This is a genomic window from Eikenella sp. NML03-A-027, assembly GCF_001648395.1.
GTDB lineage: Bacteria > Pseudomonadota > Gammaproteobacteria > Burkholderiales > Neisseriaceae > Eikenella > Eikenella exigua.
The window spans coordinates 165971-223641 of record NZ_LXSM01000003.1; the positions used below are offsets into that span (position 1 = coordinate 165971).

Genomic DNA, 57671 nt, shown 5'->3' on the forward strand with positions numbered 1-57671 from the left:
ATCACCGTGCCGACTACGCCGCCAACCAGCAAACCGGCTTTATGGCGGGCGCGGGCAATCACATAAATCAGCGAATCGCCGTCGTACACTTTGCCTTGTTTGTCCACCATCATCAGGCGGTCGCCGTCGCCATCGAGCGCAATGCCGTAGTCGGCTTCGTTTTGCAGCACGGCGGCTTGCAGGGTTTTGGTGTAGGTGGCGCCGCATTTATGGTTGATATTAAAACCGTTGGGTTGATTGCCGATTTCGATCACGTCTGCCCCCAGCTCGTGGCACACTTTAGGTGCCACGTGATAACCGGCGCCATTGGCGGTGTCCACCACCAGCTTCAGCCCGCGTAAATCCATATTGGCGGGAAAGGTGGATTTGCAAAATTCGATGTAGCGGTCGTCTGCACCGCTCACGCGTTTGGCACGGCCGAGGTGGTCGGAGGAAACTGTGTGCATTTCCTGCTCCAGCTGTTGCTCGATTTCTTGCTCGATTTCATCAGACAGCTTCATGCCGTCTTCGGTGAAGAATTTGATGCCGTTATCGGCATAGTGGTTGTGGGAGGCGGAAATCATCACGCCGGCAGAAAGGCGCAGCGCGCGGGTAAGATAGGCCACACCCGGGGTGGGCAGCGGGCCGGTTTGGATAACATTCACGCCGGCAGCGGTGAAACCGGCCACCAGCGCGGTTTCCAGCATATAGCCGGAGATGCGGGTGTCTTTGCCGATGAGCACGGTGGGTTTGATTTCATCGTCGTGCTGGGTCAGCACTTGGCCGGCTGCATAGGCCAGCTTTAATACGAAATCGGGCGTAATCGGAAATTTGCCCACTTCGCCGCGCACACCGTCCGTACCGAAATATTTTTTTGCCATCGTGAAATCCTTTGTAGTAGCCGCTTGCAGGCCGAATGAGTGAATTGTAAAGCAGCACTCCTTCTTATGCCAGCATTGCGGCGGTTAAATCGGGCAAACCTACGGCGGAAAAGGCATTTGAATGGCGGCAATCAGTAGGCGGCAAAGCATTCGGCAATGAAGTTTATATCCAGCCCAAAGGCTACCTGAAAAATTAGAGCGGCGCAGAAACTCGCGCTACATTTTGATTCGTTGAAGTTTTACTTTCAGGTAGCCTTTGCCTGAATGGTGCATGTGTTACAGCGAAGCAGGCTAAGGTGGGATTATTGCCCGTTTAGAACGGCTATATATAGATTATGCCAGCGATGGTCGCTATAATCGGGTCTTTCAAACCGTTCAAGCACAGAAGGAAAAACCATGGCAGACTTCAATAAAATTCTTGACGCCGGCGATGTAGACGGCGGCATCATCAACGTGGTGGTGGAAATTCCGCAAGGCTCCAACCAGAAAATTGAATGGGACCGCAAAATCGGCGCAATGAAACTCGACCGCATCGAACCGCAGATTTTCGCCAAACCCACCAACTACGGCTTCATCCCGCAAACCCTAGATGAAGACGGCGACGAACTCGATGCCCTGATTATTACCGACCTGCCGCTGCCCACCGGCATCTACATGGAAGCTAGAGTGATTGGCGTGATGAAATTTGTAGATGACGGCGAAGTGGACGATAAAGTAGTGGTGGTGCCTGCCGACGACCGCCACAACGGCAATGCCATCAAGACTTTGGCTGATTTGCCGCCGCAGCTGATCAAGCAAATCGAATTCCACTTCAACCACTATAAAGACCTGAAAAAACCTGGCAGCACCAAAGTTGGCCACTGGGGCGACATTGAAGAAGCCAAAGCCGTTATCCGCGAATCACAAGCCCGTTGGAAAGCACAATAACCGTGTGCTAGAGGCTGGCTGAAGAGGCTACCTGAAAAATAGAAACCCGTTGTTCTGAATAAGAGAACAGCGGGTTTCTATTTTTCAGGTAGCCTGATTTGGTGAAGGATGGTTGCTTATTTATTCTTTTCTAAGTCCTTGGATAAGGTGATCAATAGATCACGGAGTTGTTGATACTCTTGGAAGGATAGGTTTTTTATTGCTTTGGTTTCTATGCTTAAGTGTGAAGGGACAACTTTTTTTATCAGGGTTTCGCCCTTGGGCAACAAATTGATTAGCCAGCTGCGCCTGTCTTCTGGGTTTAAAACCCGCTGTACTAAGCCTTTTTTCTCTAGTTTGTTGATTCTATTGGTTAACCCGCCGGATGAAATTAACACTAAATCTTGTATCTGTTTGGGTGTCAATGTTTGGTTTGGCTCTCGCAACAATGCAGCTAATACGTCGAATTCGCCAATTGACAGTTTATAGTTGGCCAAGTTTTCATCTACCAACTGAGAAATAATCGAACCAATCCGGATAATCCGGCCGATGATTTCAGTGCCTGATGTATCCAAGTGATTATCAAATTTCTTCCAGTGGTCGGTTATATAGTCAACAACATCAATTACTTCTTTTGATTCTATTTGAGTCATTATCTGCCCCGATATTCGGTTATCCATATAAATAAAAATTATACTTTAATACAGTTATTTATCCAAAATACGAAGTTTCAAGTTATTGATTAGTTGGAAGGTGATATAAAACCAGGCTATACGTTTTAAGGCTTGATGTATATCAACTTTTATTTAAATTTCTCTTGAAAAGCTACTTGTTTAGATTGCGGCACAATATTATTTGATGTAAAGTATCTTCATACAAAGATATTTTATATGAAACTTTATTGGTTGTATAGCTCTAAAGTAATCTTTGTATAGGATAAACATCAACATATAACTATTTCATACGCTTTAAAAAGGATTAAACTATGAAAACCGCTATCCGAAGTGCGATGCTTACATTCAAAAAAGACCCATTTTTTCATGAAATGGATGAATGCTTGGTATATGAATCTGATGCTGTAATTGTGATGGAAGGAGGAAAAATTACCCAAGTTGGCCGTGCACAAGATATTTTGCCTGAGTTGGATGGCGTGGAAGTAAAACGCTACACCGACAGCGTCATCATCCCCGGCTTTATCGATTCGCACGTCCACTACCCGCAAACTGAAATCATCGGTGCCTATGGCGAACAGCTCTTAGACTGGCTAAACAACTACACCTTCATCGCCGAGCAGGGGTTCAAAAATAAAGAACACGCCAGTGAAGTGGCAAAAGTATTTTTGAAAGAGCAGCTTAGAAATGGTGTTACTTCCTCTACTGTTTATTGCACAGTATTCCCGCAATCGGTAGATGCCATCTTTGAAGAAGCGGAAAAATACGATATGCGGATTATGGCGGGTAAGGTTTGCATGGATAGGAATGCACCGGAAGCATTATTGGATACACCGCAGCGTGCCTATGATGAATCTTCTTCCCTAATTAAAAAATGGCATAACAAGGGGCGTGCCGAATATGTGATTACCCCTCGTTTTGTGCCTACCTCTACACCAGAGCAGATGGAAATGATGCAGGCGTTAGCTGCGGAAAATCCGGATATGCTCATTCAATCGCATGTTTCTGAAAATGTGAATGAGGTGGCTTGGGTGAAAGATTTATGTCCGAAAGCCAAAGACTATACAGATGCTTATGCACAATATGGATTGGTTAGGCCGAGGGCGATTTATGGTCACGGTATTCACTTAACTGATCGGGAATTAAGTGTATTCAGTGAAACTGGTGCTGCTGTTGCACACTGCCCAACTTCTAATTTCTTCTTAGGGTCAGGTTGCCTAAACGTGAAAAAACTGCGGGATAAAAACCGTCCTGTCCACGTTGGCTTGGCAACTGACTTAGGTGCCGGTACCAGCTTCTCCATGTTGCAAACCATGAATGAAGCTTATAAAGCAGCACAAATGAACGGTACGCCATATACCTCTCTTCACAGTTTCTATTTGGCCAGCTGTGGCACGGCTGAAGCACTTGGGCTACAAGATAAAGTTGGCACGATTGCTGTAGGTATGGAAGCGGATTTAACGGTATTAAATTTGAAATCTACGCCGATTATCGACTACCGCATGAAATATGCAAAAGATTTGGAAGAGGCGTTGTTTATCCAAATGACTTTGGGGGATGACCGCGCTATTGCTGCCACGTATGTTGCAGGCAAAGAAGTCTATCGTGCCAACTGATATTTTCAGGTAGCCTATTAGAGGTTTCTTGAATTATTAGGCTACCTGAAAACGATTTTTTAGTTAAATCGGATTTTTGGAGTATTGATCATGAGTAACAAAACTGAATTTAAACTCGGCGGTACAAGAGCATGGATCGTTTGGGTTATTGCCGTATTGTTTGTGGTGTGGTTGTTTAACGTACAAACGGGATATGCCATTGTTAACGACAGCGTATCCAAAGCACTGAATCTGAGTATCGACCAAGTCGGCTTGATTGCCGCTACCTACACTTGGACTTTCGCTATTGCGCAAATGTTCTCTGGTGCTCTGTTGGATAAGCTAGGTAGCCGGAAAATCCTAATTCCTGCCATTACTTTGGTGATTATCGGCGTATTCCTGTTTGCTTTTGCACAGAGCTTTGAAATGCTGCTCTTGTCGCAGGTTGTATTGGCTATCGGCTCCAGCGCCGGTTTTGTGGGCGCGGGTTATGTGGGCGGTGTTTGGTTTGGTATGGCTAAATTCGGCCTGATGTTCGGCTTGGTGCAGCTCGTGGCCGCCTTGTCTTCCGCTTTCGGCCAAACTGGTTTTGACTTCGCCTTGGCTAATTGGGACTGGCGCACCATCATCACTGGCTTCGGTATCTTCGGTGTGCTGCTGCTGGTTGCCGCTGTGATGTTCGTGTGCAACCCCACCCCTGTGGAAAGCCCGAAAAGCTCTGTTGGTGAATTTGTTTCCTCTGTATTGCAATCTATTGTTGAGGTGTTGAAGAAGAGTCAGATTTGGGCCATCAGCATTCAAGGTGCAATTGTGTTTGGTACCATCCTCGCTTTGGGTGTGGTATGGGGTCCGAAATTGTTGATTGCCCATGGGATGGATCCCAGTGCCGCCAACCACGCTACTGCTTGCCTCTGGCTGGGGCTGGCTGTGGGCAGCCCATTGATCGACCGCATCTCTAATGCCACCAAATCACGTAAATTGCCAATTACGATTGCTACCATGGTGCAGATGCTTGTGTTAGCCGGTGCGATGTACATCGATGTAACTCCTACAATCGCCATGGTTTTGTACTTTATCTTCGGTTTCTGCAATGCCGGCCATATGCTGAACTTCACTGCTGCGTCAGACAACGTACCCCCGCACAGAATCGGTACTTCATCTTCTATCGTAAACGGTTCTATGTTTATCGCAGGTGGTATTTTGATGGGCTTGCCTGGTAAGATGTTGGCTGGCACTCAGGAAACATTGGCCGACTACCAAGCCGCTCTGCAACCTACCCTGATTGCATTGGCTGTCGCCTTGATTATTGCACTGCTTTGGATTAAAGAAAGTTTCCCGAAGCAGCAATAAATAGATAAATAAAATAGATTCAGGGGGATAGAGAAACTATTCCCCTGAATTTGCAAGAAAACAGCTAATTCCCTCTCTTCCTCATTATCTCAACCCAACGTTTAGTCTTTCCTGATGCCGCCTGTTTGAGTGGGCAGTAAAGTACCAATTATGGAATTTTTAAAGGAACTATTATGTTTGCCAGTAAAAAAGCGTGGCTTTGTTGGATTTTAGCCGTCAGCTATGTCATTTTGATTTTTGGCTTTCAGACAGGATATGCGGTTATTAACCCAAAAATATCTGAAACATTAGGCTTGAGTGCTACAGAGATGAGCCTGATCAGCGCAACATATACTTTTTTCTTTGCGTTCTTTCAGATATTTTCAGGTAGTATTTTGGATAAAACAGGTGTTAAACCAGCAATCCCATTGGCTTGTCTGTTTTTAACGATGGGTTTGGTGTTGTTTGTGCTGTCTAAATCGTTATTGGGGTTTGTATTAGCACAGATTTTTGTGGCATTAGGAGGCTCATTTGGCTTTATTGGCGCTGGATTTGTGGGCAGAATTTGGTTTTCCAGTGAAAAATATGGATTAATGTTCTCATGGGTTCAGTTTGTAGCATCGGTTTCAGCTTGTTTGATCCAGTTGGTATTTATTAAAGTTTTGGAGCATCTGCCATGGGGTGATGTTGTTATTGGTTTTTCTGTATTGGGTGGAATTATGATTCTATTGATGGCGATTTTGCTTGATAATCCAAAAGAATTAAATTTTCAGCCATTGCGTATCGAAACAGCCAGAGCTGTTATTAAGAGTTGTATAGTTGATTTGCTTAAGACAATTCATCAAAAAAAAGTTTTATTTATTATGTTTATTGGAGCGGTTTCTTTTGGGTCGATGCTCAGTTTCAGTATCGTATGGGGTAGCCGATTGCTGCAATCTTATGGAATTGGCCAAAATCAGGCGCATTTGGCAGTAGCAATGAGCTGGTTGGGTTTGGCGATAGGCTCGCCGTTGTTCAGTTATATCAGTAATTTTTTAAGAAGTAATGCAAAAGCTCTTGGAATAGGGCTGATTGGACAAACGGTTACTTTGGCAATCTTGGTTTGTTTGCAAACTAATGCATGGCAGTCTACTCCCCTTCTTTTCTTGTTCGGTATTTTTACTGGAGCATCTATGTTGCCATTTGCAATTGCCGCATCATTGGTTGATGCCAATCATGTTGGCACATCAGCAGCACTGGTGAATGGTAGTCAATTTTTATTTGGTGCAATTTTGGTTTCTATACCAGGCTACCTATTAAATCTCTATCCAGCAGCCAGTATGAGGCAGATATTGCTTCCCGTATTCTTTATTTTATTAGCAACAACCTCTTGCTATGTTTTGCTTAGGAAAAAAGCAGCCAAATAAATTAGATATGATGATGCAAACCCCTTGTGATGAATAACCAACACAAGGGGTTGTTCCATGGTGGTACTCAAATTAGACAGACTCTTACCATTACTTATCCGCAGCTGCCGCATATTCAAACCGACCGTGGCGCAGGAAGTGGGCAGTTTGCCGGGCAACTGTGGGGTCGGTGAGCATGGCGGAGTGGTTGACGGGTAAGACGAGGTAGTCGTGGCAGTTGGCGAGACGGGTTTCGGAGAGGAGGACGGTGCCGTCGCCTTCGCCTTGCAAGCCGATGATTTGGCCGACGCCTAGGTGATGGTTGCCGGCGATGCAGCCGAGTTCGAGCTGGGGAGGCCAGGGTGGGAGATTGCCATCTAGGCCGTTCTGGTAGGCACCGCCGATAAGTGCAGGGGCGTAACGGTACAGCCGGTTGGCGGTTTCGCTGCCAAGATGCGGGGTGGCGAGGGTAACGCTGCGGCCGCGTACCAGTTCGGGGTAGTCGGCGGCGAAACGGCGCAACACGAGGCCGCCGAGGCTGTGGCAGATGAAGTGCAGCGGTTCTTGGTGTTGTTGGTAGTGGCGGCGGACGGCTTCGGCGAGGCGGCGGCTATGCTGGGGCAGGGTTTGGGCGATGCTGTAGTAGCCGAAGCAGCGGCTGTGGATATTATGGCGGCGCAGTTGCCAGGCGAGCGGGAGCATCACCCAGGCGTGCATATGGATGCCGTGCAGCAGGAGGGCGCGCAGCGGGGTTTGGGGCTGGCTCATGGTGTTAGCGGCTGCCGTCGGCAAGTAGCCATTTCTGGGCTTTGGCAGCATCGTTGAAATATTTGGGATGCTGGCGGGTGAGTAGGCTGGAAATATGGGCGGAGAGGCGTATCCAGAGGTCGTTGGTGACGATGGCGATGCGGCCGAAGTCGTTGTCGTGGTTGTTGAGGAAGCGCAGTTGTTCGGCGGCCATGTCGATGGTGTAGTCGCGTAATAAGGATAGGTCGAGGAGGATGTCGGGGCGGTGTACGCGTTGGAGGCACTCGAGGATGGCGGCTTCGAGGGTTTTGAAGTCTTCAAGGGTGAATTCGTTGTAGAGGGCAACGTTGAGGCCGTAGTTTTGCTGGCGGATGGAAATCATGGCAGAACTCCTGTTGAGATGGGTTTCCCGCGAGGGGGTGGGAGTGATACCGGCACGCTGTGGGTGCTTACTGATTATAGTGAAATTGCCGGCAAACTGCTATGGCATGAGTTTGTATTGCCGCAATGAATGCGCTGTATGCGGGCGGCAAAAAGGCTACCTGAAAATCCACTTGGTTTGTTTTCAGGTAGCCTTCTTATAGCAAGCCAACTTAATTTTCGCTACAGCGTTGGTTCGCCTTGCCGTACTTCTGTACTGTCTTCGGCTCACCGCCTTGTATCGAAAAGTTAATTTGACTTACTATAGATTAAGCCGATGGTTATTTGATGTCGCTGCGGCTGGACAATACTTGGTTGATGAGGCCATAGGCTTGGGCTTCTTCGGCCGACATGAAGTTGTCGCGGTCGGTGTCGCGTTCGAGTTCGTCCAGCGTACGGCCGCAATGTTCGGCCAAGAGCTGGTTGAGTTTGGCTTTCAGTTTGAGCAGCTCTTTGGCGTGGATTTCGATATCGGAAGCCTGACCGCCCAAGCCGCCGCTGATCAGGGGCTGGTGGATCATCACGCGGCTGTTGGGCAGGGCGAAGCGTTTGCCTTTGGCGCCGGCGGAAAGCAGGAAGGCACCCATGCTGGCGGCTTGGCCGAGGCACAGGGTAGACACATCGGGCTTGATGAAATTCATGGTGTCGTAGATCGACATGCCGGCAGAAACCGAGCCACCGGGGCTGTTGATGTAGAGGAAAATATCTTTATCGGGGTTTTCGCTTTCCAAAAACAGCAGCTGCGCCACCACCAGGTTGGCAGTTTGGTCGTTTACCGGGCCCACCAGGAAGATAATCCGCTCTTTGAGCAGGCGGGAGTAAATATCGAAGGCGCGCTCGCCCCGGCCGCTCTGTTCGATAACGGTTGGTACCAGATAGTTGTTTTCGATTGTGGGATTCATGGGTTTCCTCGCGTTTATAAGGGATAATTTGGGCAAAAAGCACCTCGGCGGATACGGCCTTGGTGCTTTGTTTGCAACGAGTTTCAGGTAGCCTGAATTACTGCTGGCCCATCACTTCGTCGAAGCTCAGTTTTTTCTCGTTTACCTTGGCCTGACCCAACACATAATCTACAACATTGGCTTCTACGGCCATAGAAATCGGGCCTTCCAAGCGGCTGCGGTCAGCGAAGTACCAATCCATTACTTCTTGCGGGTCTTCGTAGCTTTCGGAGAAGGTTTGTACCACGGCTTTAACTTGGTCGTCGGTCGGCTGCAGATTGTGCTTGCCTACCAAGTCGGCCAAAATCAGGCCCAGTGCCACGCGGCGTTCGGCCTGCTCGGTAAACAGGCTGTCGGCCAAATCTACATCTTCCGGCTTCATGCCTTGGTTCACCAGGTTTTGGCGGGCATTTGCAACCATACGGGCAGTTTCTTCGCGCACCAAGGTTTTCGGCAGTTCGATAGGGGTAACGTCCAGCAGGGCTTTCATTACGTTGTCTTTGGTTTGCGCTTCTATGCGGCGGGTTACTTCGCGTTCGATGTTTTTCTTCACTTCTTCGCGCATTTTGGGCACGTCGCCGTCTTGGATGCCCAAAGCTTTGGCGAATTGTTCGTCCACTTCCGGCAGCACGGCTTCGGCTACGTTGCGCAGGGTGATGGCGAATACGGCGGTTTTGCCGGCCACTTCTTTGCCATGGTAGTCGGCAGGGAAGCTTACGCTCACGTCTTTGGTTTCGCCTTCTTTCATGCCTTGGATGCCGGCTTCAAATTCGGGCAGCATCTGGCCTTGGCCGAGAATGAAGGGGTAGTTTTGTGCGGAGCCGCCTTCGAAGGGGATACCGTCGATGGTGCCGGCAAAGTCGATGATTACGCGGTCGCCGTCTTTGGCTTCGCGTTCCACGCGGTTGAAGCGGGTACGCTGACGGCGCAGGATGTCGATGGTTTTTTCCACTTCCGCTTCGCCCACTTCGCATACCACTTTTTCGATTTCCTGGTCGGCCAAGCTGCCCACGGTGATTTCGGGGAACACTTCGAAACGGGCGTTTACTTTGAATACTTTTTCGTCGTCTTGCGCTTCAACGGCATCAAAAGCGAGCAGGCCGGCGAGACGGATGTCTTCGGAATCCACGATTTCGCCGAATTTGTGACGCAGGCTGTCGTTTAAAACCTCGTCGCGGATGCCCGCGCCATACATGGATTCAATCATGCGCAGCGGGGCTTTGCCGGGGCGGAAGCCGTCTACACGGGCACGTTTTTGAGTGGCCTGCAGGCGTTTTTGTACGGCTGCTTCGATGTCTGCCCAGGGCAGTTCCAGTTGCAGGCTGCGTTCGAGACCTTCCAGTTTTTCAATAGTTACGCTCATTCGTAAGACCTTGTTTTGGTGTTAATCAAGCCGATAGGCGGATGCCTGCTCGGAAAAGTTTGCACTTGGCCGGCATATTTTTCTGTACTGGCCGTGAACGAAAGGCGCAAGTGTACCATAACTTGATGGCACAGGCAGTGTTTGGCTGAGGAATTATGTGGCAAAACGGGTTTCAGGTAGCCTCTTTGAGTATGGGTATGAGGCTGGCCGCAAATGAGTGGGTGCCAAGAGGAAGGTTGCCTGAAAATGTGTGCAGCAGATTTTGCTTTATCAGGTGGCCTATTCTGTATCCCATCAACTCGCCGAACCTGTTTCACTCTCCGCGCGCAACATGGCGGCAGCGTCGTCGAATTCGCGGATGAAGTTACCTTCGCCGAGCAGGGCGACGATGCCGCTGCGCTCCAGGCTGGCGCGTACTTGCTCATTGGCGCCGGTAACGATGACGCGAATACCGCGTTTTTGCAGGCCGCCGATAACGCGCTCCAGCGTGAGGATGCCGGTGATGTCGATATAGGGCACCCAGCGCAGCCGCAGCACAACCGTGCGCGGCTGGGTGTTGATGTCGGCCAGCGTGGTTTCGAATTTTTCCATCGCGCCGAAGAAGAAGGGGCCGTTCACGATAAACATCAGCACGTTGTCCGGCAGGGCGGCGGCATCGCGGCTGTGTTCTTCCTTGCGCACCTCCACCGCTTTGGCCATTTGGCCGATAAAGTGCAGGGTGGACACAATCACGCCGATGTTCACCGCCACCACCAAATCCACCAAGATGGTGAGGAAAAAAGTTATGAAAAACAACACGACGGCGGCACGCGGGGCGCGGCGCAGGATGCGGATGCAGCGTTTGGGCTCGCTCATGTTCCAGGCTACCTGAAACAGGATGGCGGCCAACGCGGCCAACGGGATATTGGCGGCCAAAGGCGCGGCCGCCAGCAGGATCAGCGCCAGCGTGAGGGCGTGCACCATACCGGCCAGCGGGCTGTTACCGCCCTGGCGGATGTTGGTGGCGGTGCGGGCGATGGCGCCGGTGGCGGCGAACCCGCCGAAAAACGGCGTGATGATGTTGGCCAGCCCCTGCCCCACCAGCTCCTGATTGGCGCTGTGGCGCGTGCCGGCCATGCCGTCGGCCACCACGGCGGAGAGCAGCGATTCGATCGCGCCGAGCATGGCAACGGTGAAGGCGGGCAGGATGAGCTGGGCGGTTTGCGCGGCGGAAAAGGCGGGCAGGGAAAAATGCGGCAGCGCGCGCGGAATCGCGCCGTAGGCCGAGCCGACCGTGGCGACGCCCTCGAAGCGGAACAGGCTTTGCAGCACGGTGGCGCACAGCAGCACCCACATCGGCGAAGGCAGGCGGCGCAGCAGCGGCACTTTGGGCATCAACAGCAGCAGCGCGAGCGAAAACAGTCCCAGTGAGGTGGTGGCCGGATGCAGGTTCGGCAGGCTGTGCAGCAGCGACCACAGCTGCTGGTGGAAATGCTCGCCGCCAGCTTTGGGCAGGCCGAAAAACGCCGCCCACTGCCCCACGAAAATCACCACGCCGATGCCGGCGGTAAAACCCATAATCACCGGCATGGCGATGAAGCGTATCATGCCGCCGAAGCGGAACAAGCCCATAAACAACAATATGATGCCAGCAAGGAGAGTGGCGATTTGCAGGCCGTCGAAGCCGAATTTGGCGGTGATGCCGGAGAGGATGGCGATAAATGCGCCGGTGGGACCGGCAATCTGCACGCGCGAGCCGCCGGTCACGGCCACAATCACGCTGGCCACGATGGCGGTGTAAATTCCTTGTTCGGGTTTCACGCCGGTGGCGATGGCGAAGGCCATGGAAAGCGGCAGCGCCACCACGCCCACAATAATGCCAGCCACAATATTGTTCGCCCAATGGGCGCGGCCGAGCAAACCGGCGCGGCGGGCTTCTGTCCAAGCAATCATGTTTGATTCCGTGTGATTCTGTAAAAAAATGTGAATTGTACGCTGGTGGGGTGGGAATGACAAAGGCTGCCTGATAATTCAGGTAGCCTTTGTTTGAACCGGATTGAATGGTAAAGGCGATGCTGAAGTTATTAAATAGATAGGGTGTTTGCGTAGGCAACGGGTTGCCTGAGTGATGTGCCGATACGAAAAGGCTACCTGAAACTTAGCTGCGCAGAAATTCACGTGGTTTGTTTTAGCAGCGTTGAAGGTGGCGCTTTCAGGTAGCCTTTATCTTGCTATGCAGCCTAGGCTTTCAGCTAGCTTGCTCGCCCTGCCGCAGGGCGGCGATGCGTTCGCGGGCGTTGGGGTGGCTGTCGTACCAGCGGGCATACCAGCGGTCGTTCACCAGGCTGGCGGCGTTGCTGCGGTAGAGTTTGATTAGTGCGGAAATCAGGTCTTCGGCATGGGTGTGCGCGGCGGCGAAGTGGTCGGCTTCAAATTCGTTGCGGCGCGAGGAAAGGCTGCCCAGCGGGGCGAAGGGAAAGGAGAGCACGGGCAGCACCAGCATCATCAACAGCAGCGCCATGGCGTGGCTGGGGTAGGCCACGCCCAAGCCGTGATACACGGCGGCGAAGTGGATGATTTGCCCGAGCGCAAACAGCACCAAAAGCGCGAGCAGGAAGCGCACGGCGATTTGCTTCACGATGTGGCGATGTTTGAAATGCCCCAATTCGTGCGCCAACACGGCTTCCACTTCTTGCGGTTGCATACCTTTGAGCAGGGTGTCGAAAAACACAATGCGTTTGTTTTGGCCGAGGCCGGTGAAATAGGCGTTGGCGTGGCCGCTGCGTTTGCTACCATCCATCACGAAAATGCCGTTGCTGGCGAAGCCGGTGCGCGTGAGCAGATTGGTGATGCGCTGTTGCAAGTCTTCATCGGCCAGCGGTTCGAAGCGGTTGAACAGCGGGGCAATCCATTTGGGAAACGCCCACAGCATCAGCAGCGAGAAACCGAGCCACAACAGCCACACCCACAGCCACCACGCATTTCCGGCCGCGCCCATCAGATAAATCACGGCATACAGAAGCGGAATGCCGATGGCCGCGCCCAGCAGCAGGCCTTTGATTTGGTCGGCAAAGAAAGTGCCCAAGGTCATGTTGTTGAAGCCGAATGCGGCTTCCAGCCGGAAGCTGCGGTAGAGCGCGAAGGGCAAGGACAACAGGCTGCTAACCAGCGAAAACAGCACCACCAATAGCACGCCTTGGTTCAGCAGCGAGGTGGCAAGGCGGTTGGCCGTCTCTGCCAGCAGATTCAGCCCGCCGCCGAGAGTAAACATCAGCAGCAGCAAGGTTTCATACAAAATATGCCAACGCGAAAACCGCTGTTTGGCCAGCGTGTAGTCGGCGGCTTTTTGGTGCTCTTCCAGCGAGACTACGTCTTTAAAATCGCGCGGCACGCGGCCTCGGTGCAGCAGCACGGCACGGCTCTGGCGCAAAGAGAGCAGTAGTTGCAGCAGAGTGGAAAAGGCGGTGAAACCGAGAAAGAGGTAAAACACGGTGGTGGACATGGGCTGCTCCGAATGGAAAACGGGCGGCAGTATAGTGGGATTTCTGATGAAGAGCTATGGCACTCGCTTGATTTGCCGTAATGGATGCATAGTGCATGGCTGGCTGATTTATATTTGAAAAGAATGATTTGTTTTGTTTGGATTCAAATGCTTGGCAAAGCAGTGGAAATTTGTGCGATGGAAGCAGACAAAAAAGCGGCACATATTGAATATGTGCCAAATCTACAAAGGAGAAATAGAGGAGAAACTTGTTAAGCGGTCTCCTTGACCACCCAACAGGATGTATTATAGGGCGGCCTAAAAAGGAAGGCAAGGCTAATACTATGATTTAACCTGCTTTTTCTAGATTGTAAGTAAGTGTGAATGTAGAATGCTAGCAGCATGAAACTAAAACAGAAATTAAATATACTGATTTATTTGAAATTCAGATTGTATATGGATTTAGGACGGATGTCGGTATTTTATGGCTGCTATATGCAAAATGCTGTGTGCAAATAATACACTAATTTTTCAGGTAGCCTGTTTGGATAGAAAGCTACCTGAAAAATATGAGTGTGGTTTAGAAAGCATCCCAATCGTTCAGCATCACGCCCAGGCCGATGCTGTTGTGTTTGTGGTTGTAATCGAGCAGGCTTTCGCCGTAGCCGTGGAAGGCCTGCACATAGCCTTTGAGTCGGCCGGCGATGGGGAAGGTGTAGTTCAGCTGCAGGCTGCCTTTGCTGCTGGCAGGATTGTAGCGGGCGAGGGCACCGAGGGTTTGGCGGTCGTTGAAGCGGTAGTACATCTGCAAATCGCCGTAGCCCATGTAGCGGTTGATGTTGGAGTTGTCGTCATCGTCGCTTTTTTCGGGAATGCGCCACCACAGGCGCGGCACCACGGTGAGGTTACCCCATTCCATGCCGGCCATGGCGTAGATGCGGTTCCAAGAGCGGGAAAGTGGGTCGCTTTGGCCGTTGGATTGGTGTGCGGCACCAATGCCGAGCATACGCAGGCCGCCGCCACCAGGCAGAGCGGCTTTCACGGGCTGGGTAAGGAAGATTTCGGGCTCGTAGTCGGTGTTGCGGAAGGGGGAGGACATGGAGCCTTTATATACTTGCCAGTGGGAAACTTGAGTGTAGCCGAACCAGAGGTCGGCGTTGGTGCCGAATAGGTCTTGTAATAGCTTGGTTTTGAAGGAAATCTGCATTTTGGCTTCAACGTGGTTTTGGCGCTGCTGCTCGGGAATGGCGGAAGTGTGTTCGGGGGAGGAGGGGTTGCGGTTGGGCGAGCTGTTGTACCAGCCGGGCAGCAGGTAGAGCGGGCGGTGGGCACGCACGCTGAGGATGCCGGATTCGTGGTTGACGTCTAAATCGTAGGCGAGGCTGAGCGGGCTGAAGGCCTGCGGCTGGGTGGGGGCGGCAGGGGCTTCGGTGAGCACCACCTTGGGTGTGCTCTCGGCCTGGCTTTGCTCGATGCTTTGTTTGATGTCGATGGCGGCTTTGGTGTCGGCGGGAGCAGACAAGGGCTGGGTGGGCGGAAGTTGTGCACCCATGCTGTGGTCGTAGCAAGCAAGGCGGGCGGCGGGGTCGCCGATTTGGGTACAGGCCAGGGCGCCGGCGGGGGCTTGGGTTTGGGCGGCGCTGTGGGCAGAAACGAAAAGGACGGTGGCGATGAGGGGGAGGCGGGATGTTTGCATGATGGTTGGGGTGTGAAACGTCATCTTTGGAGTAAGGCTACCTGAAAACCTGCTTCAGATTTCGCCCATGCGGTAAAACAAATCGGCCAGTGCGGCCAGGCGCAGGGTGTCGCAGCCCCAGCGTTCGGATTGGATGTGGCGCATCCACAAAATGGGGCGCATACTGCGGCGCAAGGTGCGAATTATAGCGGGATTTTGCTTTTGCAGGCAGGTTTTGTAATGTTCAGCGGCTTGGTCGAGTAGGCCGCTGCGCAGGAGGATGTCGGCGGTGGATTGCAGGTAGCACAGCCAGTCGCGGCTTTGGCACAGCGGCAGGCTGAGTACGGTAGCGGGGTTGTCTTCGAAGTCGATGAAGCCGATGCCGCCGGCTTCGGTTAGCACCATATTGCGGGCGAAAGCTTGGCTGAGAAATTGGTTTTGCCGGTGTACGGCTTCGATGGCATGCAGGCCTTGCAGCCAGCCTTCGAGGCTGCCGACTTTGGTTTGCTTTTCGATGGCGATGAGCAGGGTTTGCTCGCCCACATGGCTCATCAATAGGGCATTCTCCTGCACGGCCAATAGTTTGGGCGCGGTGATGCCGGCTTCGGCCAGCTCGCGCAGGCGGCCGGCTTCGATGGCAATGCCGGCATGGCCGCCGGGATTGGGTACCGGGGTGAATACGCTCAAACGGCACACTTTGGCCAGGCCGTTGAGCAGGCTGTAACGCCAGGCGGCTTGACGCAGGGCGGCTTTGCGCAGCCACACGGTTTCGCCGTTGTCTAAACGGTGGCGGGCGATGGTTTCGGTTTGGGCGGCAGCAAGGGCGGCCAGCTGGGCGGCGTAGTTCATGGCAGTGCGGGAAAAAGAAAGCAGCATTATATAGCGAAACAGTTTTGCCCGCCTTGCTGTGAGGCTACTCCATTTTTAAGTAACCTGCCGCACATTCACACTACCAGGCGAGAAGGCGAAGTCAGCGATATGGTATGGATACAGGGTAAAGTAGGCACTTTGGTGACGCTGGTGCCCATCTACGCCTTGGGCAGCTTCCAAGGGCGGTTGCCCTTTCCAAGCCCTCCGTGCCGATGCTTACCGTTTCTGAAGATGCCGACAACTTGCAAAAATGCTTCGAGCTCGGTGCGCACGGCTATATTTTGAAAAACACCGATACCGATTTCCTGGTGGCCGCTATCCGCCAGGTCGTGGCTGGGCAGTAAACCGTGTCGCCCGAGCTTCCCGCCCGACCATTCCACCATCCTCGATTCCCGCACCCAGAGCGAGCACGATGTGTTGCACTGCGCAGCTGGTGGTTATCAGCAACAAAATGATTGTCTGGCGGATGTTTTTATCCGAAAACACGGTGAAGGCGTATATGCAGATTATCTTCCGCAAACTAAACATCGACAACTGCGTACGTGCTGCCGTGTATGCCCGAGAATTGGGCTTGGATAAGTGAAGAGGAATAATGAGATTGGCGGTTTCAGGTAGCCTTTGGATGAGGCTACCTGAAAACTGAAAGACAGAAGGCTGGCGGCTGTTGCTGTTTTAAATAGCGGGATTGCCGGTGTCGGATTTCAGCATCTGGCCTACAGCGAGCTGCAATCAGTAAAGGCTACCTGAAAACGAGCTACGCAAGTTTCTGTGAAGCTAAATTTTCAGGTAGCCTTTTCAGCCTTTCTTATGTCCGCCGCACACTTTACAGGTGGGATTTGGGGGGGGATGGAGAAGTGCTGCCATTGGCCGCTGAGTGCGTTGTATCAGCACAAAACGCCGTTTTCGGCAGGCAGGCCGAGCAGGATTTTCAGGGTTTCGGCAGCTTGGGTGGTGCCGATGATGCCCACTAGTGGGGAGAACACGCCGAATAGGGTGTAGGTAGTGGTGGCCGGCAATGTTGCGGTTGCCTGCGGCTAGGGGTTGATAAATGTCTTGTGTGGCGGAATCCACCATATCAGCCCCCCATTTGGCTGATGCTTTTCAGATTAACGGGCTTGTCTTTGGCGAAAATCGGGCTGCTGATGAGCAGGCAGAAGATGAAGATGCTGTGTTTCATGTTTGTTTTCTGGTGTAGTGTTGCAGAAAAAAACAGCCTGATGTGGCTTACATTTCAGGCTGTTTTCGCTCGGACGCGGGGATTAGCGATGCTGCTTTTGATAATCCCTGTTCCACGCTTGAACGGCGGTGTTGGCATCGCGCGCGGCGGAGTGCAAGGTGTTGCAGGCAGATAAAGTATCCAGCAAAACGGCGCATAAAACGATTCTTTTCATATGGATTTTTCCTTTTAATTGATTGATATGTGTGATTGATGATTAAGCTTGTTTGGCGGCTTGCATATTTTGGATAAACCGGTCAAACAGATAGCCAACATCTTGCGGGCCGGGGCTGGCTTCGGGGTGGCCTTGGAAGCAGAACACGGGTTTGTCGGTCAGCTCGATGCCTTGCAAGGTGCTGTCGAACAAGGATTTGTGGGTAATCCTTGCGTTGGCGGGCAGGGTGTCGGCATCGACGGCGAAACCGTGGTTTTGGCTGGTGATGCCGACTTTGCCGCTGTCCAAGTCTTGTACGGGGTGGTTCGCGCCGTGGTGGCTGAAGTGCATTTTCAGGGTTTTTGCGCCGATGGCTAGGCTGATGAGCTGGTGTCCCAAGCAGATACCGAAGATGGGTTTGCCGCTTGCCATCAGTTTTTGCACGGCTTCGATGGCGTAGGTACAAGGCTCGGGGTCGCCTGGGCCGTTGGAGAGGAATACGCCGTCGGGATTGAGTGCCAACACGTCTTCCGCGCTGGTTTGGGCGGGGACGACGGTCAGGCGGCAGCCGCGTGCGGCGAGCATACGCAGGATGTTGGTTTTCACGCCGAAATCATAGGCGACGACGTGGAACGGCTGTTCGGCAGGAGTAACGAAACCTTTGCCCAACACCCATTCGCCTTCGGTCCATTCGTAGGCTTCTTTGCAGGAAACTTCTTTCGCCAAATCTTTGCCGACCATGCTGCCGAACGCGGCGATGAGTTCTTGCGCTTTTGCAACCGTTGCGTCCGCGCCGGTCAGAATTGCGCCGCCTTGTGCACCTTTTTCGCGCAGCAGCGTGGTCAGGCGGCGGGTGTCGATGTCGGCGATGGCGACGGTTTTGTTGCGCACCAGATAGTCATGCAGGCTTTCGGAGGCGCGGAAGTTGCTGTGCAGCAGCGGCAGGTCGCGGATAATCAAGCCGGCGGCATAAACGCTGCGGCTTTCTTCATCTTCGGCGTTGGTGCCGGTGTTGCCGATGTGGGGATAGGTGAGGGTTACGATTTGTTTGCAGTAGGACGGGTCGGTCAGGATTTCCTGATAGCCGGTCATGGAGGTGTTGAACACGACTTCGCCGGAAGCTGAACCTTTGTAACCAATTGATGTGCCTTGAAATACGCTGCCGTCAGCGAGAACGAGAAGGGCGGGAGTGGTCATGATTGGTGTCCGGACGCGGGGGATAAAGAACACGTTTCGCGGCTTTCTAAGCGGGGCAAAACGTGCTTCGGCGAAGGCGGCAGTGCCTGCTGGAAGCGTGTTATTCTAATGGACAACGGGAGGGTTGGGCAAGTTTGGGCGGGGAGTTTTCAGGTAATCTGAGCGCTTGTACGGTGGAGGAGTTATATTTGGCTGTTGCCATACCGAAGGCTACTTGAAATTTGTGGAAGGCAGACAAAACAATATAGCTTTTAGGCTACCTGAAGAAGCGGTTTCCATATTTTCGGGTAGCCTTTTCGTATCGCAGCAAAAGGTCACCTGAAACCGCACACTTTATTTCGGCTGGCGGCTGATGCGGATTTGTTCGATGCGCTGGCCGGCTTTGGCGGCTACGGTGAAACGCCAGCCGTGGTAGTCGAGGGTGTCGCCCACTTCAGGCAGGGTTTTCAGCTCTTCGATCATCAGGCCGGCCACGGTGTGGTAGTCGGCATCTTCCTCGGGCGGCGGCAGGCCGAGCTGGGGGGCGAGCTCGGCGTATTCGTGGCTGCCGTCCACCAGCAGGCTGTCGTTATTTTCCGGGCTGTGTTCGCCGGATTGGGCATTTTGCTCTTTACGCTCGTAGGCTTCGGGGAATTCGCCGGCAATGGCGGAAAGCAAGTCTTTGGTGGTAACCATGCCCTGCACGGCGCCGAATTCGTCCACCACGAGGGCGTAGTCGGCGCCGCTTTGGCGGAACTGCTCGATGGCGGAAAGAGTGTTGGTGCTGTCGGGTAGGATGAGCGGCTGGCACAGGGCGGCTTGGATATCCGGCTCTTGCCCGGCCAGAAGCTGGTTGAGCAGGTCTTTTTTGTTGATGTAGCCCAAAGGCTCGTCGGCACCGGCCTTGCCCACCACGAGGAGACGGGAATACGGGGTGTTTTGCAGCTGGGCGTATTGCTGCTCGCGGCTTTGGGAAATATCGAGCCGTTCGATGTCGCGGCGGGGCACCATGATGCCGGGCAGGGGGCGCTCGGCCAGGGTGAGCACGCTGCGGATCATGGATTTTTCGTTTTCTTCAAAGTGGCCGGCATCGTGGCTTTCTTCGCCGGCTTTGGCCAGCATGGTTTCGCGGATACCCATCATGCCGAGCACGTTTTCGGCGGTACGGCGGCGCCAAGAGCGGCTGCCGTAGGCGTTTTTGTCGGTGTTGCGCTGGGAGATTTGGTTGAACACCTCAATCAGCACGGAGAAGCCGATGGCGGCATACAGGTAGCCTTTGGGGATGACTACGTGGAAGGCTTCGGCAATCAGGCTGAAGCCGATCATCAAGAGGAAGCCGAGGCAGAGCATCACCACGGTGGGATGGCGGTTGACAAATTCGGTGAGCGGTTTGCTCGCCCAAATCATCATGGCCATCGCCACAATCACGGCGGCCATGGCGATTTGGATATGCTGTACCACGGCCACGGCGGTCACCACGGCATCGATGGAAAACACGGCATCGAGCACGAGAATCTGCAATACCACGCCCCAAAACGGCGCATGCTGTTTGCGATGGTCGGTGTCGGAAACGGCGTAGTGGTTGGCGCCTTCCAGCCGTTCGTGCAGCTCGGTGGTAGCTTTATACAGCAGGAACAGGCCGCCCACAAACATGATGATGTCTTTGCCGGCCACTTCCAGCCGCCCCAGGGCAAACAGCGGGGTGGTGAGCTGCATGATGCGGCCCATAAAAGCGAGCATTAGAAGCCTGATGAGCACAGCCAAAGTCAGGCCGGTGATGCGGGCGTGGTCGCGCTGGGCGGGGCGCACTTTGCCGGCCAAAATGGCCACGAACACCAGGTTGTCGATGCCGAGCACGACTTCGAGAATAATCAGCGTGGCGAAGCCCAGCCAGGTTACCGGGTCGGCCAGCCAGGAGAAATCCATGAATGTGAATCCTTGATTGCAAATAATAACAACAAGCAAAGGCTACCTGAAAACGCTATGAACAGCTTTCAGGTAGCCTTTAAATACATGCCGTGCACACACTTATCCGCCGAGGCAGGCTCGGGCTCTGGAGATGCGGGGGAATCAGTGTGCATATCGGCGTGGAAAGAATAATGAGGCGGTAAGTTTAGCAGATTGCAGCGGCTTGCTGAAGAATTATGGCTTCCGCTATAGCCGAAGTGTATTTTTAATAAGGCTTTTGGCGAGACTTAGACCACATAACATTCGGGAAGGTTGGGGTTCAGGCGGCTTACCAAATTTCAGGTAGCCTTCCTCACGCCTGCCCTGCTCCCCATTGTGCCTTATGCCGGCGCGGGGCACTTCCTTTCTTTGCTTCGCCAAAGAAAGGAAGCAAAGAAAGGCGACTGCGGGCGCGGGTTTGCTGCGCAAACTTCCCTCACTCCACGCGATTTTTCGGGCGGGCTCGCAACTTGCGGCTGCGCCGCTTCGAACATGCAAGCCCTTATTTCCCGAAAAACCACGCTCCGTTCGGCTGCGCCAGCAGACGGGCAGCAAGATTGATGAATTTGTGGTGAAGATGCTGTTGTGAAAGCTGCTTAGAATAGCAGCTGCTACACCACCGGCCGCTGGCGGTAGAACAGCAGCCCAGGCAGCGCCAGCCCGAAGGCCAGTGCGCCGATAACGAAGCCGGATTTCACAAAATAATCCACCGCCTGCTCTAAAAGCTGTTCGGAAAAGCCCTTGTGATTTATCTGCACCAGCGCAATCATAGCCTTATACACATACACGCCTGGAATCATCGGAATGATGGCGGCCACAGTAAACACTTTCGGGTGCGCCCGATAGCGTTGCGACAAATACACGCCGATAAAGCCCACCAGCGAAGCCGCACACAGCGTGGCCAAGCCCTGCGACAGACCAAACTGCATCATGAGCGTGCGCGAGCCATGCCCCAACGCACCCAAATAAGCACAGTATTTCAACGCATTGCGCGGTACGTTGAACAAAATCGCAAAGCCCACGGCGGGGATGGCGGCGAAGAACATATCGTCTAGCAAATTCAGCAGCATGGTTTAATCCCAAGCAGAAACATTCAACAGGCTCAAGGCTAACACAATGCCCAAACAGGTGCTGAACGTGAGCAGCATGGCCACTGCCCAGCGGCTCATGCCCATATTCACATGGCCTTTGAGCATATCGGCCAGCGAATTAATCAGCGGCATCCCAGGCACTAGCAGCAGGACGCTGGCCGCCGTGGCGATTTCTGGGTGCTCGCCCCAACCGAACTTCAGTGCCGTGCCCGACACCATTGAAGCCACAAAAGCAGTAACCGCGAACACCACTGCCGGGTTGTAGTGCCGTGCCGACAACCTTTGGCGTACCCACATGCCGCAGGCCGAAGCAATAAACGTGATGAAGCAAATCAGCGGATCGCCACCCGAGAGGTGGGCAAAGCTCGCGCAGGAGAGCCCCACCATAAACACCACAAAATAGCGGTTGTATTTTTCCGGCTTCACCGCATCCAGCTGTTCACGCACTTCCTGCACGCTAGATAGACCGTCTTCCGCATCCAGCACAATGTGCTGCACCGCTGTGATCACCGACATATTGATGCCTTTGTCGAAATTCTTGCGCGTGGTGGTGATGCATTGATTGCAACGGCGCGTGGTGATCACAATCGCATTGGGTGTGAGCGCACACTCCACACTGTCCATGCCCAGTGCACGGCCAAGGCGCACGGCGATTTGGTCAATAAGTGTGCTTTCTGCACCGTATTGCAACAGCAACAGTGCGGCATGGACGCACAGGCGGGTGATTTCCTGCTGCTGTTCGTAATCAGTGGAAACGGAGGGAAGGGGGGCGGGAACGGGAGTCGTCATTAAATATACCGGCTGGGAAAAACAGAAGGAAGACGCGTGCAGAAAACGGCTGGAAATGCTGTGGGTCAAAGAGCCGTTTGGTTGGATGTATGATGGGAACGAATTATACCGCAAGCCCTGTACAGCAGCCAATTGTGCAGTGTGAATGCGGGTGTTTACGGGCAAAAAGGCTACCTGAAAACGTGAACTTCAGTGAGGTTAAAACGGTTTCAGGCAGCCCTTATATGGTGTGGGTGCTGATATACGCCCGTGGCATTGCTTTTCCCCACGGGAGAAGGATACAGATGATAGGCTGCTTGAAAACGGGATATCAACATGGTAAACAACCCATCATTTTCAGATTACAATACCGCTTCAAACCCCATATCGGCATCCAGCAAGAATCATGTTTCCACGAGTTCTTTCCGTCTCCGCCGCCCGAGGGCTGCGTGCGCACCTGCGCGGCGGCGGCTTGGTGGCTTATCCCACGGAATCCAGCTACGGATTGGGCTGCCTGCCCACGCATCGCCGCGCCTTGCGCCGGCTGATGCAGCTGAAAAAACGGCCGCAGCACAAGGGGTTGATTGTTATCGGCAGTAATTTGGTGCAGCTCGAGCCATTGCTGCAAAGGCTACCTGAAAACCAGCGCCGGCTGGCACAAAGCACTTGGCCGGCGGCGGTAACGTTTTTATTTGCGGTATCAGGGAGTGTACCGGCGCTGTTGCGCGGGCGCGGTCGGGAAAAACTGGCGGTGCGCGTGCCGGCGCATGCTGGGGCACGACGTTTGTGCGCGCTGTTGGGCACGCCGCTGGTGTCCACTTCATGCAATCGCAGCGGGCGGCGGGCTTTGCGGCATCAGCGCGAGGTGCGGCGCTGCTTTGGAAGGGATGTGTATGTGGTCAACGGCCGCTGCGGTGGGTCGAAGCGGCCGAGCCGGATTGTGGATGCGCAGAGCGGGGTGTATTTGCGCTAAAGGCTACCTGAAAGCTGTTTCAGGTAGCCTTTATCCTTCTTTGCCAATTCGCCAGCAGTTTGCTATAAGGCAATCTATAGTTGATTAAAATAAGCATGCTATGGCGTTGGCTTGCCTTTCCGTAGTACTCATACTGTCTGCGGCTTGCTACCTTGTCGCACTCTTATTTTAATCAACTAGAATTAAAACGAATAAACAATGAGGTAGTTATGCGCTTGGGCGGGTTGTGCTGTTGGGTGGCGGGTGTGCTGCTGGTTTTTTTGTTGCCGGCAGCACATTTTATTGCCGTTGCCTCGGCTTCGGCGCTGCTGCTTGCTCTGATTGGCTGCTTCCGGCGCGCCCGTGGGGCGTGGTGGCTGCTGTGCGGGCTGCTTTACGGCGTGTGGCGGGTGCAGTTGGCATTATCGCAGCAGTGGCCGGCGGAGCCGGAGTTCCAACGGGTGCGGCTGGATTTTCAGGTAGCCTCGGTGGTGGAGGCATCGGCGCAGTCTGTGCGGTTTGAGGCTTGGGCGCAAACGGAAGCGGGGGAGCGGTTTCGGCTGCTGGTGTCGGACCGTTATTTGCGCGAGTGGCGGCCGGGCAGCCGCTGGCGGATGACGGTGCGGGTACGGCCTACGGTGGGCGAGCGCAATGAAAACGGCTTCGACCGCGAGGCTTGGGCGTTGAGCCAGCATATCGACGGCATGGCTTCGGCTGCCCGCGAGCGGGTGGAGCTGCCGCCGGACACGGGCTGGCAATCGCGTTGGCAAAACTGGCGCTACGAGCGGCAGCAGGCCTGGCAGCAGGCGGCGGAAAGCTACCCGAACGGGGCGGCGCTGATGCGGACTTTGGGCGGCGGCGGATACGGCGGGCTGGCGGATGAGCATTGGCAGGCGTTTCGGGTGTTGGGCATCAATCATCTGATTAGCGTGTCGGGGCTGCACATCGGCATGGTGGCGCTGGCGGCAGCGTATTTGGCGCGGCTTTTGCTGCTGCGCCTGCCGCTGGCCGAGCCGCGACGCTGGTATTTGGCAGCGGGCTTGGCGGCGGCTTTGTTTTATTCGGCATTGGCCGGCTTCGGCGTGCCGATTCAGCGCAGTTTGCTGATGCTGGCGGTGTTTGCTTGGCAATGGTATCGGCGCGGCAGCCCTGCGCCGTGGCGGGCTTGGTGGCAGGCTTTGGCCATGGTGCTGCTGTTCGACCCGCTCTCGGCTTTGGGTGTGGGCTTTTGGTTTTCCTTCGGCGCGGTGGCGGCGCTGATTTGGGTGGCGCAAGGGCTGCTGGAGGCTATGCCGGATGACGATGCGCCGGAAGGCGGACTGCTGGGCGCGGCCAGGCATTCCGGCAAATGGCGCACCGCGCTGTGCGCCCAATATGCGGCTACGTTGTTGGGGTTTTGGCAGGCCGGGCAAGTGTTCGGCATTGTGCCGCTGGCTGCGCCTTTGGCCAATGCGCTGCTGATTCCGTGGTTTTCTTGGGTGTTGGTGCCGCTGGCCTTGCTGGCGGTGCTGCTGCCGTTTGAAGGCTACCTGAAAATGGCGGCTGCCATCGGGGAATACACCATGGGCGCGGTGGTGTGGGCGGGCGGCATCGTGCCCACCGGCGCGCTGGCGCACCTGCCGCCGCTGTTTTGGTTGGCCGTATTGGCTGCGCTGGCGGTGTGGCTGTTGCCGCGCGGCCTGGGATTGCGGCCTTGGGCGGCGCTGGTGTTGGCGGCATCCTGCCTGTATCGCACGCCCGCGCCGGAGCACGGCACGGCGGCAGTGCGGATTGTGGACGTAGGGCAGGGGCTCGCCTTGCAGGTGCGCACGCAAAACTATTGGCTGCTGTTCGACACCGGCACGGCAGGGGCGGCGCAGACGCAGCTGGTGCCCAACCTGCTGGCGCAGGGGCTGCCGCCGCCCGATGTGTTGGTGCTCTCGCATCACGATGCCGACCACGACGGCGGCTTCCCCGCCGTTCAGGCAGCCTTTGCGCCGCGCAAACTGTATGCCGGCCAGCCGGAAGCCTATGCCGAAGCGGCTCAATGGTGCGCCGGCGGCACGGCGTGGGAGTGGGACGGCGTGTACTTCGAATTCCTCACCCCGCCGCATCATCCGCAGGCCGACGATAATGAGCAAAGCTGCGTGTTGCGTGTGTTGGCGGGCGGCCAGGCCGTGCTGGCGGGCGGCGATTTGGGTATTAAGGGCGAGCGCTGGCTGGTGGGCACATACGGCGATTCGCTGCACAGCCAATTATTGGTGCTGGGGCACCACGGCAGCCGCTCTTCATCCGATTCAGCCTATCTGAACGCGGTGGCGCCCGAAGCAGCGGTGGCGGCCAACGGCTTTGCCAACCCCTACGGCCACCCCGCCGCCATCGTGCGCCACCGCCTTTCCGCCCACCGCATCCGGCTCTACACCACCGCCCGCAGCGGGCAGCTGGATTTTGTGCTGGGGCAGGGCGGGGCAATGCAGCCGTAGCGCTTGGGCAGGAGGTTTTGGCAGCGCAAGCCGTTTGAGGAATGAAGGTTTCAGGTAGCCTGTTGGTGGATTGAGAGGCTACCTGAAAATCTTTCCGCTGCTTAATCACTCGCCCGCGTTCAGCACCCGTTTGCGGTACAATGTGCGCCCTTCCTGTTTTCAATCAGGCTACCTGAAAGCGCGTAGCCCAACTCCTCCGCAAGCCCGAAATATGACCGCCCCTGTTTACATCCCCCTGCGCCAACACACCGAATTTTCCATCACCGACGGCACTTTGCGCATCAAAGAGCTGGTGAAGAAAGCCGCCGCTTTCGGCCTGCCCGCGCTGGGCATCAGCGATTTGATGAACACGTTCGGCCTGGTGAAATTCTACAAAGCCTGCCGTGGCGCGGGCATCAAGCCGGTGGTGGGGGCGGATGTGTGGGTGGCGAATCCGGAAAACCCCGAGCAGCCCTTCCGCGCCATGCTCTTGGTGCGCAACGAAGCGGGCTACCGCCGCCTATGTGAGCTGCTCACCCGCGCTTATGTGGGCACGGATCGCAACGTTGCCCATGCCGAGCTGGAGCCGCAATGGCTGGCTGAGGGCGATAATGAGGGGTTGATTTGCCTGTCCGGCGCGCATTTGGGCGAAGTGGGCCGCCAGCTGATGAACGGCCATGACAACGCCGCCCGCGCCGCCGCGCAGAAATACGCGCAATGGTTTCCCGATGCTTTTTATTTGGAACTGCAAAGGCTACCTGAAAAACCGGAATGGGAAACTTCGGTTTCAGGTAGCCTCAAATTGGCGGCGGAATTGGGCTTGCCCGTGGTGGCCACCCATCCGGCGCAGTTTTTAAACCCCGACGATTTCAAGGCGCACGATGCGCGGGTGTGTATTGCCGGCGGTTGGGTGCTGGCGGACAAACGCCGCCCGCGCGATTTTGTGGCCGGCCAGTATTTTGCTTCGCCGGAAGAGGTGGCCGCGCGCTTTGCCGATTTGCCCGAAGCATTGCAGAACACGGTGGAAATCGCCAAGCGCTGCAACCTCACGCTCACGCTGGGCAAAAACTTCCTGCCGCAGTTCCCCACGCCCGACGGCATGAGCTTGGACGACTACCTCGCCCACTTGTCCAACCAAGGCCTGCGCGAACGGCTGGCCGCGCTCTATCCGGATGAGGTTGAACGCAGGAAAAAACTGCCGGAATACCAGGCGCGGCTGGATTTCGAGCTGGGCACCATCGTGCAGATGGGCTTTCCGGGCTATTTCCTGATTGTGGCCGACTTCATCAACTGGGCGAAAAACAACGGCTGCCCGGTGGGGCCGGGGCGCGGCTCGGGCGCAGGCTCGATGGTGGCGTATTCCTTAAAAATTACTGATTTAGACCCGCTGCGCTATGCGCTGCTGTTTGAGCGTTTCCTCAATCCCGAGCGCGTGTCGATGCCCGATTTCGATATTGACTTTTGCCAAAACAACCGTGGCCGCGTGATTGAATATGTGCGCCAAAAATATGGCTTCGAGGCAGTGAGCCAGATTGTTACCTTTGGCACAATGTCTTCCAAAGCCGTAATCCGTGATGTGGGGCGCGTGCTGGAGCTGCCGTTCGGCGTGTGCGACCGGCTTTCCAAGCTGATTCCGCTGGAAGCCAACAAGCCGCTGAGCCTGGAGAAGGCGATGGAGGCCGAGCCGGAAATTGTCAAGGTGCTGGAAGAGGAAGAGGCCGAAGAGCTGATGGAGCTAGCCAAAAAGCTGGAAGACCTCACGCGCGGGCTGGGCATGCATGCCGGCGGCGTGTTGATTGCGCCAGGCAAGATTTCCGATTTCTGCCCGGTGTATCAGGCCGATGAATCCGCCTCGCCCGTTTCCATGTATGACAAGGGCGACGTGGAAGATATCGGGCTGGTGAAGTTTGACTTCCTTGGCCTGCGCAACCTTACCATCATTAAAATGACGCAGGAATTTATTGTGCAAACCACCGGCAAGCACATCGATGTGAACCACATCGACCTCACCGACCAGCAGGCCTATGAAGTGTTCCGCAAGGCCAACACCACGGCGGTGTTCCAGTTTGAATCCACCGGTATGAAAAAGATGCTGGCGCAGGCCAATACCACCAAGCTGGAAGAAATTATCGCCTTCGTGTCGCTCTACCGTCCCGGCCCGATGGATTTGATTCCGGACTTCATCGCCCGCATGAAGGGCGTACGCTTCGAATACATGCACCCGCTGCTCGAGCCCGTGTTGCAGCCCACCTACGGCATCATGGTGTATCAGGAGCAGGTGATGCAGGCCGCGCAGGTGATTGGCGGCTATTCGCTCGGCGGTGCGGACTTATTGCGCCGCGCCATGGGCAAGAAAAAGCCCGAAGAAATGGCGAAACACCGCGAAATCTTCGCCGAAGGCGCGGGCAAGCAGGGCATTGCCCGCGAAAAAGCCGATGAAATCTTCGACTACATGGAAAAATTCGCCGGCTACGGCTTCAACAAATCCCATGCCGCCGCCTATGCCTTGGTGGCCTACCAAACCGCCTGGCTCAAAGCCCACTATCCGGCCGAATTCATGGCCGCCACCATGTCGAGTGAGTTGGACAACACCGACCAGCTCAAGCTGTTCTATGACGATGCCCGCGATAACGGCATCCGCTTCCTGCCGCCCGATGTCAACCATTCCGGCTACCACTTCCAGCCCGATGCCCAACGCTGTATCCGCTATGCCCTAGGTGCAATTAAAGGCACTGGCGAAGCTGCGGTGGAAGCCATTGTGGCCGCACGCGAAGAAGGCGGCGCATTCCAGAGCCTGTTCGACTTCTGCGAGCGCGTGAGCCGCCAGCACATCAACCGCCGCACCATCGAAGCCTTGGTGCGCGGCGGTGCATTCGACAGCATCGAGCCCAACCGTGCCCGCCTGCTTGCCAACATCGACCTGGCCATGAGCAACGCCGAGCAGCAGGAAGAGAATGCTAACCAAGGCGGCCTGTTCGATATGGTGGAAGACGCGATTGCCCCCTTAGAAATGATCGATGTGCCCGCTTGGGGCGAAGCCGAGCTTCTGGCCGAAGAAAAACAGGCCATCGGCTTCTATTTTTCCGGTCACCCCTTCGGCCCGGCCGAAAAAGAAGTACGCCAATTCGCCCCCACCCACCTCTCCCAGCTCAAGCCCAACGACAACGTGCGCGTGGCCGGCTTCGCCACTGCCATCCGCAGCATGGTGGGCAAGCGCGGCAAAATCGCCTTCATCACGCTGGAAGACACCGGCGGCAAAGCCGAAGTGATGATTAGCGGCGAAACACTCGAGCAGCTCAGCCGCGACACCCTGCGCGCCGACCAAGTGTTGATTGCCGAATGCCGCATCAGCCGCGACGACTACGGCGGCGAAGACGGCTTGCGCATCATCGCCAACCGTGTTTACACCCTGCAGGAAGCCCGAAGCCACTACGCCCGCGCCCTCACCCTGCACCTCGCCCCCCACGACAACATCCCCCGCCTGGCCGAACTGTTGCAACGCGGCGGCGAAGGCAAACGCGTTCCCCTGCGCCTGCACTACGCCAACGGCCAAGCCAGCGGCGAGCTCATCCCCGACAGCCGATGGCAGCCCTGCCTCAACACCGAACTCTTGGAAGAACTGGTGTCGCTTTTAGGCGAGCGGCAGGTAGGGGTAAATTGGTAGGGGCTACCTGAAAAGCATTGTGCTAACAGCAGTGGATTCGGCATTGATACCTGGCATGATGAGAAGCAGGCTACCTGAGAAGTTTCTGCAGCAGGACAGGAAGGTTTTCAGGTAGCCTGTGCAGTATGTACAGGCTACCTGAAAGTCTTTATTCCGTTTGGTTGTCCAAACTACCAATGTTGGACAAGATAAACCGGGTCAAATCTTCAGCTTGCGCCTGCCAGCCATTCAGCACGGAGAGGCGGTAATGTGTTTGCAGGTTGGCGGCGGCGATGCAGCCGTGTTGTTCGTGCACCCACAGCGGCCATAGGGCGCGCATGAAGGGGGGTACTTTTTTTTCTTGCAGCAGGCGGCTGATTTTTTTGTGGCCGTGCGGCAGAGGCAGGGTGTCGCTAGGTTGCGGGGTGCGCCAGATGCCGCTGTTGGGTTGAATCAGGTTTTCAGGTAGCCCGTGGGTGGCAGGTTGCCACACGGGTTGGGCAAGCAGTTTACCGGTGGTCCATTCGGCGGGAACGGGAAATAGGCAGCCGGCGTAGAGTATGGCGCGGCCGTGCGGCAGCGGCCATTGGGCTTGCTGCACGGCGGGGTTGGCGAGGGTGGCGGCGAATTGGCGCACGCTGTCGGCACCGGGGCTGCCTAGGCGGTGGTTACGAGCGAATAGGTGCAGCTGGTGGGGTTGCCGCAAGGGGGGAAGCTGCCGCCAAGAGGCTACCTGAAAACGGCCGGCGGCGTCATATAGGCTGTTGTGCTCAGCTTGGCTGTAGTCTTCCAATAACGCCAAGTCGTGTTGCAGGCGGCCGACGGTGGCGAGCAGCTGGTGGGTGAGGTGCGGCACGCGCTCTTGCCACGGGGGCAGGGCTTCGCGGCGCAGCCAGTTGCGCAGCAGGGCGGTGTCGGCGTTACTGCTGTCTTCCACCCATGTCAGCTTGTGTTCTTGGGCGTAGGCGAGCAGCTCGGTTCGGGGAACGGCCAAGAGGGGGCGCCATAGGCTGATACGTTCGTTCAGCGCCCGCAGGGCAGGCATGGCGGCGAGGGCACGGAGCCCACCGCCGCGCAGGGTGGCCAGCAGCAGGGTTTCGGCTTGATCATCGGCATGGTGGGCGAGGGCAACGGCATCGGCGCGGCTTTGGGCGAAGCAGCGGTAGCGTTCGGCACGGGCAGCGGCTTCGAGCCCGAGTTTGCCGAACGCCACCTGCACGCGCTCTATGCGCAACGGCACTTGCCATCGGGCGCACAGTTCGCGGCAGAATTCCGCCCATTCGTCGGCGGGGGCATCGAGACCGTGGTGGATGTGTACCGCGCTCAATTCCAGCGGCAATTCGTTGCGCAGGCTGCATAACAGGTGCAGCAAAACCACGGAATCGAGCCCGCCGCTGAAACCGACTTCCACGGCAAAACGGCCGGCGTTTGGCGCCGGCCATTGTTGGGCAAGGTGTTGCCGCAGGGGGTTATTTGTCAGTGAATTTTCCATAGGCCATGATGCGGTCGAAGCGTTTGGCCAGCAGCTGTTCCACCGGTTGGTGTTCCAAATCGGCCAGTTGCTGGCGGATAGTTTTGCGCACGTTGTTCATCACGGTTTCGTAATCGCGGTGGGCGCCGCCCAAGGGCTCGGCGATGATTTGGTCGATCAGCTCGAGGCTCTTCAGTCGCTTGGCAGTGATGCCTAGGGCTTGCGCGGCATCGGCGGCTTTTTCGGCGGTTTTCCACAGAATGGAAGCGCAGCCTTCGGGCGAAATCACGGAATAGGTGGCGTATTGCAGCATGTTCACGGCATCGCCCACGGCAATGGCCAGCGCGCCGCCGGAGCCGCCTTCACCGATGACAGTGCAGATAACCGGCACGCGCAGGCGGGTAAGTTCGTACAGATTGCGGCCGATGGCTTCGGATTGGCCGCGCTCTTCCGCGCCGATGCCGGGATAGGCGCCGGGGGTGTCGATGAAGGTGAGCACGGGCAGGCCGAATTTTTCCCCCATCTTCATCAGGCGCAGGGCTTTGCGGTAGCCTTCGGGGCGGGGCATACCGAAATTGCGGCGGATTTTGGCCTTGGTGTCGCGGCCTTTCTGATGGCCGATAACCACCACGCTCCGTCCTTCAAACTTGGCCAGCCCGCCCACGATAGCATAGTCGTCGGCATAGTGGCGGTCGCCGTGCAGCTCTTCAAAATCGGTACACAGCGCTTCGATGTAGTCGAGGGTGTAGGGGCGCTGTGGATGGCGCGAAACCTGCATAATCTGCGCGGGAGTGAGCTTGGCAAAAATGTTTTTGGTGAGCTCGTTGCTTTTCTTTTGCAGGCGTTCGATTTCTTCGGAAATATCCAATACCGAGTCGTTTTGCACGAAGCGCAGCTCTTCTATTTTCTGCACCAGTTCGGCAATGGGCTGTTCGAAATCGAGAAAAATCTGTTTCATGTGTCTGTTTCCTTGTTGCGGCTGCACCGATTGACGGAGGCAGCCCAAGCTAAGCGCGCTTGGGGTGGCTAAAACACTTTATTTCCTACGGCATGGGTTCTGTTGTGCAGAAAAAATGTGCTTTATCTATAGCTGTAGCGCGGAGACGGTTTCTTAACATTACTTTGCGGTCTAAACCGCTGTAATGATACGCTAAGATGCGCAGTTTGTGCAGCCGTTGCTACTGATTTTTCGTGGGCCGGGTTGGTTTCAGGTAGTCTTTAAAATAGCTAACTGTTTTGTTGTATCGAGGCTTTTGCTAATTTTTGTTATGTTTGAAATGTGGGGCGCGGGGTTTTAGCTCCGCAGAAACTTGCCTCCTTCGGAGACCTCGTTTTAACTTCGATGAAGCTAATTTCAGGTAGCCTGTTGTTAGATGCTGCAAATAGGGCAGATACTAAATAGTACTACAGGCTACCTGAAAACCATTGGCTGGATTTTCAGATAGCCTGATTGGGTGGAGCTATTTGCTGTCGTTACTGCCTCGGCGGGAGAATTGGATACCGAGCTGTTTGAGCTTGCGGTACAGGTGGGTGCGCTCGAGGCCGACTTTCTGCGCTACTTTGCTCATGTTATGCCCTTCCTGGGCAATATGGTATTCGAAATAGCGGCGTTCCAAGTCTTCGCGCAATTCACGTAGGGGCAGGTCGAAGTTGAAGCCGCCCACCAATTCGGAGGGTTGGTTGAGCGTGAACTGGCTGAGCACGGCCTGCACATTTTCCAAACAGATTTCTTTGCTCTCGGCGGTGAGCACAATGCTTTTCACCACACTGCGCAGCTGCTCGAAGTTGCCCGGCCAGTCGTATTGGCGCAGGGCGTTCAGGGCGGCAGTGTTGAATTTAACGGCGGTTTTGCGGCTTTCGGAAAACTCTTGAATCAGCTGCTCCACCAAGAAAACAATGTCTTCGGGCTGGTTGCGCAATGGTGGGATGCTGACCATGATGGCCGAGAGGCTGTTGAGCAGGCGGCTGTCGTAATCCGGGCTGGTGAGCATTTCCTGCACCGGCTGGCTGCAGGCGCAGATGATGCGCACGTTGTAGCGGTCGGCCTTGCCCAAGAGGAAGAGGATACCTTGCTGGATGCTTTTGCCGTATTGGGCGATGTCGCCCAGATAGAGTATGCCGTTGCTGGCTTTTTGCAGCAATTCGATGGGGCTGCTGCTGATTTGTTCGATTTTTCCGGGTTCCACCCAGGGGGCGTTGCCGGTTTGGAAGTAGTGCGCCACCAGTTCGAAGGGGGAGCCGGGCTCGCCGGAGAGCAGTACGGGGGCTTGGGTGCGGGCGGCGCGTTCGAGCTGCTGGTTGAGCTGCTTCACGGCTTCGCTGGTGCCGAGTTTGTCCAGCGACATGGTGGATGAGGCCTGCATGGCGCTGTGCTTGAAGGCACGTTCTACGGCGGCCAAAAGCTTTTGCAGGGCGATGGGTTTTTCCAAGAAATCCAGCGCGCCGATTTTGGTGGCTTCCACGGCGGTGTCGATGCTGGCGTGGCCGCTCATCATCACCACGGGCATGTTGAGCTGGCCGGATTTGGCCCACTCTTTGAGCAGGGTAATGCCGTCGCAATCGGGCATCCAAATGTCCAGCAACACCATGGCGGGGCGGGTTTGGTTTCGAAGTTGGCGGGCTTCTTCAGCATTTTCGGCCAGGGTAACCGAATAGCCTTCGTCTTGCAGGATTTCCGACAGCAAATCGCGGATGCCCACTTCATCATCTACAATCAAAATATCACTGCTGCGCATCGTTTTCCATCAGTAGGGGTAAAGTAATTTTCACACAAGCCCCGCCTTTCGGGCGGTTGGCCAGCGATATGCGGCCTTTGTGCTCTTCAATGATTTTTTTCACCACCGGCAAGCCCAAACCGGTGCCGCCGGGTTTGTCGGTAACATAGGGGTCGAAGGCGTGGAGAAGCATGTCTTCGCTGAAACTTTTGCCGTTATTGCAAATATTTAGCAGCACTTTATCATCTTGCACCGCCGTTTGGATCAACACTTTCGGCTGTTCGTCTGCAGCGGCGGCTTCGGCGCCGTTTTTCAAAATATTGTGTAACACTTGGCGCATGGCACCGGCATCGGCTTCGACCACGGCTTCTATATTACTGAAATCCGCTTCAAATGTACAATTTGAGCTCTCATACAGCACCAAAAGCTCGGCAGCCAGAACGTTTAAATCGATACGTTCCAGTTTGAGTTTCGGTGCTTTGGCGTAGTTGCGGAAGGCTTCAACCATGTCTTTCATTGCGGCCACCTGGTTGACGATGGTGTTGGTGGCGCGCTCAAGCATGGCGGCGTCTTTGTCGTCCAGCTTGCTGTCGAGCTTCCAGGCCAGGCGCTCGGCGGAAAGCTGGATGGGGGTGAGCGGGTTGCGGATTTCGTGTGCCAAGCGCTGGGCCACTTCGCCCCAGGCGGCTTCTTTCTGCGCCTGCACCAGTGTGGTTACATCGTCGAACACCAATACAGTGCCGGCGCCGTTGTCTTCGGGCAGACGGGTGGCCTTGCCCAGCAGGATACGGGATTCGTCGGGTGCGGCATAGGTGAGCTGCACGGGTTTGTCGCTGTCGATGGTGGGGAGGATGGCAAGCAGCACTTGGGCGGCCAGCGCCTCGGCCACGCCGAGCTTGTGCCATTCGTGCACGCTACTTTCCCGGCAGGCGGCCAAGTCGAGCATTAGGATTTGTCCGGCGCTGCTGTTGCAGGCTTTCAGGTAGCCTTGGTCGTCGAGCGTAACCACGCCGCTGGTTAGGCTGGAGAGCACGCATTCGAGATAGTGGCGGGCGGCTTCCTGGCGGATATGGGAAGCGTTGAGCTCGGCGGTCATGTGGTTGAACAGGGTGGTAAGGCGGCCGAGCTCGTCGTTGCGGTATATGGCCAGTTGTTGCGAATAATCGCCCTGTGCCACGGAGCGTGCACCGGCAGCCAAGGAGAGAATCGGCGCAGTGAAGCGTTGGGCGAAAAATAGGGCAATTACCAGCGCGAGCAGAATGGCCAGCAGGGTGGCCATCAAGAGGGTGAACAGGAAGAAGGTTTGCAGGCCTTGTTTGGCATAGCTGATTTCGGCGTAGCGGGCGCGGGCGGCTTCAATCAGGGTTACGTCGTTGGCTACTTGTTTCTGCACCGGTTGGCGGAAGAACAAAATATAGTTTTGGCCGTGTAGTTCGGGCAGGGCGAGCCAGCCTTGGGCGTAGAGTGTGTGGCTGACGTTGGCTACGCTGCGTGCGCTGCCGGTGGTTTTCACTTGTTCGAGGATATCGTGTGTGAGTTCGGGTGGCGGCAGTTTGTCGGCATCGGGCTTGCGGTATTCGGCAGCGGGATTCAAGGTTTTGCTGTCGTAGAGTGCGAGCTGGTCAAAGCCGCTGTTGGCAGAAAGCTGGCTCAGAGCCTGCCGCGCGTCTTGCTGCAGCGACATTTCGCCGATTAAGGCTACCTGAACAGTGGCAGCTTTGCGCACTGAGGTGTCCAGTGCCAAATCCAGTGCGGATTTGCTCAGGCTCAAACTGCGCTCCAGCGCTTCTTCGGTTTCGTTGCCAAACCAGGAGTCGATGCTGTGGGAAATAAACTGGGCAGACACGCCGAATAGGAACAGGCCGGGCAGAATGGCCACCAGCATAAACATTTTGGCCAGGCGCAGGGCGGTTTGCGAGCCGAACACCCGCCTGCGCCGGTCGAGCCATAGTTTCCAGAGTTGGGAGATGAGAATGGTGAGCAGAATGCCTAAGAGGGCGGCACTGAAGGTGAGAATCCACCAGAAATACTGCGCCAGCTTGCTGGCATGACCAGTGGCGAGCGCCAGCACATACAGGGCGAGCATGCCCAAAACAGCGATGAAGGTGAGCAGACGGCGCATGGTTTCCCTTTATTGCTGGCTGATGAGCAGTTTGCGCCAGCCGGAATCAAGCTGCCAGCTCTTCGAGGTTTCGCCGTTGATTTGGAAGGGGCGTGGCAAATCGCTGATGCTCAGGCTCAAGCGGATGTCGGCAGCCACGTCGGCGGGGGCGGTGTCGGAGAGTGTGCCTTTGTCGAGCACTTGCCAATTGGCTACCGCGCCAACGGCCTTCAGTGCGGTGGGCAGGGTGCCATATTCGGTGGAAAATGAACCGACGCTGACGCGGTAGCGGTCGGTGAGCGGGTGGTAGGCGAGTTTGTAGTTGATGGTTTGTGCCGAACCGACTAGTTGACCGAGCCGCCAACGGTAGGCGGCCAGGGTGGGCGACTGCAGGCGGTAGCTGAGTTGGAAATTAAGCGGCACGCCTTGTTTGAGGGCTACCTGAAGCTGGCCGGGCAGCTCGGTTTGGAAGCGGCTGTTTACCGATAGGCGTCCATCGGTGGTGAGCGTGGCGCTGGAACGGGTAACGTTAATGCCTTCTGCCCGCACGCCTACGGCTGCAAAAGCCAGCAGGCAGCAGGCGAGCAGGCTAAGCAGTTTTGTGGATAAGCGCGTAATAGAAGCCATCTTGGTGCGGATTAGGTAACAGGGTTTCGCTGCGTGTACAGGTAGCGTCGGAGTGGCGTTGCAAAAAGGCTTGCAGCTGGCTGACGTTTTCTTCGGCAAACAGCGAACAGGTGGATAGAAGCATCCTGCCGCCAGGTTTGAGCGTGCGCCACAGGGCATCGAGCAGATCGGTTTGCTGGCCGGCCGTGTTCTTGGCATCCTGCGGCCGGCGCAGCCATTTGATATCGGGATGGCGGCGGATAACGCCCGAGGCGGTGCAGGGCACGTCAGCCAACACGGCGTCGAACAGAGAGCCATCATAACACGAAGCCCATTGCCGTGCGTCGGCAGCGTGCAGCTCGGCACTCAGGCCGAGGCGGTTGAGGTTGTCGCGTACTTGTTGCAGGCGGGCGGGGTCGATGTCGATGGCGGTCAGCTTGCAGTCTGCCCATTCGAGCAGGTGGCCGCTTTTGCCGCCGGGCGCGGCACAGGCATCGAGTACGCGTTCGCCGTTTTGCACGTTGAGCCAAGCGGCGGCCTGTTGTGCCCCCCAATCCTGCACGGATACGACACCTTCGGCAAACAGTGGCAAAGCGGACACGGGCACGGGCGTAGCCAGTATCACAGCGTGGCTGTCGAGGATTTCGGCCTGCATGCCGTGTTCGGCCAGGATTTTCAGGTAGCCTTCCGCATCAGTGTGCCGGCGGTTGATGCGCAGGGTCATTGGCGGATGGCTGTTGAAGGCTTCGGTGATTTGCAGCCAGTGTTCGGGGTAGTCTCGCTGTAGCCGTTCTAGCCACCAGTCGGGCAGGTTGTAGCGGCCCTCTGAGCTTTGCTGCGCCTGCTGCATCAGGCTGTCGCGCTCGCGTAGGAAACGGCGGAGTAGGGCGTTAGTGACCGCTTTGTATTGGCCTTTGCCGATTTTGCCGGCAGCGCGCACGGCTTCGTTTACTACGGCATGGGCGGCATTGCGGCTGTAGGCGAGTTGGTAGAGTGCGGCCAATATCAGGCTGCGGATGTCGGCGCGGGGCAGGGGCTTGTTCAGCATCAGGCCGAGTAGGGCGCGCAGGCTACCTGAAAAACGTTGGCAGCCGTAGGCAATATCTTGCAGCGCGCCGCGTTCTTGGGCGGAGAGCTGTGGGTGGTCGCGCCAGATTTCGGCCAGCACGTCGGACAGGTTGCGCCCGGCTTCAACGGCAGCCACGCTGTGGGCGGCGAGGGTTTGTATGTTGGCCAGGCTCATGTGTGTTCCGCTCCGAATTGGCTGCCGGCGGCGACAGGGTGGCCGGCCAGAAAGGCGGCGGCTTCCATGCGGGCGCTGCCGGCGGGCTGCAGGGTTTGAATCAACAATGAGCCACTGCCGCAGGCTACCTGAATACTGTTTCTGTCGGCTTGTAACACGCTGCCGGCCACGCCATTGGCCGAGCAGGCTTGTGCAGCCCAGATTTTCAGCGGTTTGCCGTGGTAGTCGCACCAGGCGCCGGGCACAGGGTTGAAGGCGCGGATGCGGCGTTCGATGGCTTCGGCGGGCTGCGTCCAATCGATTTGGGCATCGGCTTTGCTTAATTTGTGGGCGTAAGTGATACCGTGTTCAGGCTGGGGCTGGGCGTTGCGTTGAGAATAGTGTTGCAAATCAGCAACAATGGCGCGCGCACCGATTTCGGCCAGTTTGTCGTGCAGGGTTTGGGCGTTGTCGCCGGGGAGAATCGGGAAGGGATGGCGGCTGATAACGGCACCGGTGTCAAGCCCGGCGTCCATTTGCATGATGCAGATGCCAGTTTCGCTATCGCCTGCTTCAATAGCGCGCTGGATGGGTGCGGCACCGCGCCAGCGCGGCAACAGCGAAGCATGGATGTTGAGGCAACCGTGGTGCGGAATGTCGAGCACGGCTTGCGGCAGTAACAGACCGTAGGCGGCCACCACCATGACGTCGGCTTCCACGGCGCACAGCATTTCTTGTGCAGATTCGCTTTTCAGGCTTTCGGGTTGGGCTACCTGAAAACCGAGTTCGAGCGCGGTTTCTTTCACGGGCGAAGCTTGCAGCTTCATACCGCGCCCTTTGGGGCGGTCTGGCTGGGTGAGCACCAGCGGGATGTCGAAGCCGGCCTGGGCAATGGCGCGCAGGGCGGTGGCGGCGAAATCGGGGGTGCCGGCAAAAATGACTTTGCGAATCATGGTTTCAGGTAGCCTCTTGCTCGGGTTAGAGCGTGTGTTTGTCGAGTTTCTTCATTTTGGTTTTGATGCGTTCCTGCTTCAGGCGCGACAGATATTGCACGAAAACTTTGCCGTCGAGATGGTCGACTTCGTGTTGGATGCAGATGGCTTGTAGGCCGTCGGCACGAATAGTGTAGGGCTTGCCTTCGGCATCCAGCGCTTCGGCCACGATGCTTTCGGCACGGGTTACTTTGTCGTATACACCCGGCACCGAGAGGCAGCCTTCTTCATACACAGTTTCGCCGTTGCGCTCCAAAATTACAGGGTTGATCAGCACTTGCAGCTGGTCGCGGCTTTCAGACAAGTCCATCACCACCACACGCTCGTGCACGTCCACCTGTGTGGCGGCTAGGCCGATGCCCTTTGCTTCGTACATGGTGTCGGCCATGTCGGTCACCAGTTTTTTGATGCGTTCGTCCACTTGTTTTACCGGTTTGGCCACCAGGTTTAGGCGGGGGTCGGGATAGCGCAAAATATTTAGTAAAGCCATTTGATTTCTCTCTTAAGTGTGCATAGATAGATACGTTCTTATTGCAGTTGTAACGGTTTTTTCGCCTGAATACTGGCGCAAGATACCTAAAATGTTCTATGATTCCGTTAATTTCATCAACAACAACGTAAATAAAGCGTTATCAGGTTCGTTAATCCTAAAAGGGAAGCTCTCTCATGAGAAAACATATTATAACCTTGCTTTGCGCCATTGGCTTGACTGTTTCTGCTCTGACTGCCGAGGCCGCGCCCCTGCGCGTACGCCCCAACGCCCCCGCACGCTATACCGTGCGTACTGGCGACACCTTGTGGGGCATTTCCGGCAGATACCTTTACCGTCCGTGGAAATGGCCGCAGCTGTGGGGCGCCAACCGCCGCACCATCCGCAACCCTCATCTGATTTATCCAGGTCAAGTGCTGGTGTTGCACTATGTCAACGGACAGCCGCGCCTGCGTGTGGATAACGCCGGTGGTATTCCCACCGTTAAACTGCAGCCGCGCGTGCGCGAAACTTCTTCCGGCTACGGCATCTCCACCCTCAATCTGAACTACTACCGTATGTTCATGAAACACCCGCAGGTGATTGCCCGCCGCGCCACCCAAGATGCACCGCGCATCATCGCCGGCCCGGAAGGTAAAACCATGTATTCTCTGGGCGACCGCATTTATGCCTACGGCGTTACCGAATCAGGTGAATACCTAGTTTACCGCCCGATTAAAGATATTCGTGATCCCGAAACAGGCAAATTCATCGGTCAGCTGGTAACCTTTAGTGGTAAACTGGCTACCTTGCCGGTAACCAGCACCGCCTTGGCCGAGCGTTCCGAGCGCGACCGCCAAGCCCTGCCTGACAACCAATACTACACCCGCCTACACCCTTTGGTGAAAGTGCCGACCGAAACCGCACAGGCATTGCAGATTCGTGAGCAAGTGGCTGAAATCCGCCAAGGCGATTACCTGCTGCGTTATAACGGCGAAGAAAACGCTTTCAATATGATGCCCCACGAGCCCGAAAACCAGGTGCGTGCCCGCATCGTGGATGTGTTGGACGGCATCAGCGAAGCCGGTCGCTTCAGCACTGTTATCCTGAACAAAGGTTCGGCTGATGGTTTGGATAAAGGTACTGTGGTGAGCCTGTACCGTCAGAGCCGCCAAGTGCGCACCGATATCAATCCGAGCCCGACTGTGAAATACGTGAGTATCCCGGCTGAAGAAATTGGTTTGGCCATGGTGTATAACGTGGGCGAACATGTTTCTTCTGCCATTGTGCTGGAATCTAGGGTAAACGTATCAGTGGGCGATTTAGCTACTGAGCCCGGCCACGATTTGGATGACATGGGTCATCAGTACCGCCATGCACCCAATGACCCGCAAGGCCCGTATGAATACGACCACCATCAATACGACTTCCGCAGCAATATCGATCCAACCCGCTAAGCATGAAACAGTGTGATTGAATAAAAGGCTACCTGAAAAGTTCAGGTAGCCTTTTTGTTGCGGGAGAGGGCAGGGTGTTGAATAAGGAATAGGGATACAGTTGAAGCATGTTTTAAAAGACAGCGGGTAGTGTGGGTTTGAGCTCGCTGTGTACTAATCTATATTCACATTGTTGCTGATGGGTGTGTTAGTGGGTGTGGTTGGCATTGCGATATCGATATTTTGTTTTACCTGCTGTTTCCAGGTTTCAGGTAGCCTTGAGTTAAGCATTATATCAGACACAAGTATCCAAGCTATGGCTAGTTGAAATGCTGTGTCCAAAGTTTCTGCATGGTAGGGGTGATGTGGAATTCGTCGTCCGAGTCTTCGTCGAGCAGTGCCAATAGTGTACGAGCGGACGGGAATTCTGCCATTGCTGCTCCAGCAGGGCGGAAATGGTATGTTCGATTGCCGGATCGTGGATGGCTTCTACAGCTAGGTAGATATTGAATGAGGTAAGGATGAGCCCCATCAGGGCGTGCTGTTCTTGGCATGAAAAACTGCCGGTTTCGTAGGCAGAGATGAATTCGGGCAGGTGTCTGGGGTTGGTGTTCCCGATTCCCTGTCTTGCATATCGGGGAGGTAGATAAGGCCGGGGAAGCTGCTGAGTTTTCCGTAGAAGTACATAGTTTAGATATGTTTTTCTATTAGAAGGCTATCTGAAAACCACTTGCGGTTATTTCAGGTAGCCTTTTGCTATTTGGACTGACAGAATCTGCTTACCAAATCGATTTAATAGTTCAGCCGTTGCAGGCGGGCGATGCGGTCGTCGAGGGTGGGGTGGGTGCTGAACAGAGAACGCAGGGTGTTATCGTTGATGCCCATGGCGGCCATGGGGAGCGGCAGGCTGCTGTGGCTGCCTTTGAGCCGTTGCAGGGCACAGATCATTTTGGGCGCCCCCACCAGTTTGGCAGCTCCGGCATCGGCACGATATTCGCGCTGGCGGCTGAACCACATCACGATGATGCCAGCCAGCCAGCCGAAGATCACTTGGAATACCATGCTGACTACGGTTTGGATGGCGCTGCTGCCGCCATCGTGCTGCCGGTTTTGACGCAGGGAGGAGGCAATAACGGAGGCGATGATTTGGGAGAAAAACAGTACAAAGGTGTTCACCACACCTTGAACCAGGGTGAGCGTAACCATATCGCCGTTGCCGACGTGTGCCATTTCGTGTGCGAGCACGGCTTCCACCTCGTCACGGTTCATGATTTGCAAGAGGCCGGTGCTGACGGCAACCAGTGAGCTGTTGCGGCTGGCGCCGGTGGCGAAGGCGTTGGGCTCAGGCGACTCATAAATGGCAATTTCGGGGGTTTGCAGGTTCCATTGTTTGGCCTGGACTTCCACCACGCGCACGAGCCAATCTTCGGTTTCGTTGCGCGGCTGGCGAATAACGTGGGCGCCCACGGCCTGCTTAGCGCTGCTTTTCGACATGATGAGGGCAATCAACGAGCCGGAAAAGCCGGTGATGGCGGAGAGCAGCAGCAGGCCGGAGATATCTTGTGGATTGAGGCCGAGCAACCCGAACAGCAGGCGGGCAGCCAGGAGTACGGCCATATTGGTGAGGAGAAAGAGGATTATGCGCTTCACGGTATTGGTCTGGGCGGTTTGATTTCAGGTAGCTTTTTGGCTTCTGCTTTTGTTTACTGCAGGCTGCTGCGGCATAGTGCCGCTGTGCCGCTTTAGCGGGAATGCTGTTTGGTGTGCTGTTTGACGCGGCAGTTTCTTGGCGAAACTTGTTTATTGGTTTTATGTGGTGAAGCTGAGGTTTTCAGGTAACCTTTTCTTGCCACCGCAATCATACAATATATTGCCATAAGATCGCTGCTTTGGGGCTACCTGAAAAACCGGTTTCTTATAGTTAAATCAACTGGCCGTTAATCGAGTTGGGCGACAGTTTTGCCGATGCCTCGCAGTTGGGCGAGTTTTTGTTCCATGGTTTGCTGCTGGCGGCGGAATTCGGCCAGCTCGGCAGTGGTGAGCCGTTTGGCGGGTAGGGCGACACCGGCGGGGTTTACCGGCACGCCGTTGAGGCGTACTTCGTAGTGTAGGTGCGGGCCAGTGCTGCGGCCGGTGGTGCCGATGAAGCCGATGATGTCGCCGGCGCGCACGCGCTGACCGGGGGCGGCATTAGCGGAAAACGCACTCATGTGGCCATAGAGCGTTTGCATGCTGTCGCTGTGGCGCAGGATCACGGTATTGCCATAGCCGCCTTTGGGGCCGCGGAATTCTACGATGCCGTCGGATGGGGCGTGAATCGGCGTGCCGGTGGGGGCGGCGTAGTCGATGCCAGTGTGCATGCGCAAATAGCCTAATATCGGGTGGACGCGCACACCGAAGGGCGAGCTGATGCGGCTGCCCGGCACGGGCTGGGTTTCAAAACCTTTTTTCAGCGGCTGGCCGTGTTCGTCGTAGTAGCGGCCGTTGCCATCTTCGCCGAAGTAGTAGGCGCGGTAGAGCTTGCCTTGGTGGCTGATTTCTACGGCGAGGATGTCGCCCATGGAAATTTGTTGGCCGTGAAAGTAGTTTACCTGATAAAGAATGCGCACGGTATCGCCGGCTTCGAGTTTGTAGAGATCGAGCCGGTTGCTGAACAGTTCGCGCAGTGAATCACGGACTTCGGCAGGGATTTCGGCGCGCGACATGGCGCCGGCAGTGGTGCCGCTGGAGCGGATGATAACGGATTTGAGCGTGGACAGGGTGGTGGTTTTTACGTCGTCGGTTTTGGCCTGCCAGCGGTTGCCGGCATAGGCTAAATCAACCAGTTGGGTTTCACCGTTGTCATCGTCGTTGAAAAACTGCACCTGCACGGGGTGGCGCTGGGCATCGAGCCTGAGGCTGACGGTTTGGTCGGGGTGCAGGTGGGGCTGTTTGCCTTCTGAGGCGGCAGCTTGGGTAATGTCCTGAATTTGCTGGGCGGAAAGGTTGAAACGCTCCAACACGTTGCGCAGGGAGTCGCCGGGCTGGATGACTTCATCGCTCCAGTAGCCAGTGGCCGGGGTTTTGCCTTTGGCGCGCACGGTGGCGAGTTTTTCTACGATGCGTTTGCTCTGCATCGCGCCTTCCGGCTTGGCAGAGGCGGCAGCGATGATGGCAATTAAAATGAACACACCCAGCAGCGCAGCGGCCGCAACAAGGGCTATGCGGGCACGGCGGGGTAGGCGGGAAAATAGGGCGGATGGGGACACGGTTTGGCAGGATGCCGTTGGGGCAAACGGGTCTATCGGAAGCGCACTATTTTAATGGATAGGCAAGGCAGGGCGGGTGCCGCTTTGCGGTTTTTTACTTGTTATTGAACTAGGGTGCGGCTGGAACCCGACACAGGGGAGGCAAATGGTTGGGCTTAATTGGGGATTTTGGCTTCAGGTAGCCTTTTTCTTTAAGTAAGGCTATCTGAAAACTGTATCAACGCTCGATGTTTTAACTATTCTGTTGCTGATTGCACCGGATAAATTCGGCCATGGTCATATCGGCGGCGGTGATGGCGGGGGTCATGATTTGCTGCACGGTGCGGCCGATGGAATCGTTGGTGTAGCTATGGCTGCCATACACGAACAGCTGGAACAAGTCGGCCACGCGGATGGCTTCGGGGCTGGTTTTCAACATCCAGCCGTTGCGCAGGCTTTGCGCAATGTAGCCGCGTCGGGCGAGTTGTTCCAGCAGGTCGCCCAACTCGTCGTAGCCCAGCTGGATGTGGCGGCGGAACTGTTGGGTTTTCAGGCTTTTGCCTTGGCTTTGTGCCTGGGCGAGCAGGGTGAGGATGCCCAAGGCGTCGTGAAACCGCGTGCCGTGGCAGCCTTGGCGGCGGAAAGCCTCGCCTTCCCAATAGGAAAGCGAGGCGGCCAAGAGCGCGCCGCTGAGGATGACAATCCAGTTTAAGTTGAGCCACAGCAGAAACATCGGCACGGCGGCAAAGGTGCCGTACACCAACTGATAGTTGTTGAAGTTGGCCACATACACGCCGAACCCGCGCCGCAACAATTCAATAGACACCGCCGCCAGCGCGGCGCTGATCAGGGCGTGGCGGAGGGGCACATAGCGGGCGGGCACGAGCTTGTAGAGCAGGCAGAGCATGCTCCAGGTGGCAGTGAGGGCAACCGTAAATTGCAGCAGCGAGGCGAGCAGCGGATAGTGCAGATAAAACAGGGTGCGCCGCCACACGATGCCCCACAGCGATATACTCACACCCACCAAAAGCGGCCCCAGGCTGAGTAGCGCCCAATACACCAGCACGCGGGTAACGATGCTGCGCGGGCGTTTCACCCGCCAGATTTGGTTGAAAGTGCGTTCGATGGTGTGTACCAGCATCAGCGAGGTGATGATCATCATGGCGATACCGATGGCGGTGAGTCGGCTGGCGTGGTCGCGGAATTGGAAAATGTAGTCGCTCACCGCCGCCACGCCTGCCGGCATCATGATTTCCGACACCAAGCGGTGAAACTGAGCGGAAAAATCAGCAAACACGGGAAAGGCAGATACCACCACCACGACCACGGTAAACAGCGGCACCAAGGCCAGCAGTGTGGTAAATGTGAGGCTTGACGACACCTGCGGAATGTTCACTTCATAAAAACGCGTATAGAGGAAACGGGCAAACGCCAGCGTACGCGAGTGGCGCAGGGGTTCGGGCAGGGAGAATTTGGGCAGTAGGCGCATGGTGTGTTGGGGCTACCTGAAAACCTGTTTTGGTTTTTCAGGTAGCCTGTGTATTTGGTTTAAATGATGCCGGCTGAATGTTTTAAAATAATAGCGTTGCGGGCCAACCGAATCAGTCGACCTGCCGTATTGTAAAATAATGTTATTGAAAAGACAAAACCACCCTGCTAGGGCAGGGCGGGAGCGAGGCAAACCATGAACATCACCATATTGGCCGTGGGCAGCAAAATGCCCAGTTGGGTGGACAAAGCCGTGAAGGAATATGCCAAACGCTTCGGCCGCGACATCAAATACACCCTGAAAGAAATCAAGCCGGAAAAGCGCGGTGCGGGCGTGAATGCGGCGCAGGGCATGGCGGCGGAAGAAAAACGCATCTTGGAAGCCATGCCGGCCGATGCGTTTTTGGTGGTGTTAGACGAGCGCGGCGTTGCGCCCACTTCGCAGGAGCTGGCAGGCTACCTGAAAAAATGGCAGCAGAACGGGCGGCATGTTTGCATGGTAATCGGCGGGGCAGACGGGCTCACCAAGCGCATCAAACAACAAGCCGGCCTGATGCTGCGTCTCTCTAGCCTCACCCTGCCGCACGGCATGGTGCGCGTGTTGCTCACCGAACAGCTGTATCGGGCGGTGTCGATTCTGCATAATCATCCGTATCATCGTGAATAATGTTTCATTTTTAATATGATTTGAATATAGCTAAAGCGCTTATTTCTTCCTACTGCATAGGCTCGCCTTGTCGTAACTACTCGTACTGTCTGTGGCTTGCAGCCTTGTATAAAAATATGTTTTAGCTATTTACATATACCTATGCCGCACATAAAAAATTGCCCCGGCAAAAGCGGGGCGCAAAAAGGAACACAAACCACTACCAAAACTAAACATCTCGTAACAGAGCGAAATGCTGAAATTTAGCAGTTCAGCACAAGATAGAACCGTCTTGCTTTACTGAACGTGCATGTATTATACCGAAGAATAGCTATATCATCAAATGATAATTATTACTATTAACGTAGATATCGTGTAATAATTTGTTAATCCTACAAATCATTTTTACTGCCAGATAAGCTAATTCGAAGTATTGCCGCATTGCCGGCCAAGCAGTCTTTGCTGCAGTCTAACAAACTAGTATGTGTTGGCTTGCCTTACTGCATGTGTGTACTATCTGCAGCTCGCTGCCTTGCCTTGATTTAAAGTTAGTCCGCTATGAGTTAAGATGCTTCCCATTTGCCAACATTATTAAAGCTATACTCCGATGAAACATTTGCGCCAAATCATTCTTGATACAGAAACCACCGGTTTTTATTATGATCGCGACGATCGCCTCATCGAATTTGCCGGCCTGGAAATGATCGACCGCCGACTTACCGGCAACTATCTGCATTTATACGTCCACCCCGAGCGCGACATTCCTGAAGAAGCCGTCAAAGTGCACGGCATTACGCTGGATAAGCTCGAAGGCAAACCCAAGTTTGCCGAAATCGGGCAACAGATTGCTGATTTTATTGCCGGTGCCGAGCTGGTTATCCACAACGCTCCCTTCGACGTGGGCTTTCTCAACGCCGAATTCTGCCGAGCCGGCCTGCCGAGCGTGGAGGAGCTGACTGCTAATGTAGTGGATACGCTGGTGATGGCGCGCGCCATGTATCCCGGCCAGAAAAACTCACTGGATGCCTTGTGTACCCGCCTCGAAGTGGATCGCAGCAAACGCGTATTCCACGGCGCATTAATCGACTGCGAACTGCTGAGTGAAGTTTATCTGGGCATGACCCGCTCGCAATTCAGCTTGGCCGACCAGTTTGCCGAAGAAGAAAGTGCCGAAGCCGATGCGCCCGCTGTGGTGATCGCGCCTACCGAACGCCCGGCGCAACTGAAAGTGCTGGCTGCCAATGCCGAGGAAAATGCCGCCCACGAAGCCTATCTGGACGAGTTGGACAAAAAAGCCGAAGGCGGCAGCATCTGGCGGAAAACGCCATGAGCCGCTATTTTGCCCTCGTGCCCGCGGCCGGCGTGGGCAGCCGCTTCGGCGCCACCCTGCCCAAACAATATGTGCAGATAGCCGGCCGCACCGTGCTGGAGCACACCCTGCGCCGCCTGTTGGCTGAGCCGCAGATTGTTCAGGTAGCCGTGGTGTTGGCGCGGGATGATGCGTGGTTTGAACGGGAAGTGAGGCTACCTGAAAACTTGGCTGCCAAACTGCGAACGCTGTATTGCGGCGGCGAGAGCCGTGCCGAAAGCGTGTTTAACGGGCTGAATTCGCTGCTGAAACACGGCGTGATGCGGCCGGACGATAAAGTGCTGGTGCACGATGCCGCCCGCTGCTGCCTGCCTGCTGAAGCCTTGCGGCGGCTGTTGCAAGAAGCAGGGCAGCATCCGGTTGGCGGCATTTTGGCTTTGCCCGTGGCCGATACCCTCAAACGTGGCAACGGCGAAAATCACATTGCCGAAACGGTGAGCCGAAGCGGTTTGTGGCAGGCACAAACCCCGCAGCTTTTTCCCGCCGAGTTGCTGCAACGGGCGCTGGCTGCCGCCAATCCGGCGGAAATTACCGACGAGGCCTCCGCCGTTGAACAGCTGGGTTTGCAACCCCTGCTGGTGCAGGGCGACAGCCGCAATTTGAAACTGACTTGGCCGGCAGACGAGAGGATTGCACGGCTGCTGTTGCAAGATGAGGCTACCTGAAAAAGCCAAGCTTCTTTTGCTTGGCTGAATATTTTTCAGGTAGCCCTTATTGTGCTTGAGGCTACCTGAAAGTTCCATCTGGTTTTCAGGTAGCCTGAAATAACGGGCAAACTGCTATTTGGAAGCGGTTTGCCCGTTGGTTTTGGCTGGATGGTTTAAGCGGCTTCCCCGGAAGTCACCGAATACACCTTACCATCATGCCCGTCTTCATCGATGATTTGGCGCACGGCGGTGGCGAGGGCGGTGCGGGTCATGTATTGGCGGGGGATGGCGGGGAGCTGTTCGTGCAGCTGATAGGTGGTGTCGTCGCCGTTGGCAAGGCCGCAGGGGCGCAGGATGGTCCAGGCGAGGGGGCTTTGGAGCAGGGCGTTTTCGGCTTCGGTTTTGGCGGCCACGGCTTCGCCCAGAGCTTGTTTGAACATGTCACTCATCAGCGCGTATTGTTCGCCACAGCCCATGCTGGTAACGAGGATGAGGTAGGCTTGGGGGGCGTGCTGTTCGAGGGCGCGGATGATGTGGATGTTGCCGGTGGCGTCGCTGCGGATGCCTTGTTCGTTTTTGCCGCCGATGAAGCTGACGACGGTGTCTGGCCGGAATTGTTGCACGGCGCGGGCGATGGCGTCTGCATCGAGTGCGTCGGCAACGGTGGTGGGGATGTGGTGTCGGGCGAAGAAGTCATCGGTTTCAGGTAGCCTTAATGTGGCTACAGCAGCTTGGGGGTTGGGAAGCCGTTGGATGAGTTGGCGGCCGCTGGAGCCGTTGGCGCCGAATATCATCAGCATGGTGGTGCTCCTGTGGGGAAATGGTTGGGAGGTTTGCGCGGATAAATATTCCGGCAAGAGTGCAGGCTGCCTTTTGGTTTTCTTCACAGAAACTACGCCTTCACTATGTGAAGACTGCATTTTCAGGTAGCCTTCAAACTATCCGGGTGGGTTTAGGCGAACAGAGCGCGCATGGCTTGGATTTGGTTTTGTTTGAGTTCGCCGGCTTCATCACGGCCGACGAAGATTTTGAACATGGCGCCGCCGTTGCGGTTCACGAAGTTGAGCGACACGGTGTCTTTGCCCATGAAGGGGCGTTCGATCAGGTAGACGGCGGCGCAGTTTTCGTAGTAGATGTGGCCGTGGATGCCGCCTTCTTCGGCGTGCTCGAAGTTGTAGAAGCCGCGGCCGACTTTACCGTTGGGGATTTTCCCGGTTACTTCGGCAATCACGTCGGGGGTGTGGGCGATGAAGGTAACGGCTTCGTCCCAGCCGGCAAGGGCTTGCATGATTTCGATAAAGCGGTTGCCTTCGGTTTTCTTGATGAGCTGTGCAGGCAGGCAGTTGATCACGTCTTCAAAGCTGCATTGGTGCTGGCCGGCAAGCATTTCGAGGATTTGGCCAGGTTTTTCGGCCAGTGAGTTGCGCAATACGGTTTGCTGTTCGGTAGAGAGTTTTTGCATAGTGCTTTCCTTTTCATCAGGTGGGAGGGACATCATCAGTTTACGGGTGAGGGTGGGCGACCAATAGCGGCCGCTGGTGTTGAGAATGGCCTGGCCGTTCTTGTGGATGGTTAAGAGCTGGGCTTGCTGCCATTGGTGCAGTAAGGTTTGCGCTTCGGCGTTGTCGGCAAACAGGGCGGTGTCGATGCGGCCGAGTTCGATGTCGTACTGCACTTGGCCGAGCAGTGTTTTGTGTTTGCCGTGGCGGCTCATGAAGGAGAGGGCTTTTTGGCCCGGCGGGGCTTTCAGGTAGCCTTTGAGGTCGCTTTGTACTTGGTAGCTGAAGCCGCCGAAGTTACCGCCTGCGCCGGAACCGAAGGCGAGGCAGGGCATATTGGATTTGACGAGGGTGTTGTAGCGGTTGCGCTCGCCGCGACCGGGGTAGGCGAAATGGTTGTTGCTCACTTGCTGCCAGCCGAGCCGCGCCAGTTCGCGCACGGCGTAGGCGTAGTGTTGGGATTGCACATCAAAACCGAACAGCGGCGGGAATGCGCCTTTTTCAATCATGCGGTTGATGGGCAGGAAGGGGTAGCAGTTGAAGGCGTAGGTGTCGAGGCCCGACAGGGGCAGGCCGGCGGCGCGTTCGATGTCGTGCGCCCAGATGTCATCGGTTTGGCCGGGCAGGCCGAAAATCAGGTCGGCCACAATCACAGCATCGAGGCCGCACAGCTCTTTCAGGTAGCCATAGGCTTCTTCGCCGCTGTGTTTGCGGCCGAGGCGGCGGCGGATGGCGGTGTTGAAGGTTTGAATGCCGATGGAAATGCGGTTCACGCCGGCTTCAACGGCGGCGCAGGCTTTGTCGAGCCCGAAATGGCTCATGCGGCCTTCGAGGGTGAATTCGCAGTCGTCGGCCAGCGGCAGGTATTGGTAGCAGGCGCGGATGAGGCGCACCAGGTCGGGCGTATCCAGCGCGGTGGGGGTGCCGCCGCCGAAATACACGGCTTGGATTTTGCCGCTGCCAGTGCGCTGTTCGGCTTCGGCAGCCAGCTCTTCAATCACTTTGTCCACATACGCGCCGCCGTGCTCTTCTTTCCAGGCGTTGCGGTAGAAGCCGCAGAACACGCAGTGGTTGGCGCAGAAGGGGATGTGGAGGTAGGCCAGGCCGTCTTCATCGAGCGAATGGGCGATTTGGCTTTGCCACAGTTTCTGCCATTGCGGCATCGGCACGGGTACGCCGCCCCAAATCGGCATCAACGCCTGCCTTTCGGGAAAGGCTTGCGGCGCAGCTTCTTTCGACGGCCAGCGGATGGTTTTGATGGTTTGTGGGGCAGCAGCAGACATAGACTTTATTGGCAGATAGTAAACAAAATAGGAATTGATTCTACTACATGGAATGGTGTTGCTGAAATAGCAGAGTAGAAGCGTTTTCCTTTACCTTATTTTAGTGGTTTATTTTTATAAGATTTCTGTATATTTAAAGCAATTATTTCTTCATGCTGCGTTGGTTCGCTTCTCCATACTCCTGTACTGTCTTCAGCTCACCGCCTTGTATGCAAAAATAATTGTTTCAGCTATAGGGAAGGCTACCTGGAAAACGAGGTGGTGGTTTCAACTAGCCTTTGGTATGCTGAGAGGAATTGTTGAAGCTTAATTTTGCTTTACTATGGTTTACAAAAAATAGGCAGCTGGTGTAGACCGAGCTGCCCATTTTTTGCCTTGCTGCCAACTACTGTTTCTCTTCCCGCAGCTCGCGGCGCAGGATTTTGCCCACGTTGGATTTAGGCAGCTCGTCGCGGAACTGAATGTCTTTTGGCACTTTATAAGCGGTGAGCTGGGTGCGGCAGAAGGCGATGATTTCTTCGCGGGTGAGCGCCGGGTCTTTTTTCACCACGAAAAGCCGCAGGGTTTCGCCGGTTTTGTTGCTGGGCACGCCGATACAGGCGGCTTCCAGCACCATCGGGTGTTTCGCCACCACTTCTTCCACTTCGTTTGGATACACATTGAAGCCGGATACCACAATCATGTCTTTTTTGCGATCCACTAGTTTGATGAAGCCTTGTTCGTCCATTTTCACTATATCGCCGGTAGCGAGGAAGCCGCGCTCGTCCAGCACAGCGGCGGTTTCTTCAGGGTGTTGCCAGTAGCTCTGCATGATTTGCGGGCCTTTAATATACAATTCACCGATTTCGCCCAGTGGCACTTCGTTTCCTTCACTGTCACGGATTTCTACCTCGGTGTTGGAGATGGGCAGGCCTACGGTGCCATTGTAGTCGCTGATGTTCAGCGGGTTGGCGCATACGCCGGGACTGGCTTCGGTGAGGCCGTACACTTCCACAATCGGTTGGCCGGTGAGCGCTTTCCATTGTTCGGCCACGTTTTCTTGCACCGCCATGCCGCCGCCCAGGCACAGTTTCCAGCTGGAGAAATCCACGCTTTGGAAATCGGGATGGTGGAGCAGGGCGTTGAACAGAGTGTTTACGGCGGGCAGCACGCTCACGCGATATTTTTTCAGCTCTTTGATGAAAAATTTAATATCGCGCGGGTTGGTGATAAGCAGGTTTTGCGCGCCGATGCGGGTGAAGATCATCAGGTTTACCGTGAGCGCGAACACGTGGTACATCGGCAGCGCGGTTACCACCAGTTCGCCCTCGACGGTAAGGTTGGATTGAATCCACTCTTCGGCCTGCAGCATATTGGCGCAGATGTTACCGTGCGAGAGGATGGCGCCTTTGGATACGCCGGTGGTGCCGCCGGTGTATTGCAGAAAGGCGGTGTCTTCGAGCGTAACCGGCACGGGATGGAAGGTGTGCGCCGCGCCTTGCTTGAGTGCGTGGTTGAAGCGCACGAAGTGGGGCAGCTCGTAGGGCGGCACCATTTTTTTCACATGGCGCACAATCAGATTCATCAGGCCGCCTTTGAAGAAGCCGAGCAAATCGCCCACGGAGGCGAGGATGATGTGTTTTACATCGGTTTCGGCCACCACTTCGGCCAGCGTATGAGCGAAGTTTTCCAGCACCAGAATGGTGGTGGCGCCGCTGTCTTTCAGCTGGTGTTGCAATTCGCGCGGGGTGTAGAGCGGATTCACGTTCACCACGATGCCGCCGGCCTGCAAAATGCCGAATACAGCCACGGGGTATTGCAGTAGGTTGGGCAGCATCACGGCCACGCGGCTGCCTTTTTCCAGCTTGAGTACGTTTTGCAGATAGGAGGCGAACTGCTCGGCCAGGCGCGCAGTTTGGGCATAGGTTTGCACCTTGCCGAAGTTGGTGAAGCCGGAGCGCTTGCCATAGAGGTAGGCGGTTTCGTGGAATACTTCGCAGATTGAGCTGTAGCGGCGCACGTCGATTTCGGGGCGTACGCCTTCCTGATAGCTTTGCAGCCAGATTTTTTCCAATTTGGTCTCCTGATAGGGGCTACCTGAAAATTCAGCTTTGCAGAAACTTTGCTGTGTTGCGCTTTCAGGTAGCCTTTAAGGTTTGTGTTGCTGGGTTTTGTTTGATTTGAATGAATTAAACGCCTGCACCAGCTTGGTCGATAATGCCGCCGCCCAGGCAGACGTCGCCATCATACAGCACGGCGGATTGGCCGGGGGTAACCGCCCATTGCGGCGCGTCGAATACCAGCTCGGCAGAGTCGTCGCCTAAATAGTGCAGTTGGCAGGGCGCATCGGCCATGCGGTAGCGGGTTTTGCAGGTGTAACGGCCTTCGGGTGGGCGGCTGCCGTGTGCTTCGCCGGGGTTTTCAGGCAGCGTCCAGCTTAATTGGCTCATGGTGAGGCTACCTGAAAATAATAGCGGGTGTTGGTGGCCTTGCACCACGATTAGGCGATTGGCGGCCAAATCTTTGCCGGCCACAAACCACGGCTCGCCGGTGCCGCCGATGCCCAAGCCTTTGCGCTGGCCGAGGGTGTAGAACATCAGGCCGACGTGTTTGCCCACGACTTTGCCTTCGGGCGTAACCATATCGCCTTCACGGGTGGGCAGATATTTTTGCAGAAACTCGCGGAAGGGGCGCTCGCCGATGAAGCAGATGCCGGTGCTGTCTTTTTTGGCGGCGGTGGGCAGGCCGGCTTCGGCGGCAATACGGCGCACTTCGGGTTTTTCCAAGCGGCCGAGCGGGAAGAGGGCGTGTTCGAGCTGGAAGGGCTGGAGGCGGTAGAGGAAGTAGCTTTGGTCTTTGTTGGCATCCAGACCTTTGAGCAGGTAATGCTTGCCGTTGCGCACTTCTTTGCGGGCGTAGTGGCCGGTGGCGATGGTGTCCGCGCCTTGCTCGACGGCGTAATCCAAAAAGCATTTGAATTTGATTTCGGCGTTGCACAGCACGTCGGGGTTGGGCGTGCGGCCGGCTTGGTATTCTTGCAGGAAGTAGGCGAATACTTTGTCTTTGTATTGGGCGGCGAAATTGACGATGTCGATATCGATGCCGATGATGTCGGCCACGGCGATGGCGTCGAAAGAATCCTGTTTGATGCTGCAGTATTCGTCGTTGTCGTCGTCTTCCCAGTTTTGCATGAACACGCCGCGCACTTGCTGCCCCTGCTGCTTGAGCAGGTGGGCGGTTACGGAGGAGTCGACGCCGCCGGACAGGCCGACGATGATGTTTTGCGGGGTAGGCATAATGTTTGGTTTCTAGGTGGGGCTACCTGAAAGTTTTCAGGTAGCCTTTTAATTTTAAGACTGGCCTTGCCGTTTTTTCACGCTCACTTGGCGTTTTTTGGTTTTGGCTTTGCTGCGGGCTTTTTCGTCGCGTTTGGCGATGCGGTTGCTCAAGGTGGTGCGGCGCAGGGGGTTGTTTTTGGTTTTTTCCGCCGTGTCTTCGTAGGGGTTGTCGGAAATATTGTATTGGATGCGCAGCGGCGTGCCTTGCAGGTTGAAGGCTTTGCGGAAAGTTTGCGTGAGGTAGCGGGTGTAGCTGTCGGCCACGTGTTGCAGCGAATTGCCGTGAATCACGATCACGGGCGGGTTCATGCCGCCTTGGTGGGCATAGCGCATTTTGGGGCGCACCAGCCCGGCGCGGGCGGGCTGCTGGCGTTCGATGGCCGACTGCAGCACGCGGGTGATTTTGGGCGTGGGCATTTTGATGAAGGCCGCGTCGTAGGCCGATTGGATGCTGGCAAACAGGCTGTCGATGCCGCGCTCTTTCAGGGCGGAAATGAAGTGGAATTTGGCGAAATCGAGGAAGTGCAGCTTGCGCTCGATGTCTTTTTTAATCGCGTTGCGCCGCTCTTCGGAAATGCCGTCCCATTTGTTCACGGCAATGACCAGCGCACGCCCGGCTTCCAGCGCAAAGCCGGCGATGGTGGCGTCTTGGTCGGCAATATCTTGCTGCGCGTCCAATACCAACACGGCCACGTTGGAGGCTTCTACCGCCTGCATGGCCTTGATCACGGAGAATTTTTCCACCGCTTCTTCCACCTTGCCGCGGCGGCGCACGCCGGCTGTGTCGATGATGGTGAAGGGTTTGCCGTCGCGTTCAAAGTCGATATGGATGCTGTCGCGGGTGGTGCCGGCCATATCGAATGCAATCACTCGCTCTTCGCCCAAAATGGCGTTCACCAGCGTGGATTTACCCACATTCGGGCGGCCGATAACGGCGAACACGGGGTGTTTGTTTCCCGGCTGTTCTTCTTCGGCTTCGGGGAAGTTTTCCAGCACTTCTTCCATCAGATAATACACGCCGTCGCCGTGCGCGCCGGAAATAACGTGCGGCTCGCCGAGCGCCAGCTCGTAGAATTCGGCAGCCAGCACGTCGCGGCGGCCGCCCTCGCCTTTGTTCACGGCCAGATACACGGGGCGCGGCGATTGGCGCAGGCGGTCGGCGATGATTTTGTCTTGCGGCGTTAAGCCTGTGCGCGCGTCCACCAGGAAAATCACGGCATCGGCTTCATCCACGGCCTGCAGGGTTTGCTTGGCCATTTCGTGCAGGATGCCGCTGTCCACCACAGGCTCGAAGCCGCCGGTGTCCACCACGAGATAAGGCTTGCTGCCGACTTTGCCGTGGCCGTAGTGGCGGTCGCGCGTGAGGCCGGGTAGGTCGTGCACCAGCGCGTCTTTGGTGCGCGTGAGGCGGTTGAACATGGTGGATTTGCCCACATTGGGGCGGCCGACTAGGGCGATAGTGGGTTTCATGATATGGTCTTTCTGTATCAGGCTGCCTGAGCCAAGCAGCGAGCAGGTGCGCGGGGGCACGGAAGGGTTGGTGTGGCTTCGTTGGAAGCGGGTTTTCAGGTAGCCTTTGATTTTGGAGTGCGGCTGCCAAAAGTGTGTAGGCGAGATTATAGCTGGTTATGAATGGTTTGGCTTGGGGAGATGGGCCGGATGGATGGGGAAGTGGCGGTTTTAGTTTACGCTAGGGCTAATGTTTTCAGGTAGCCTGCTTAGCAATAGAAGGCTACTTGAAACCAGAAACCTGCCGCTCTTAAAAAACGGCAGGTTTCTATTTGGCTTACAGCAAGGTATCCGACAGCGGAATATCCTGCGGCTGCACGGGCGTGGCGGGCAGGGGCTGCTCGCGCGGTTCGGTGGTGCGGCGGCGCGGGGCAGGGCGGGTGCTGGCGGGAATCGGGGTTTCAGTGCTGCCGGTACCGTCGGTGAGTGCTTCCACAGCACTGCCTTCAGGCAGGATTTCGTCCTGCTGCTGGGGCTCGGAGGCTTCCACAGCTTGCGGGCGGCTCAGCTCGGCAGCGCCGTTTTGCCAGGCCACAGATTGTAATTTGCCCTGCACGCGGGCGTTGGTGTTCTGGCAGGTGATGCAAACCAAGCGGCCGTTGCGGCTGCGCAAAACGCTGTTGATGCGGGCTGGGTTGGCGGTGAGGCCGTTGGCCTGCGACCAGGCAGCAATACTTTGGCGCAGGGCGGTGGTGTTCAGGTTGCGCTGTTGGTAGGGGTCGGCATAGGCGGCGAGCCAGAGGTGATTGTTGGCATCGGCATTGAGGCTGGCCAGCTGGTAGATCACAGCGGCGTTGGCGCCGGTGTGCACGCTGCGGGCAAATTGCAGTGCGTTGTTGCTGTGCATGCGCACGCAGCCGTGGCTGCGGATGCCGGGCACGCTGGCGGGGGCGTTGGTGCCGTGGATGCCCAAGCCTAAGCGTGGCGGGCCCAAGCGCACAAATACCGGGCCCAGCGGGTTGCTCGGGCCGGGCGGGATGCTGCTGATTGCGGGCAGACCGGCGGCAGCGCGCTCGCGGCGGATGCTTGCAGGGATGGCCCAAGTGGGGTTGTAGGCTTTGGAACCGATGTTGTAGTTGCCCAGCGGGGTGCGGGTACGGTTTTTACCCACGGCCACGGGATAGATGTTTTTCAGTTGGCCGTTTTCATACAGGAAAAGGCGCATCTGCGGGATGTTGATGACGACGTGCTGGCCTTCGGCCACCGGTGAGAAATCGGGCAGCGGGGTGTTGTTGGCGGCGGCGGTGCCGACGGTGGCCAGGAGGCAAAGTAATGCGAGTTTTTTCATGTTAATCGTTGGGAAAAATAAGTTTGCGTGTTGTAAAGACGATAATGGTGTCATGATACCCGAAACTGCCACCGCTCGATGCGGCAGGCTACCTGAAAGCGGTAAAACGTGTTTTAATGCCACACATTGTTCCGATTACGGCGCATAGTTTATGCACGGCCGGCTCGGTTTGATTTGTTTAAATGTAATAGAATAATTAAGTTAGCAAAAATTTCAGGCTACCTGAAAGCCCAGCGTCTTACAAAACCCAAACCACATTCACTGCTTTTCTGTTCACTCACTTCACGGAGCAGCCATGCAACACCACATCATCCAATCCTTGCTGGACACCGATCTCTACAAATTCACTATGCTGCAAGTGGTTCTGCACCAATTTCCACAGGCGCACGGCGTGTATGAATTCCGCTGCCGCAATCTGGAAGAATGCGTGTATCCGCTGGTGGATATCCGCAGCGAGCTAGGAGCCGAGCTCGATGCCCTGTGCACCCTGCGCTTCACCCTGGAAGAACTCAACTATCTGCGCAGCCTGCGCTTTATCAAAAGCGATTTTGTTGATTATTTGGAGTTATTCCAGCTCAAACGCCGCTTCATCCAAATTTCTGTGGATGAGCAGAACCGGCTCTGCATCCATGTGGAAGGGCCGATTATCCAAGCCATGTTTTTCGAGATTTTCGTGTTGGCGATTGTGAACGAACTCTACTCCCGCCGCCTTGAGACTCCTGCAGTGCTGGCTGAAGGCGAACGCCGTCTACAGGTTAAGGCTGAACTGTTGCGGGG

46 protein-coding genes and 1 pseudogene (2 of these 47 running past the window's edge) are annotated in these 57671 nt (G+C 55.9%); 14 read left to right on the forward strand and 33 right to left on the reverse strand.

Going from position 1 to position 57671, the window contains the following annotated elements:
- On the reverse strand, nucleotides 1-860 hold the 5' portion of the coding sequence (gene glmM, locus A7P96_RS01580; RefSeq protein ID WP_067524200.1) for a phosphoglucosamine mutase. Its footprint begins 472 nt before the window's first position; only the first 860 of its 1332 coding nucleotides appear in the window; its start codon is at nucleotides 858-860; its stop codon lies beyond the left edge, outside the window.
- Between the two features lie 396 nt (nucleotides 861-1256).
- Here glmM and A7P96_RS01585 point away from each other — a divergent pair, with 396 nt between their 5' ends.
- Nucleotides 1257-1787 carry an inorganic diphosphatase gene (locus tag A7P96_RS01585; protein WP_003824323.1) on the forward strand — a complete coding sequence of 177 codons (531 nt, stop codon included), beginning with the start codon at nucleotides 1257-1259 and terminating at the stop codon, nucleotides 1785-1787.
- 116 nt (nucleotides 1788-1903) lie between these two features.
- Here the strand turns inward: A7P96_RS01585 and A7P96_RS01590 are convergent, their stop codons facing one another.
- Nucleotides 1904-2419 (reverse strand): MarR family winged helix-turn-helix transcriptional regulator, encoded by a 516-nt coding sequence (locus A7P96_RS01590; protein ID WP_067524353.1) that lies wholly within the window; start codon nucleotides 2417-2419, stop codon nucleotides 1904-1906.
- Nucleotides 2420-2751: 332 nt separating this feature from the next.
- Here A7P96_RS01590 and guaD point away from each other — a divergent pair, with 332 nt between their 5' ends.
- The 3 genes from guaD to A7P96_RS01605 all read left to right on the forward strand — a co-directional run bounded on the left by guaD (nucleotide 2752) and on the right by A7P96_RS01605 (nucleotide 6767).
- Nucleotides 2752-4053 carry a guanine deaminase gene (guaD, locus tag A7P96_RS01595; protein ID WP_067524202.1) on the forward strand — a complete coding sequence of 434 codons (1302 nt, stop codon included), beginning with the start codon at nucleotides 2752-2754 and terminating at the stop codon, nucleotides 4051-4053.
- Between the two features lie 90 nt (nucleotides 4054-4143).
- Nucleotides 4144-5382 (forward strand): MFS transporter, encoded by a 1239-nt coding sequence (locus A7P96_RS01600; protein WP_067524204.1) that lies wholly within the window; start codon nucleotides 4144-4146, stop codon nucleotides 5380-5382.
- 173 nt (nucleotides 5383-5555) lie between these two features.
- Complete coding sequence (locus A7P96_RS01605) at nucleotides 5556-6767, forward strand: nitrate/nitrite transporter (protein ID WP_067524206.1); 1212 nt, start codon at nucleotides 5556-5558, stop codon at nucleotides 6765-6767.
- A gap of 90 nt (nucleotides 6768-6857) precedes the next feature.
- Here A7P96_RS01605 and A7P96_RS01610 read toward each other — a convergent pair whose 3' ends face one another.
- The 8 genes from A7P96_RS01610 to A7P96_RS01645 form a co-directional block, all read right to left on the reverse strand.
- Entirely contained in the window at nucleotides 6858-7514 is a 657-nt protein-coding gene (locus tag A7P96_RS01610; RefSeq protein ID WP_067524208.1) for a triacylglycerol lipase, read from the reverse strand.
- A gap of 4 nt (nucleotides 7515-7518) precedes the next feature.
- Nucleotides 7519-7875: an STAS/SEC14 domain-containing protein gene (locus A7P96_RS01615; protein WP_067524210.1), complete on the reverse strand. Its 357-nt coding sequence runs from the start codon at nucleotides 7873-7875 to the stop codon at nucleotides 7519-7521.
- A 319-nt stretch (nucleotides 7876-8194) separates the two neighbouring features.
- On the reverse strand, nucleotides 8195-8815 hold the full coding sequence (gene clpP, locus A7P96_RS01620) for an ATP-dependent Clp endopeptidase proteolytic subunit ClpP (RefSeq protein WP_067524212.1): 621 nt from the start codon (nucleotides 8813-8815) through the stop codon (nucleotides 8195-8197).
- A gap of 97 nt (nucleotides 8816-8912) precedes the next feature.
- Nucleotides 8913-10217, reverse strand: a complete 1305-nt coding sequence (tig, locus tag A7P96_RS01625; protein WP_067524214.1) for a trigger factor — start codon at nucleotides 10215-10217, stop codon at nucleotides 8913-8915.
- A 294-nt stretch (nucleotides 10218-10511) separates the two neighbouring features.
- Nucleotides 10512-12149, reverse strand: a complete 1638-nt coding sequence (locus A7P96_RS01630; protein ID WP_067524216.1) for a SulP family inorganic anion transporter — start codon at nucleotides 12147-12149, stop codon at nucleotides 10512-10514.
- Nucleotides 12150-12444: 295 nt separating this feature from the next.
- On the reverse strand, nucleotides 12445-13698 hold the full coding sequence (locus A7P96_RS01635) for a M48 family metallopeptidase (RefSeq protein WP_067524218.1): 1254 nt from the start codon (nucleotides 13696-13698) through the stop codon (nucleotides 12445-12447).
- 559 nt (nucleotides 13699-14257) lie between these two features.
- Nucleotides 14258-15373, reverse strand: coding sequence for a phospholipase A (locus A7P96_RS01640; protein WP_067524356.1), 1116 nt, complete (start codon nucleotides 15371-15373; stop codon nucleotides 14258-14260).
- A gap of 54 nt (nucleotides 15374-15427) precedes the next feature.
- A complete protein-coding gene (locus A7P96_RS01645; protein WP_067524358.1) occupies nucleotides 15428-16201 on the reverse strand; it encodes a hypothetical protein in 774 nt (257 codons plus the stop codon).
- A gap of 233 nt (nucleotides 16202-16434) precedes the next feature.
- Here A7P96_RS01645 and A7P96_RS10580 point away from each other — a divergent pair, with 233 nt between their 5' ends.
- Nucleotides 16435-16566 carry a response regulator transcription factor gene (locus A7P96_RS10580; RefSeq protein ID WP_156496234.1) on the forward strand — a complete coding sequence of 44 codons (132 nt, stop codon included), beginning with the start codon at nucleotides 16435-16437 and terminating at the stop codon, nucleotides 16564-16566.
- 68 nt (nucleotides 16567-16634) lie between these two features.
- Nucleotides 16635-16805, forward strand: coding sequence for a helix-turn-helix transcriptional regulator (locus A7P96_RS10925; protein WP_197476428.1), 171 nt, complete (start codon nucleotides 16635-16637; stop codon nucleotides 16803-16805).
- 212 nt (nucleotides 16806-17017) lie between these two features.
- On the opposite strand, the pseudogene A7P96_RS10140 reads toward A7P96_RS10925, so the two are convergent.
- The 6 genes and pseudogenes from A7P96_RS10140 to A7P96_RS01670 form a co-directional block, all read right to left on the reverse strand.
- Nucleotides 17018-17214 (reverse strand): annotated as a pseudogene (locus tag A7P96_RS10140) (molybdopterin-synthase adenylyltransferase MoeB); the annotation flags it as partial.
- A 267-nt stretch (nucleotides 17215-17481) separates the two neighbouring features.
- Entirely contained in the window at nucleotides 17482-17613 is a 132-nt protein-coding gene (locus A7P96_RS11340) for a hypothetical protein (protein WP_255361154.1), read from the reverse strand.
- A 42-nt stretch (nucleotides 17614-17655) separates the two neighbouring features.
- Nucleotides 17656-18789 carry a glutamine-hydrolyzing carbamoyl-phosphate synthase small subunit gene (carA, locus tag A7P96_RS01650; RefSeq protein ID WP_067524220.1) on the reverse strand — a complete coding sequence of 378 codons (1134 nt, stop codon included), beginning with the start codon at nucleotides 18787-18789 and terminating at the stop codon, nucleotides 17656-17658.
- Between the two features lie 333 nt (nucleotides 18790-19122).
- Nucleotides 19123-20694, reverse strand: a complete 1572-nt coding sequence (locus A7P96_RS01655) for a TerC family protein (RefSeq protein WP_067524222.1) — start codon at nucleotides 20692-20694, stop codon at nucleotides 19123-19125.
- 632 nt (nucleotides 20695-21326) lie between these two features.
- Nucleotides 21327-21785 carry a threonine/serine exporter family protein gene (locus tag A7P96_RS01665; RefSeq protein ID WP_067441353.1) on the reverse strand — a complete coding sequence of 153 codons (459 nt, stop codon included), beginning with the start codon at nucleotides 21783-21785 and terminating at the stop codon, nucleotides 21327-21329.
- A gap of 3 nt (nucleotides 21786-21788) precedes the next feature.
- The gene (locus A7P96_RS01670) at nucleotides 21789-22595 is read right to left on the reverse strand and encodes a threonine/serine exporter ThrE family protein (RefSeq protein WP_067524226.1); all 807 of its coding nucleotides are present in this window, start codon (nucleotides 22593-22595) and stop codon (nucleotides 21789-21791) included.
- Between the two features lie 382 nt (nucleotides 22596-22977).
- Between A7P96_RS01670 and A7P96_RS01675 the strand changes: the two genes are divergently transcribed.
- The 3 genes from A7P96_RS01675 to dnaE all read left to right on the forward strand — a co-directional run bounded on the left by A7P96_RS01675 (nucleotide 22978) and on the right by dnaE (nucleotide 29631).
- On the forward strand, nucleotides 22978-23547 hold the full coding sequence (locus tag A7P96_RS01675; RefSeq protein ID WP_067524228.1) for an L-threonylcarbamoyladenylate synthase: 570 nt from the start codon (nucleotides 22978-22980) through the stop codon (nucleotides 23545-23547).
- Between the two features lie 263 nt (nucleotides 23548-23810).
- Nucleotides 23811-25988 (forward strand): DNA internalization-related competence protein ComEC/Rec2, encoded by a 2178-nt coding sequence (locus A7P96_RS01680; protein ID WP_231863614.1) that lies wholly within the window; start codon nucleotides 23811-23813, stop codon nucleotides 25986-25988.
- A gap of 211 nt (nucleotides 25989-26199) precedes the next feature.
- Nucleotides 26200-29631, forward strand: coding sequence for a DNA polymerase III subunit alpha (gene dnaE / locus A7P96_RS01685; RefSeq protein WP_067524231.1), 3432 nt, complete (start codon nucleotides 26200-26202; stop codon nucleotides 29629-29631).
- Between the two features lie 148 nt (nucleotides 29632-29779).
- On the opposite strand, the gene tilS is transcribed toward dnaE, so the two are convergent.
- From tilS to def, 8 genes are all read right to left on the reverse strand, one after another.
- The gene (tilS, locus tag A7P96_RS01690) at nucleotides 29780-31102 is read right to left on the reverse strand and encodes a tRNA lysidine(34) synthetase TilS (protein ID WP_067524234.1); all 1323 of its coding nucleotides are present in this window, start codon (nucleotides 31100-31102) and stop codon (nucleotides 29780-29782) included.
- On the reverse strand, nucleotides 31080-32039 hold the full coding sequence (locus A7P96_RS01695) for an acetyl-CoA carboxylase carboxyltransferase subunit alpha (RefSeq protein WP_067524236.1): 960 nt from the start codon (nucleotides 32037-32039) through the stop codon (nucleotides 31080-31082). Before A7P96_RS01695 ends, tilS begins: the two co-directional genes overlap by 23 nt.
- Nucleotides 32040-32541: 502 nt before the next feature.
- On the reverse strand, nucleotides 32542-33816 hold the full coding sequence (locus A7P96_RS01700; RefSeq protein WP_067524238.1) for a sigma-54 dependent transcriptional regulator: 1275 nt from the start codon (nucleotides 33814-33816) through the stop codon (nucleotides 32542-32544).
- Nucleotides 33803-35917 carry a PAS domain-containing sensor histidine kinase gene (locus tag A7P96_RS01705; protein ID WP_067524240.1) on the reverse strand — a complete coding sequence of 705 codons (2115 nt, stop codon included), beginning with the start codon at nucleotides 35915-35917 and terminating at the stop codon, nucleotides 33803-33805. Before A7P96_RS01705 ends, A7P96_RS01700 begins: the two co-directional genes overlap by 14 nt.
- A 9-nt stretch (nucleotides 35918-35926) precedes the next feature.
- Nucleotides 35927-36523 (reverse strand): DUF4390 domain-containing protein, encoded by a 597-nt coding sequence (locus A7P96_RS01710; RefSeq protein WP_067524242.1) that lies wholly within the window; start codon nucleotides 36521-36523, stop codon nucleotides 35927-35929.
- On the reverse strand, nucleotides 36486-37745 hold the full coding sequence (rsmB, locus tag A7P96_RS01715) for a 16S rRNA (cytosine(967)-C(5))-methyltransferase RsmB (protein WP_067524244.1): 1260 nt from the start codon (nucleotides 37743-37745) through the stop codon (nucleotides 36486-36488). Before rsmB ends, A7P96_RS01710 begins: the two co-directional genes overlap by 38 nt.
- Nucleotides 37742-38677: a methionyl-tRNA formyltransferase gene (fmt, locus tag A7P96_RS01720; protein WP_067524246.1), complete on the reverse strand. Its 936-nt coding sequence runs from the start codon at nucleotides 38675-38677 to the stop codon at nucleotides 37742-37744. Before fmt ends, rsmB begins: the two co-directional genes overlap by 4 nt.
- Before the next feature lie 25 nt (nucleotides 38678-38702).
- Nucleotides 38703-39206: a peptide deformylase gene (gene def, locus A7P96_RS01725; RefSeq protein WP_067441324.1), complete on the reverse strand. Its 504-nt coding sequence runs from the start codon at nucleotides 39204-39206 to the stop codon at nucleotides 38703-38705.
- A 176-nt stretch (nucleotides 39207-39382) separates the two neighbouring features.
- On the opposite strand from def, the gene A7P96_RS01730 reads away from it, so the two are divergent.
- Nucleotides 39383-40642 carry a LysM peptidoglycan-binding domain-containing protein gene (locus A7P96_RS01730; protein WP_067524248.1) on the forward strand — a complete coding sequence of 420 codons (1260 nt, stop codon included), beginning with the start codon at nucleotides 39383-39385 and terminating at the stop codon, nucleotides 40640-40642.
- Between the two features lie 771 nt (nucleotides 40643-41413).
- On the opposite strand, the gene htpX is transcribed toward A7P96_RS01730, so the two are convergent.
- The 3 genes from htpX to A7P96_RS01745 form a co-directional block, all read right to left on the reverse strand.
- Nucleotides 41414-42271 (reverse strand): protease HtpX, encoded by an 858-nt coding sequence (gene htpX, locus A7P96_RS01735; RefSeq protein WP_067524250.1) that lies wholly within the window; start codon nucleotides 42269-42271, stop codon nucleotides 41414-41416.
- Nucleotides 42272-42558: 287 nt separating this feature from the next.
- Nucleotides 42559-43869 carry a M23 family metallopeptidase gene (locus A7P96_RS01740; protein ID WP_082887886.1) on the reverse strand — a complete coding sequence of 437 codons (1311 nt, stop codon included), beginning with the start codon at nucleotides 43867-43869 and terminating at the stop codon, nucleotides 42559-42561.
- A gap of 232 nt (nucleotides 43870-44101) precedes the next feature.
- Complete coding sequence (locus A7P96_RS01745) at nucleotides 44102-45337, reverse strand: YihY family inner membrane protein (protein WP_067524252.1); 1236 nt, start codon at nucleotides 45335-45337, stop codon at nucleotides 44102-44104.
- A 195-nt stretch (nucleotides 45338-45532) separates the two neighbouring features.
- On the opposite strand from A7P96_RS01745, the gene rlmH reads away from it, so the two are divergent.
- The 3 genes from rlmH (at nucleotide 45533) to ispD (ending at nucleotide 48016) form a co-directional block, all read left to right on the forward strand.
- Nucleotides 45533-46003, forward strand: a complete 471-nt coding sequence (gene rlmH / locus A7P96_RS01750) for a 23S rRNA (pseudouridine(1915)-N(3))-methyltransferase RlmH (protein ID WP_067448112.1) — start codon at nucleotides 45533-45535, stop codon at nucleotides 46001-46003.
- Nucleotides 46004-46589: 586 nt separating this feature from the next.
- Entirely contained in the window at nucleotides 46590-47312 is a 723-nt protein-coding gene (dnaQ, locus tag A7P96_RS01755; RefSeq protein WP_067524254.1) for a DNA polymerase III subunit epsilon, read from the forward strand.
- Nucleotides 47309-48016: a 2-C-methyl-D-erythritol 4-phosphate cytidylyltransferase gene (ispD, locus tag A7P96_RS01760; protein ID WP_067524257.1), complete on the forward strand. Its 708-nt coding sequence runs from the start codon at nucleotides 47309-47311 to the stop codon at nucleotides 48014-48016. Before dnaQ ends, ispD begins: the two co-directional genes overlap by 4 nt.
- A gap of 155 nt (nucleotides 48017-48171) precedes the next feature.
- Here the strand turns inward: ispD and A7P96_RS01765 are convergent, their stop codons facing one another.
- The 6 genes from A7P96_RS01765 to A7P96_RS01790 form a co-directional block, all read right to left on the reverse strand.
- Complete coding sequence (locus tag A7P96_RS01765; RefSeq protein WP_067524258.1) at nucleotides 48172-48798, reverse strand: NAD(P)-dependent oxidoreductase; 627 nt, start codon at nucleotides 48796-48798, stop codon at nucleotides 48172-48174.
- A 152-nt stretch (nucleotides 48799-48950) separates the two neighbouring features.
- A complete protein-coding gene (hutW, locus tag A7P96_RS01770; protein ID WP_067524260.1) occupies nucleotides 48951-50780 on the reverse strand; it encodes a heme anaerobic degradation radical SAM methyltransferase ChuW/HutW in 1830 nt (609 codons plus the stop codon).
- Between the two features lie 385 nt (nucleotides 50781-51165).
- Nucleotides 51166-52833, reverse strand: coding sequence for an AMP-binding protein (locus A7P96_RS01775; protein ID WP_067524262.1), 1668 nt, complete (start codon nucleotides 52831-52833; stop codon nucleotides 51166-51168).
- Nucleotides 52834-52948: 115 nt separating this feature from the next.
- A complete protein-coding gene (gene mnmA / locus A7P96_RS01780) occupies nucleotides 52949-54055 on the reverse strand; it encodes a tRNA 2-thiouridine(34) synthase MnmA (protein ID WP_067524264.1) in 1107 nt (368 codons plus the stop codon).
- A 54-nt stretch (nucleotides 54056-54109) separates the two neighbouring features.
- Nucleotides 54110-55567: a ribosome biogenesis GTPase Der gene (gene der, locus A7P96_RS01785; protein WP_067524266.1), complete on the reverse strand. Its 1458-nt coding sequence runs from the start codon at nucleotides 55565-55567 to the stop codon at nucleotides 54110-54112.
- 316 nt (nucleotides 55568-55883) lie between these two features.
- Nucleotides 55884-56894 carry a L,D-transpeptidase gene (locus A7P96_RS01790; protein ID WP_067524267.1) on the reverse strand — a complete coding sequence of 337 codons (1011 nt, stop codon included), beginning with the start codon at nucleotides 56892-56894 and terminating at the stop codon, nucleotides 55884-55886.
- Between the two features lie 295 nt (nucleotides 56895-57189).
- Between A7P96_RS01790 and pncB the strand changes: the two genes are divergently transcribed.
- On the forward strand, nucleotides 57190-57671 hold the beginning of the coding sequence (gene pncB, locus A7P96_RS01795) for a nicotinate phosphoribosyltransferase (protein WP_067524270.1). The gene runs 727 nt beyond the window's last position; 482 of the gene's 1209 nt are visible here — the first part of the coding sequence; it begins with the start codon at nucleotides 57190-57192; the stop codon falls past the right edge of the window.

Bases quoted from the DNA above. Each gene is read 5' to 3' on its own strand.
- A7P96_RS01585 (WP_003824323.1), top strand. From the start codon at position 1,257: ATGGCAGACTTCAATAAAATTCTTGACGCCGGCGATGTAGACGGCGGC.
- A7P96_RS01590 (WP_067524353.1), bottom strand. From the start codon at position 2,419: ATGACTCAAATAGAATCAAAAGAAGTAATTGATGTTGTTGACTATATA.
- guaD (WP_067524202.1), top strand. From the start codon at position 2,752: ATGAAAACCGCTATCCGAAGTGCGATGCTTACATTCAAAAAAGACCCA.
- A7P96_RS01600 (WP_067524204.1), top strand. From the start codon at position 4,144: ATGAGTAACAAAACTGAATTTAAACTCGGCGGTACAAGAGCATGGATC.
- A7P96_RS01605 (WP_067524206.1), top strand. From the start codon at position 5,556: ATGTTTGCCAGTAAAAAAGCGTGGCTTTGTTGGATTTTAGCCGTCAGC.
- A7P96_RS01610 (WP_067524208.1), bottom strand. From the start codon at position 7,514: ATGAGCCAGCCCCAAACCCCGCTGCGCGCCCTCCTGCTGCACGGCATC.
- A7P96_RS01615 (WP_067524210.1), bottom strand. From the start codon at position 7,875: ATGATTTCCATCCGCCAGCAAAACTACGGCCTCAACGTTGCCCTCTAC.
- clpP (WP_067524212.1), bottom strand. From the start codon at position 8,815: ATGAATCCCACAATCGAAAACAACTATCTGGTACCAACCGTTATCGAA.
- tig (WP_067524214.1), bottom strand. From the start codon at position 10,217: ATGAGCGTAACTATTGAAAAACTGGAAGGTCTCGAACGCAGCCTGCAA.
- A7P96_RS01630 (WP_067524216.1), bottom strand. From the start codon at position 12,149: ATGATTGCTTGGACAGAAGCCCGCCGCGCCGGTTTGCTCGGCCGCGCC.
- A7P96_RS01635 (WP_067524218.1), bottom strand. From the start codon at position 13,698: ATGTCCACCACCGTGTTTTACCTCTTTCTCGGTTTCACCGCCTTTTCC.
- A7P96_RS01640 (WP_067524356.1), bottom strand. From the start codon at position 15,373: ATGCAAACATCCCGCCTCCCCCTCATCGCCACCGTCCTTTTCGTTTCT.
- A7P96_RS01645 (WP_067524358.1), bottom strand. From the start codon at position 16,201: ATGAACTACGCCGCCCAGCTGGCCGCCCTTGCTGCCGCCCAAACCGAA.
- A7P96_RS10580 (WP_156496234.1), top strand. From the start codon at position 16,435: ATGCTTACCGTTTCTGAAGATGCCGACAACTTGCAAAAATGCTTCGAG.
- A7P96_RS10925 (WP_197476428.1), top strand. From the start codon at position 16,635: ATGTGTTGCACTGCGCAGCTGGTGGTTATCAGCAACAAAATGATTGTC.
- A7P96_RS11340 (WP_255361154.1), bottom strand. From the start codon at position 17,613: ATGAAAAGAATCGTTTTATGCGCCGTTTTGCTGGATACTTTATCTGCC.
- carA (WP_067524220.1), bottom strand. From the start codon at position 18,789: ATGACCACTCCCGCCCTTCTCGTTCTCGCTGACGGCAGCGTATTTCAA.
- A7P96_RS01655 (WP_067524222.1), bottom strand. From the start codon at position 20,694: ATGGATTTCTCCTGGCTGGCCGACCCGGTAACCTGGCTGGGCTTCGCC.
- A7P96_RS01665 (WP_067441353.1), bottom strand. From the start codon at position 21,785: ATGCTGCTGAATTTGCTAGACGATATGTTCTTCGCCGCCATCCCCGCC.
- A7P96_RS01670 (WP_067524226.1), bottom strand. From the start codon at position 22,595: ATGACGACTCCCGTTCCCGCCCCCCTTCCCTCCGTTTCCACTGATTAC.
- dnaE (WP_067524231.1), top strand. From the start codon at position 26,200: ATGACCGCCCCTGTTTACATCCCCCTGCGCCAACACACCGAATTTTCC.
- tilS (WP_067524234.1), bottom strand. From the start codon at position 31,102: ATGGAAAATTCACTGACAAATAACCCCCTGCGGCAACACCTTGCCCAA.
- A7P96_RS01695 (WP_067524236.1), bottom strand. From the start codon at position 32,039: ATGAAACAGATTTTTCTCGATTTCGAACAGCCCATTGCCGAACTGGTG.
- A7P96_RS01700 (WP_067524238.1), bottom strand. From the start codon at position 33,816: ATGCGCAGCAGTGATATTTTGATTGTAGATGATGAAGTGGGCATCCGC.
- A7P96_RS01705 (WP_067524240.1), bottom strand. From the start codon at position 35,917: ATGCGCCGTCTGCTCACCTTCATCGCTGTTTTGGGCATGCTCGCCCTG.
- A7P96_RS01710 (WP_067524242.1), bottom strand. From the start codon at position 36,523: ATGGCTTCTATTACGCGCTTATCCACAAAACTGCTTAGCCTGCTCGCC.
- rsmB (WP_067524244.1), bottom strand. From the start codon at position 37,745: ATGAGCCTGGCCAACATACAAACCCTCGCCGCCCACAGCGTGGCTGCC.
- fmt (WP_067524246.1), bottom strand. From the start codon at position 38,677: ATGATTCGCAAAGTCATTTTTGCCGGCACCCCCGATTTCGCCGCCACC.
- def (WP_067441324.1), bottom strand. From the start codon at position 39,206: ATGGCTTTACTAAATATTTTGCGCTATCCCGACCCCCGCCTAAACCTG.
- A7P96_RS01730 (WP_067524248.1), top strand. From the start codon at position 39,383: ATGAGAAAACATATTATAACCTTGCTTTGCGCCATTGGCTTGACTGTT.
- A7P96_RS01745 (WP_067524252.1), bottom strand. From the start codon at position 45,337: ATGCGCCTACTGCCCAAATTCTCCCTGCCCGAACCCCTGCGCCACTCG.
- rlmH (WP_067448112.1), top strand. From the start codon at position 45,533: ATGAACATCACCATATTGGCCGTGGGCAGCAAAATGCCCAGTTGGGTG.
- dnaQ (WP_067524254.1), top strand. From the start codon at position 46,590: ATGAAACATTTGCGCCAAATCATTCTTGATACAGAAACCACCGGTTTT.
- ispD (WP_067524257.1), top strand. From the start codon at position 47,309: ATGAGCCGCTATTTTGCCCTCGTGCCCGCGGCCGGCGTGGGCAGCCGC.
- A7P96_RS01765 (WP_067524258.1), bottom strand. From the start codon at position 48,798: ATGCTGATGATATTCGGCGCCAACGGCTCCAGCGGCCGCCAACTCATC.
- hutW (WP_067524260.1), bottom strand. From the start codon at position 50,780: ATGTCTGCTGCTGCCCCACAAACCATCAAAACCATCCGCTGGCCGTCG.
- mnmA (WP_067524264.1), bottom strand. From the start codon at position 54,055: ATGCCTACCCCGCAAAACATCATCGTCGGCCTGTCCGGCGGCGTCGAC.
- der (WP_067524266.1), bottom strand. From the start codon at position 55,567: ATGAAACCCACTATCGCCCTAGTCGGCCGCCCCAATGTGGGCAAATCC.
- A7P96_RS01790 (WP_067524267.1), bottom strand. From the start codon at position 56,894: ATGAAAAAACTCGCATTACTTTGCCTCCTGGCCACCGTCGGCACCGCC.